Below are 57,671 nucleotides of genomic sequence, written 5' to 3' on the forward strand. Positions count from 1 at the left end.
TGTACGGAGGTAAGGGATTCACTGGCACGTAGAGCATCTTCATCATTTGTACATTGTAAGATCCGTGTGAGCAAATGCGGCCGTACTGAGAAATGCTTCTTAAAAAAACACGTAAATGTGCAACATTAAGTATATTCCGTTTGGAGCGTTCCTCTATTAAAAAACGAGAAAAATAAAAGCGTAAGGCTATGCATAACCTTCATTATTTAAATGATATCGCTTTAGATACTTTTTAAAAAAGTAAAGCTGAATTAAAAAGAATATGGCAAGACTAGCCATTTATTTCACCTCTGCGCCTCTACATTCTTCTAAGATTAAACTGTCTTCTTGTTTTAAAGATGACACCAATGAGATATACATAAATGATGGTTTTCCACCTTGCTAGGAAAACTGGAGCAGCTCATAAGGCTCTTATCCGTATTAATATGTGTGCTGCTGCATTAGGATTGGATGTTGATTTACAAGCAGCAACAAAAGCACACGCTCTCTCAGGAAAGTAACATCATAAAACCATTAATAGACCAACAATGAATTGAAGAGAAATGCCGAATTTTTTATAAAACACTTTTCCAAACAACAACCATAACATAACAGACTTTGCGTTTTCTTATTCTGACAGCTGTTTGTACAAATCCTTTACATTATACTCTTCAGAAAGATCCCATTGAAGTAAATATATGGACAATTCTTAGCTCGAAATTATAAAAGGTAAGTGTGGTACTACAAAAGAGTTTTGTGTGCCTTTATTGATCAGAAAAGAGTATTTTTTCTTAGAAATTTACAATTGAAGTCAGTATAATTTATACTATTTTGCATCCGCAGCAATAACGGCTTTGGTAATTGAATCTGGATCTGCAACAGGTTCACCACGTTTAATTTTATCAACATTTTCCATACCTTCAACAACCTGTCCCCATATGGAATATTGACGATCAAGCCACGGAGCATCTGTAAAACAAATAAAAAACTGAGAATTAGCAGAATTTGGATTCTGACTACGTGCCATAGAAACTGTACCACGTTTATGAGAAAGATTTGAAAACTCTGCTGTTAAATTTGGTTTTTCTGCCCCCCCCATACCCGCACGGGATAAATTGAATTTTTCACTATCCTTCTTTCCAAATTGGACATCGCCAGTTTGCGCCATAAAACCATCAATAACGCGATGGAAAATAACATTATCATAAGCACCTTCACGTACCAATTCTTTAATACGTGCAACATGTTTTGGCGCTAAATCAGCCAAAAGCTCAATAACAACTCTGCCCTTTGTTGTTTCAAGAATTAAAGTATTCTCTGGATTTTTATTCTCAGCCATATGGAAAGCTCCTTTGATTCATTTCTCAACTTGTAAAGTAGCAGCATTAATAACATCAGGATTTTTTACAGATCCATTATTACTTGTCGTACCTTTTTTTATTTTATCAACAACATCCATCCCCTTTATAACCTCTCCAACAACCGTATACTGACCATTTAAAAAAGCAGCATTATCAAAACAAATGAAGAATTGAGAATTCGCGGAATCCGGATCTTGTGACCGTGCCATCCCAACAGTACCACGTTTAAACGGCTGCTTTGAAAACTCTGCCGGTATATTGGGATAATTTGAGCCACCCATACCAACGCGTTTCAGATCAAAATCTCTACTGCCTTTTTTTCCAAACTTTACATCACCAGTTTGTGCCATGAAATTAGGAATAACGCGATGAAACACAACATTATTATAGGCCCCCTCTTCTGTTAATCTTTTGATTTGCGCAACATGTTTTGGCGCCAAATCAGGACGCAGACGAATAATGACATCACCATCTTTGAGAGATAAAACAAGAAGGCTTGCATCACTCGCTGGACTAGAATTACCGGCGACAGCGGATAATGAAAAAAAACAAAACACACATATCAAAACAGCAAAAATTCTACGAGACACAATTATTCTCCCCTAAAAGATTGGAATTTCGAGCTCAAAGCTTGTGCAATATTGGGCGGTACAAATGGTGTTACATCACCTCCCATAGAGGCAATTTGGCGTACCAATGTAGAAGTTATCGCACGCCCAGAAACGCTTGCCGGCAAAAAAACAGTTTGCAATTCAGGAGCCATAACGCCATTCATCCCTGCCATTTGCATTTCATAATCAAGATCAGTACCATCACGCAATCCACGAATGAGAAATGAAGCACCAACTTCACGCGCCTTCTCAATTAGAAGGTTGCTAAATGAAAGAACCTGCAATCGATTAGAATCCGCACCAAACAAGTCTTTCCCTACCTGCGTAATGAAATCAACACGCTCTTCAAAGCTAAAGAGTGTTTTTTTGTCAGCCTGTATCCCTATAGCGACGATCACCTTATCAGCTAACACAAAACACCCTTTCAAAACATCAAGATGACCATTTGTAAGAGGATCAAAAGAACCTGCGTAAAGAGCAATTTTCATGATTTTACTCCATCCTCTTCAAAATTATTTTTCTTCGCTCATATCAACTGTATCAGAATGCTTCTCACCTTCATCATCTAATGAACTCGTATCATCTTCAGGTTCAGAAATACGTTCAACCGATACAACTCTTTCACCTTTGGCTGTATTAAAAATTGTGACTCCCTTAGTTGAGCGCCCAGCCGTACGAATTCCCTCAACAGGGACACGAATAAGCTGTCCCCCATCTGATACCAACATAATTTGATCTTGCGCCTTCACCGGAAAAGCCGCTACTAATTTACCAATTTCAGCTGTTTTAGATGGATCCGTTGCACGAATCCCTTTTCCGCCACGTCCCGAAATCCGGAACTCATAAGACGAAGAGCGTTTACCATAACCAAACTCACTCACCGTTAAAAGCATTTGTTCACGTGCATGAAGTTCTGCATAACGTTCATCTGTTAACTCTGTTTCAGCACCCCCATCTTCCTCATCAAGAGTTACAATATCTTCAACATCAGCATCTGCACCAGAAGCACGTCGTTCATTCATTACACGTTTAATATAAGCAGAACGCTCAATGGATGTCGCCTCGACATGCTCTAAAATTGTCATCGAAATGACTTTATCGCCTTTAGCTAAATTGATACCACGAACTCCCACAGAATTACGCCCAGCAAAGACACGAACATCAACAACTGGAAAACGGATACATTGTCCATTGGCTGTTGTTAGAACAACATCATCATGTTCTGTACAGGTTTCAACAGAAAGAATTTCATCTTCTTCATCAAGTTTCATTGCAATTTTACCATTACGATTAACTTGAACGAAATCTGATAATTTATTACGACGCACAGTTCCACGTGTTGTCGCAAACATAACATCCAATGCACTCCAGCTCGCTTCATCTTCAGGCAAAGGCATAATCGTTGTAATACGCTCACCTGGTTGTAAAGGAAGCATATTGATCAAAGCCCGCCCACGCGATTGGGGTGTCCCCAGCGGCAGTCGCCAAACTTTTTCCTTATAAACAATTCCACGTGATGAAAAGAAAAGAACCGGCGTATGCGTATTGGCAACAAACAACCGCGTTACAAAATCCTCATCCTTCGTGGACATACCAGAACGCCCCTTACCACCACGTCGCTGTGCACGATAGGTATTAAGAGGCACACGTTTAATATAGCCACTATGGCTCACCGTTACCACCATATCCTCTGGTGCGATCAGATCTTCACTCTCCATCTCAGCACTACCAAAACCAAATACGGTACGTCGCGGCGTTGCAAATTCCTCACGAAGAGCACTCAACTCATCCTTAACAATACACATAATGCGTACGCGTGATGCCAAGATATCAAGATAGTCAGCGATATCCACACCAATTTTATTCAATTCATCAGCGATTTCATCACGCCCAAGGGCTGTCAATCGTTGCAAACGCAATTCTAAAATAGCACGCGCCTGTTCTTCAGAGAGATTATAAGTACCATCCTCATGAATAATATGACGAGGATCATCAATAAGTTTAATCAAAGGCGCGACATCCATTGCTGGCCAGCGTCGTTCCATTAACTGTGCACGTGCTGTCTGCGGATCAGGAGCTTTGCGAATAAGTGCTATAATTTCATCAATATTGGCAACAGCAAGGGCAAGACCGACCAAAACATGTGCTCGCTCACGCGCTTTACGCAAAAGATATTTTGTTCGCCGACTGACAACTTCTTCCCGAAAAGAAACAAATGCACGAAGCATATCAAGCAACGTCATCTGTTCGGGTTTTCCCCCATTCAAAGCAACCATATTACAACCAAAGGAAGTCTGTAGAGGCGTATACCGATATAATTGGTTTAAAACAACTTCCGCAACGACATCTTTCTTCAGCTCAATAACGACCCGATATCCATCACGATCAGATTCGTCACGCAAATCAGAGATTCCCTCAATGCGTTTATCGCGCACCAATTCGGCCATTTTCTCAATCATCGTTGCCTTATTAACTTGATAGGGGATCTCACTCACAATAATTGCTTGTCGACCACTGCGAATTTCTTCGATCTCAACTTTAGCACGCATAATGATTGAGCCACGCCCTGTTTCATAAGCGGCACGAACACCAGAATGGCCGAGGATAATGCCCCCTGTAGGAAAATCCGGACCAGGAATAATTTCAATTATTTTATCGAGTGTGATATCGGGATTGTCAATCAAAGCGATACAACCATCAACGACTTCACCAAGATTATGGGGAGGAATATTGGTTGCCATTCCCACAGCAATCCCCCCTGACCCATTAACCAAAAGATTGGGGAAACGCGCTGGTAAGACAACCGGTTCACGCTCACGCCCATCGTAATTATCCTGAAAATCAACAGTATCTTTATCTATATCAGCTAAAAGTTCTTCTGAAACTTTTTCTAAACGACACTCAGTATAGCGCATGGCCGCGGGTGGATCACCATCAACGGAACCAAAATTTCCCTGACCATCAATCAATGGATTTCTTAAAGAAAAGTCCTGCGCCATACGCACTAAAGCATCGTAAATTGAAGCATCACCATGGGGATGGAATTTCCCCATAACCTCACCAACAACACCAGCAGATTTACGATATGACTTATTGAAAGAAAGCCCCATCTCATTCATAGCATGAAGGATACGTCGATGAACAGGCTTAAGACCATCACGAACATCAGGAAGTGCACGTGAAACAATCACGCTCATCGCATAATCGAGATAGGAGCGTTGCATTTCATCAATAATACTGATTGGTTCAATACCGGTTAGCACATCACGTTCTGGGTGTGGAGTAAGATCGGTCACAATTTTAAAACTTTCAAAAAAGAATCATTTCACTTTATTTATATCGAAAAATACACCAAAATGCTAATTTCTCCCCCATGACAAAAAAGAAATTTAACAATATTTTTCAATATGTTATTAATTTATGTTAAAATTACCAATAATAATCAACAATTTTCACTTCGCTAAACTTCAAAAATCTGAAACAAACAAATCATAAAGTAATCGTAATACGACAAATAATGACTCTTAAAAAGGTACGTCATCATCTAATTTGTGTGAAAAATCTTCTCCCAATTGATTATTATTTTGACCAAACGTATTTCTCTGATTTGAGTTACTATCGGCAAAGCCACCACTATAACTCCCCCCTTGACTTGCTCCTTGCTCCCCGCCCGCGGCGCCCCGCCCATCAAGCATTTGTAATTCGCCACGGTACTTTTGCAAAACAACCTCTGTTGTATAACGGTCATTTCCATTTTGATCTTGCCATTTTCGTGTCTGTAACTGCCCCTCAATGTAAATTTTGCTGCCTTTTTTTAAATATTGCTCTGCAACTTTGACAAGGTTTTCATTAAAAATAACAATATTATGCCACTCAGTGCGTTCTTTTCGCTCATTTGTATTCCGATCACGCCAACTTTCTGAAGTAGCAATACGTAAATTTGCCACTTGGTCACCAGAATTCAAACGGCGGATTTCAGGATCCGCACCAAGATTACCAATCAAAATAACTTTATTAAGGCTACCAGCCATCGCATAAACTCCAAAATTTTAATTCGTAAAATACTCTGTTTTATAACAGTTATAACCATCTCGACCTTCAATTTACATGTCTGCAATTGACCTTCAATATGGATATTGCTATCCTTTCCCAATATTGTATCCGTGTAATTATAACAAAAGATGATAAAGACGCATAGTTTATTCCACCACGAGAGAATAAAAAGCTGCTCATTTGTATTTTTCTTTTCACAAAACTTATACCTTCCTTTAGCATTAAAGCAGTTAAACACATTGTAATTCTAAAAAAACAGTTTTATTCCATTTTAGGTGCTCAGTTTTTGTCACATATGCCAAGGATAAAATATGACTTATCAAAAATATATCTCCATTCGCGGTGCACGTGAGCATAACCTTAAAAATATTGATCTCGATCTGCCTCGTGACAAACTTATTGTTATAACAGGACTTTCCGGATCAGGAAAATCATCCTTAGCTTTTGATACAATTTACGCTGAAGGACAACGCCGCTATGTCGAAAGCCTTTCAGCCTATGCACGCCAATTTTTGGAAGTCATGCAAAAACCCGATGTCGACCGCATAGACGGTCTCTCTCCAGCTATCTCCATTGAACAAAAAACAACCAGTCGCAACCCTCGTTCAACGGTAGGTACCGTTACTGAAATCCACGACTATATGCGTCTTCTCTTTGCACGTATTGGTATTCCTCATTCTCCTGTGACAGGACTTCCTATTGAAAGCCAGACAGTAAGCCAAATGGTGGATCAAATTATGTCCTTACCAGAAGGAACGCGAATTTTTATTATGGCCCCTTTGGTGCGAGGACGAAAGGGAGAATATAAAAAAGAGCTAACAGAACTTTTAAAAAGAGGATTTCAACGCGCTAAAGTTGATGGAAAATTCTATGAAATCGCTGATATTCCACCTCTTGATAAAAAATATAAACACGACATCGATGTCGTGGTAGACCGCATTGTTGTACAGAAGGATATCACCTCTCGCTTGGCTGATAGTATAGAAACCTGTTTACAGCTAGCAAATGGGCTTGCCATTGCTGAAATGGCAGACCAACCCTTGACACAAAAAGAAACGACAAAGGAATCTGCTCATAAGTCGAAAAATAATACACACAAACGGCTCATTTTTTCAGAAAAGTTTTCCTGCCCTGTATCGGGTTTTTCTATTCCTGAAATTGAACCACGCCTTTTTTCGTTCAATAATCCTTTTGGCGCCTGTCCTCTCTGCGATGGACTGGGCATCAAAAAAGCAATGGATCCACTGAAAATTGTGCCCAATAAAAATCTTACCCTCAAAAATGGCGCCATTGCTCCTTGGGCTAAATCGGATTCACTTTATTATAGCCAAACCCTAGAAGCATTAGGAAAAGCTTACGGTTTCAAACTCACAGATCAATGGTGTGAACTCTCTAATGAAGCACAACAGGCTATTCTCTACGGTACAAAAAGAGATGAAATTTCTTTTATCTATAAAAATAATTCTGGTTCGCATAAAACGACCCAACCTTTTGAAGGAATCATCCCTAATATGGAGAGACGCTGGAAAGAAACCGATTCTGCTTGGTCTCGAGAAGAAATCGAACGTTATATGTCTTCTTCGCCCTGCCCAGCTTGTCACGGTTATCGTTTAAAACCAGAGGCACTTGCTGTAAAAATCAACGGAATGCATATTGGGCAAATATCAGATCTTTCTATTCTAAAAGCAGATGATTGGTTTGCCAATGTTCATCAATATCTCACAGAAAAACAACGTAATATCGCCGTACGTATTTTAAAAGAAATTCGTGAACGTTTGGCTTTTTTAAATCATGTAGGATTGGAATATCTTACCTTGTCTCGAAATTCAGGAACGCTTTCAGGTGGAGAAAGCCAACGCATTCGGTTGGCATCTCAAATTGGTTCTGGTCTTACAGGCGTTCTTTATATTTTAGATGAACCATCTATCGGTTTACACCAACGCGATAACGAACGCCTGTTGGAAATGCTGCGCCATTTGCGCAATCTTGGCAATACAGTTATTGTTGTTGAACATGATGAAGATGCTATTCTCACAGCAGACTATGTTGTCGATATGGGGCCTGCCGCGGGCGTTCATGGTGGAGAAATCATAGCGCAAGGAACACCGCAGGAAATTATAGAAAATTCAGCCTCTCTCACAGGCCAATACCTTTCAGGAAAAATGGCTGTTAAAATGCCTACAGAGCGACGCAAAATATCAAAAACGAAAACACTTAAAGTCATCGGCGCCAAAGGAAATAACCTCAAAAATATCAATGCGAATATTCCTCTTGGAACCTTCACATGCATAACTGGTGTTTCTGGAGGAGGAAAGTCAACATTTCTTATTGAAACGCTTTTCAAAGCAGCATCACATCATATCATGGGCTCTCATCACAGCCCTGCCAGCTATGACAAAATTGAAGGATTAGAATTTCTTGATAAAGTCATTGATATCAACCAGTCCCCAATTGGACGCACCCCACGCTCTAATCCAGCAACCTATACAGGCGCTTTTACACCGATTCGTGAGTGGTTTGCCGATCTCCCAGAATCAAAAGCCCGTGGTTACAAAGCTGGGCGTTTTTCATTTAATGTTAAAGGGGGACGTTGCGAAGCATGTCAAGGTGATGGAGTCATAAAAATTGAAATGCACTTTTTACCTGATGTCTATGTTACTTGCGATGTCTGTAAAGGAAAACGCTATAATCGAGAAACACTAGAAATAAAATTCAAAGGACAGTCTATAGCCGATATTTTGGATATGACAATTGAAAAGGCAGAGGAATTTTTCCAAGCTATTCCCGCTATTCATAATAAAATGGAAACTCTCATTAAAGTAGGATTAGGTTACATAAAAGTAGGACAGCAAGCAACCACACTTTCTGGTGGAGAAGCACAACGTGTGAAACTTGCGAAAGAACTTTCACGTAAAACAACGGGACGGACACTCTATATTTTGGATGAACCGACAACAGGTTTACATTTTCACGATATTTCCAAACTTCTTGAAGTGCTGCATGAACTAGTCGAGCAAGGCAACACAGTTATAGTCATTGAACATAACCTTGATGTTATAAAGACAGCCGACTGGATTATTGATTTAGGACCAGAAGGTGGAGATCGTGGTGGTGAAATTGTTGCAATTGGACGCCCTGAAGACATCATTAAGGTTCCTGCTTCCTACACGGGAAAATTTCTAAAAGATGTTTTACTGCGCCCCTCTCCCTATAATTCCAATTCTTAAAAACGCTTTCCATTGTAAATACAGCATACGAACAAAGCCTGTACTTTTATTGTTACCTGTAAACACCAACACCTAAATTCCAGTGGTGCAACATGTTTAAAGCAAAGACTGAAACAATTTAGCGCTTTATAAGCTGTTTCAGTTTTCGTATTGCCCATAGGAACGCGCGCATAATTGCGTATTTATTCTCTGTTTTTTTATATCTGAAACGGCCAAACAGCCCAATTTGGAAAGAATACGAAGTTTTAAGGGGATAAATTAAGTTCCTATCTTTACATCTCCTTTTAATTTATCTTTACGATTTTCAAAGGAATCCGCAGCAGTATCTTATGAAGAGTGCCCATTGCTTCACGCTTTTGTTTATCGCGTTCCTTAATAGAATCACATTCCTCACGAAAAGACAAAACGCCCCAAACAAAATATATTTGCGTTGCCGATTCACACATCTGTTTTAAAGAAATATTCCTCAACGCTCTCAAGCCCATTTCACGACGGCACCTAATGCTATAATGATAAATCCATTATTGTATACCACCATCTTTACGTTTATGAAGGAGCATAATCGGCATCATTACACTCTTTTCCAATATGTGTCTCCCCCCTACTCCCTAATATTGCAAAAACTTTAGTTATCGAAAGCTTTCATAAAAAGCATTTTATTTTTTTCAAATGTTTTTATCCACACACTCGTACTATTCATGATATACAAAGGTATCGTTTTGATTGATTGACGATAAAAAGATCTAAAATGAGAAAACCTCACGCTATTAGAGTTTCTCATTCAGTGTAGAGAACGTCTAATTATCATTATAAGTCAACGTATTATCTAACAAAAAAGAAACAAAACTTTTTTATTATATTATTTTAATTCTTGTACAAGAATTGTAAGTTTTTTTCCAAAAAAACAGTATTTGACTTTATTCTACAAAAGAAACTCTCCTAAAAGAGTATAGAGTGTCATTATTTTCGACTTTTTGTGCACAAAGTATCTGTTGGACATCTTACAGTTGTCAATATAATGTGATGCAGTCTAAAAAGACAAAATAACGTTGGAGATAATTTCAGCATGAAAAAAATTGAAGCCATTATAAAACCTTTCAAACTTGATGAAGTGAAAGAAGCGCTTCAAAAAATTGGGTTACATGGTATTACAGTAACAGAAGCGAAAGGTTTTGGTCGTCAAAGGGAACATACAGAACTTTATCGTGGCACGAAATATGTTGTTGACTTTCTACCTAAAGTAAAGATTGAAATTGTTGTGTCCGATGAAAAACTAGAACAAACTGTTGATGCAATACGTAAAGCAGCTCAAACCAAACATATAGGAGATGGAAAAATATTTGTCTTTTCCATTGATGATGCCATTCGTATAGGCACGGACGAAACCGGTATCGATGCCCTTTAATAAATAACGAGAAAATTCACTTTTTTATCCACCTCAACGCCATATTAAGGAAATTGAATATGACAACCGCATCAGATATTATCAAACAGATTACAGACAACGAAATCCGTTTTGTTGATTTACGTTTTACTGATCCACGAGGAAAATTGCATCACATTACAATGGATATCGCAGAGATCAGCGAAGATACTTTTAGTGACGGTGTCATGTTTGATGGTTCTTCAATTGCTGGTTGGAAAACAATTAATGAATCTGACATGGTTTTAATGCCAGATCCAGAAACAGCACATATTGATCCTTTTTTTGCTCAATCTACTTTGGTCATATTTTGTAATGTACTTGATCCTGTCTCTGGTGAATTTTATCGTAGAGATCCTCGTTCTATCGCCAAAAGAGCTGAAGTTTATATGAAATCTTTAGGCATTGGAGATACAATCAATGTAGGTCCAGAAGCAGAGTTTTTTATCTTTGATGATGTGCGCTATAAAACGGATCCTTACAACACAGGGTTTAAACTCGATTCAAGTGAACTTCCCTCCAATGATGATACGGAATATGAAACAGGCAATCTAGGACATCGCCCACGAATAAAGGGAGGCTACCTTCCTGTTCCGCCGATTGATTCCTGCCAAGATATGCGTTCTGAAATGCTCACAGCACTCAAAGATATGGGCGTACAGGTCGAAAAACACCATCACGAAGTAGCAGCAGGCCAACACGAATTGGGTATTCGTTTTGATACACTCGTTCGCGAGGCTGACAAGATGCAAATTTTTAAATATGTTGTACATCAAATAGCAAACAGTTATGGAAAAACAGCAACCTTCATGCCAAAGCCAGTTTTTGGTGATAACGGCTCTGGAATGCATGTCCACATCTCCATTTGGAAAGATGGCAAACCCATTTTTGCAGGAAATGAATATGCCGGACTATCAGAAACCTGTTTATTTTTTATCGGTGGTGTTATTAAGCACGCAAAAGCAATCAATGCTTTTACAAACCCATCCACAAACTCCTATAAACGTTTGGTTCCTGGTTATGAAGCTCCTGTTCTTCTTGCCTATTCAGCACGTAATCGTTCTGCATCTTGCCGTATCCCAATGAGCTCCTCACCAAATTCAAAACGTGTAGAAGTTCGTTTTCCAGACCCAACAGCAAATCCCTATTTGGCATTTGCGGCCCTTTTAATGGCTGGTCTTGATGGCATCAAAAACAAAATTCATCCCGGACATGCTATGGATAAAGATCTTTATGATCTTCCCTTAAAAGAACTCAAAGAAATCCCTACTGTTTCAGGAAGTCTGCGTGAAGCGCTTGAAGCACTTGACAAAGATCGTGGCTTTCTTAAAGCTGGCGACGTTTTTGATGATGATCAGATTAATTCCTTCATTCAAGTAAAGATGCAAGAAGTCTTGCGCTACGAAACAACACCCCATCCTGTTGAATTTGACATGTACTATTCTGTTTAAACAATCAATACGCATTCTTTTGATTTTTAAAATGGAGGCAAAAGCCTCCATTTTTGTGGATATTCTTCTCATGCAAAAGCGCAAGAGGCTTTTTGCTCATCTGCTTTTCCTTTATAATGGGTTGAATCTCTTCAAATGAATTAACAAGGTTTCTAATGCCGCGAATTTGTTTTCTCATTCCCGTTCTTTTATGCATTGTCTTTATCACATCAACAACTCAAGCACATACAATAACCAATCAAAAACTCACAGCCCTTGAAAAAGCGACATCCGCTTATAGTAAAGCACTTAAAAATGCCGATGCAAATGCCATCTTAAATGCTATTCCTCCCCAAATCATCAACCGTTTAACCGCCAAAAAAAATCTTAGTCAATCACAATTTCGACAAATCATGAAAAGCCAAATAGAACGGTTGGCAGAAAGTTACAAGATTGAAACGATCAACATTGACCAAAAACAAAAACGTGAAGGTACACTTGATAATGGCACTCCTTATTTTGTTATACCCGTGGAGCTTGTAACCACAACAAATGCTGGAAAAAAATGCTCTATTCAAACTGAAATTATTGCCCTATTTTACAATAACCAATGGTATTTTATCCGTGGTAATGACGAAGCGCTCTTAAACATAACCAATGAACTATTTCCTGGACTTGAAAAAGTAAAAATCAATCCCCCAAAAGTCACAAAAATACTCTGAGCAAAAAGAATGCACGTAAATAAAAAATTTAACCCCTATAAACAAGTTGTAACAATTGTAGCCGCAGCCTTAAATTCAACTTTTTTATGAGCACGACGCACCATTGTTTCTTTATCTATTCCCCATTGTTCCATCATCCAATCTTCATCTAAATGGGCAATAGACCAAGCATGATCAGCATCAATGTTTCCCGCAGCAACAGCAAGAGCAATAAGAGCAGATCCCGTTAAGGTTGTCATCATATGAAGAGCAGCAAGCATATAAGGAGACTCAACGCTACGTAAATAATGACTCACAGCTTGAAGTGCTTCTGGTGATTGTTCCACATGCATCAGCCCTTCTGTCAAATAAAACCTTGAACCCAGTTTTTTTTCTGCCCAATCTAATAAAGGATCCCATTGTTCAGATTGTTTTTGCACCAGCTCTTTAGGTGTCTGTGCACGATAAAAGATCATATCACACGCAACGAAACGCAATAAATCTTCAAAAACAACCTGCATATCATCAGCAATACCATCAATAACAGTATTAACCAAACGCGTCATCGGCATTTTTGCAGGATCAACAACGTGCTTTTGGCTCTCAAATTCCTGAGCAACGTATTCAGCAAACACTTCTGTTGGCACATGAAAATGACGCCTTGCGGGCGTTTTAACGGGACGTTCATCTAATAAGATAGTAAAACGCCCTTCCTCACAAGCAATCTTCACTTGTTTATAAAATCGTTTTGCTAGCGGCTGACATGAAAGATTTTGAATCTTTTGAACAGAACTCTTTTTATTCTTATTCAATGGCATATCAAAATGATCCAAAATCTCACGCATCTTTGTTTACCTCTGATCTTTTCAAGAAAGCGAATGTTTTATGTACTTTAATAAAAGTTAATCCGACCTTCCCATGCCTCAAAGAAGGAAAAAGATCTTGCCAATCCCAATCTGATTTAAGAGTTATATTTCATGTTTCTTTTACAAACAAGGCAATGATAATATCTTTCATATATTCAATACAATCATGGCTATAGAATAATTTTTAAAATATTATCTTAATTAAAAAGCTAAGTATATCGAATTTGATAGTAAAGGTAATCATGCTTTACCATTTTGCCTATTATTCACCTACAATAATGTTATCGATACGGACAGCTTCAAAAACAATTTTTACAAAATATTAAAACAAAAAAGCTCATCATCAAAAAATGATAGAGCGGTGTGCTTTATGTATCATTCACCTTCGCTTAACCATTCTAATCATTCGTCTAACATATCCAATAAATATCCCCTGCGTAGAATTTTTCCTGCTCAATTACTCTCCTAAACAACGATGTTTTATGGCATAATAGGATAATGATAAGACCAAATTGTATCACAATTTTCTTTCACATATACATATATTTTTTAAAACACTAAATTATTTAACTTATTTTGCTTGATATACTTCAAATATTGCACTATTTTAAATCTATTATTATACTTAAAAAGTATAGAATTCATACAATCTGAAAATAATACTTTTATCTATACACTTATCCCTGCAGATACTAACTGCACAGCTGCAGCACAATAGTGGCTTGACAATCACAATCAAAATATTTCTTCCGCTGATTTAGAATCACGTATTATCTTATACACAACTCCTGAAAAAGCCTTTGAGAAACCCACCCAGAAAAAAGATGGATATCTTCTAAGGTGTACGGCTTACCCAGATTTGTATACACTCTCATATTTATGCGTTTAGGCGATATGCAATTGTTTAACAGCTTTATTATGCCTACTCACTCTATGGTTTTAACTAAACGCAATAAGTCTGATGAAATTAAAACATAGCGACTCACTCTGCCCCTCAATCTTTGCTAGCTAATTAATACGACAAAATATTTGCCAACAGAAATGCTGACACAACCGTTCTTTGTAATGCTGAAAAAGCAGTTGCTTGTATCACAACGTCTGTTGCGACAAACCGCTATAAGCTAAATATTATCGAAAATTTTGGACAAGTGCCAATGGTCTTTTTGCTCCACTCACTAAAGTCAGCTTATCATGAAACAGTCTGAAGCACTTCTTTCTATTGTTAATCTGATAAACCAATTTCGTGTGCACCAAGAACTCGATGGGAGTATTGAGGAACCAACTTCAGCGGATAATAATATGATCAATAAATTGATCACTCTGTTGAACTATCATGCAGATATTATTGACGGATTATCTCCAGAACTTTTAAATACCACTTCTGATGATCTTTATCGGTGGATGCTCAACAGTTTAATACTCCCCCAAAATTTGATAACACTTTGGCTGCATTCAAAGCACCATTACCAGACGCTCCGCTATTTCCCTTGGCTCCAATGCATGCAACGAATGGGACTGATCCGGAAAAATTCCGGATAAAATGAGTTACAGGCTACCGTCATGAAATAGCCTATCTTGCCAACGTAAAATATACAAAGAATTATGTATTACATTTTCAATGTATAAAAACGCGAATAGCATCAAAGGGTTGTTTAGAAGGCAATTGCATTGTTCTATTCCCAGAATCTGGGGCGACTGCTAAGAAAATTGATAAGCAGGCATTTGCTTTGTTTTTTTCAGCAAATTCTTCGATATTTACAATGAGCAAACAATTGTGGAAGCTGAATGTTTGCTTGATAGAGATAGTAAATTCTCGTTCGATCAATTGCATAGTTGTAACTTATCTAAAGAGGATATTTATGATGTTCGCTGTTTATGAGGCTATTATCATGACTATGCACATCATACTGGACCGCGACCATTGGATAAAAATCTGTATATAAAATTAAATTGGTTTACAGGTCTTCTAGAAGAAACTAAAGTGAACTTAATTACAGTGCTTATTATGCTACAAAATCATCCCAAATTTTGGAAAGAAATAACAGAGTTTGTCCTATTAGAACGCATATTTCGTTATCCAAAAGGTTCTGATCAGCATATGACATTCGGTTCTGGTACAGGTGTCTTGCTTTTTGAAATATTGGTGCGTAACAAAGTATTGTTTGAAACGGATCAGAGTTATCTTCAATTTTATTTGGAGCGTATTAAGCAAGTAATAGTATTAATGATAGCAGATATAGAAGCACTTGAAGCATTAGATTATGACTATTTGAAAAGGGGGGGAAGGATTACATCCAAAATAATCTTGGAAGACCGCAAACCTCAAAGCCACGATTTAATTTTTCAACCTCATATTATGCGCGGCGAGTCATTGGAGAATTAAATCAGTGAGTTTTTTAAAAGGACGGTTATTATTATTTACTTTTGCCATTCTGGCGTTGTTTTCTATAAGTTGGTTATTATCTAAGAATTTGGTTAGCAGTATACCGGTAATGCATGCAGTTGGACTTAGGTTGTGTGCTACTGCTGTAGCCTTATGGTTGATTGCAGTATTTCGTGAGAAAGCTGTTTTCAGATCCCTACCATTGCTTTCCATGATACCTTCTTTTTTAATTCTATCAGTGTTAGGATTCTCGTTATATTTTGTATGCAGCTTTGGTGCATTAAAATCGCTCAAAGCCAGTGATTTAACTATGGTTCTCGCTACTATTCCAGGTATTACCTACATATTGGGTGCACTGACGAATAGCCTTACGTTCTCATGGTTAAAACTTATCGGTATGATAATTGTCAGTGTAGCAGCTATAGCATTTAATATAAACAGTGCAGAGGGTGGATATTACAGCCTAATAGGAATAGCTCTTGCCTTAACAGCAGCACTTTCTTACTCTGCTTATGGCTTATTGTCTAAACGTTATCTTGAAAATCTACCTTTGCTCACCTCACTGGCTTGGATCACGACAATTTCTGCAGCATCATTTATGCCATTATTTATTTTTGATCCTGCCCCACTCTTATATCTTAAGTTAGAAGATATATTTAAAATATTGATTTTAGGAACTGTTTGCTCGGCACCAGTTTACGTATTATACCAAAAAGTTTTAGCCGAAGGAGGCGTATTATACGCCAATACTATCGGCGTATTATCTCCTTTTGCAGTGGTTGCATGTGAATGGATAATCGGCTCTAGCACTTCTCTCAATATTATCAAAATAATTGCTATGATTGTAGTTGTTATAGGGATGACACTCTTATTTATAGATGCATCAAAGGTATCTACATGGCAACATAAACGCCATTCTCAAAACTCCAAATTTAATGAGGAAACAAAATGAAAAAACTCGCGTTAGTTTGCCAGCGCAATGCAAAATTACCATTTATATTTGAAGCAGCACAAGCAGCTAATATCGAATTAGTAATGATTTATGATACCGCTGAAAGCGCTCCCACTCAACACCCCGCAGCAGTCACTTCAACTTGGCAACTTCCTGTTTTTGATAACCCAGAGGCAGCTCTAGACACTTTTGCAACGGGAGCAAAAGAACGCAATATTTCTGGGATTATGACCCTTCGCGAAGAAGCCATCCTATGGACAGCTTTGGCTGCAAAAAAAATCAATACTCCAAGTATTGAACCAGAAGTAGCAGCATTAACCAGAAATAAATATCTCATGCGTCAAACTTTTGCTAAAGCAGGCTTAAGAACACCAGGATTCTTTTATATAGATAATCCAGAAGACCTATCACAAACACAAGCCTTGGATTATCCACTCGTTATTAAACCCGTCTCTGGATGGGCGAGTACAGGCGTAATGTTAGCTAAAAATTCCGCCGAACTTCCTGATCTCATTAAAGCCGTATGGAATGTTCAGCATAAAGACATGGCACGTTTTAATGATAAAAATAAACCTGTAGGTTTAGTCGTAGAACAGTATTTGCCAGGAAAAGAGTTTGTCGTAGAATGCTTTGTTGATACAGCAGGTGTACATGTTCTGGCCGTTGGAGACAAGGGACAGCCTGAGGGACCATGGTTTGAAGAAACAATTTATCGTCAACGCTGTGATATAGATGATCCTTTAATTATTGCTTTATGTGAGACTGCATGCTCTGGAGTTAAAGCTCTTGGTATAAATATGGGTGCTGCCCATGTAGAGCTACGCTTAGATGCTAATAATTTACCTTATATCATTGAGATAGGCGCTCGTATAGGTGGATCGGGTGTCTCCCATTTTATTGTTGAGCAAGGTACAGGGATTTCATTTGCAAAACTATGTATGAATGCCGCTTTAGCTGAACAAAACTTAGACCTTCCCGATATACTCCCAGCTGAAAAAGTGGCTGCAAATTACATTATTCCTCTTCGTGGTCATGGACGGTTTTCTGGATTTTTAGGTCTAGATAAGGTTGCACAACATCCTCAAACCGCCAGAACTATCATTTTCTTTGAAACCAATCACATTTCACCACCTCCACCAGAATTTGGTGGATATCCTGGTTTTATTTTCTCTGTTCATAACTCAAACGAAGAAGCACGCAATTACCATAAATGGCTCGATGATACCTTAAGCATCATATGGAAACACCATGTTTATCAATAGTCCGATAAAGATATTTTTACTGACCCTGAACTTTGATATAAATCTTATCGATACAAATGAAGTCACAATACAAATGCGTTTTCCTAAAATTTCGCAAACGCTTTTTTCATATTTCAAAAACCAAGAATTAAGGAAGATATGATCTACTTTTACACCCCATTTTAATAAAAGCTCTTCAATATTTCTATATTTGAAACAATAATGAAAACTTATAAACGACTTTTTTGATACGACCAATTTCTTCTCCCCATATCTCAAAGAAGAAAAGAAAGATCTTACCGCCCCCACTCTAATTTAAAAGTTATATTTTATATCTATTTCACAAATAAGACAAGATCTTGTTCATATATTCAATACAGTCATTAGAACAATTTTTTTAAGGATTTATCCTTATAAGAACTAAAGATGTTGCATTTGATTTTAAAAGTATTCACGCTTTACCACTTTTCTCATTATCCACCTACAATAATGCGATTGATACAAACAGCTTCAAAAACGCTTTTTACAAAATTTTAAAGCATAAAAACACGAAACGATAGAGCTCTATATTTTACAAATCCCCTCTTTTCCTTAACAGAAAAAGCTCTTAATCAGCAGGCCAATATCTCCCTGCCTTTCATGATTGATATCAGCGACCTCAAATGACAGCACTTCACAGCATGATAGGATAACAATGCTACTATTTTAAAAAGCTGATGACGAATACATCCCCAATATTTATAGCCAAAATAACACAAATAGATTTACAGTCTGTCTCATTGTCAATTTTTTTGAAGCATTTAAGCACCTTTATCAATCAGATAAAAAACACATCAACGTGATCCTTTGATACTTATTAAAACACATTATACCATTATTAAAAGAAGGAACTAAAATTCTGCACCATCAATGGTTTTAATCTCGACAATAAAACAAAACTTTAAAAATCACATTTATTATTTTTAAAACGATTTATTAAAAATGATAGCGCAAACCACCAGAAAAATGAACTCCAGAAAAACCAGCCTTGGTTAACCTATGCTGATAGCTAAGATCACTGTGAAGTGTAACTTTAGAAGAAAACTGCGCATTAATACCCAAACCTGTTTCTAAAGAAGAACCAAAAGAACCCAACTGGAAAACATCTTTAAAATGAACAAATTGTTTTTTACCAAAACGATTAGAAAGATGAATATTACCATAAAAACAAATAATACGATCCTTTTCAGATGCTGAAAATGTTTTATTTAAACGCCCCCCAATACGCACCAACCATTGACCTATTTTTTTCATCTCAACATCAAATCCATCAATATCACGAAACTTATCAAATTGAAGATGTTGATAAATAAGCTGGAGTTGCGGATCAAAAATAAGATCTTCATATCCTGTCATAAACACTTTACCAGCAGAAAACGAAACGTTCAAAGGATTTGCTTTTAATGTCGCCGTCTTACCCCAAGCATGGGTAAGCACATCCCCTTTAAACAAACCATAAGATAAAAGACCATCTACATAAAAACCAGTGTTGTGTTTCACACTACCGTATGTCGTAAATGACCATTTATTAAACGTACTCTTTTGGCTTTGTTCCACATTACGAGGTTGTAAGGAAAGCTTTCCATAGGTTCCCATAATCCCAAAAGATGTTGTACTATATGCGCTCTCTATTGTTTTGAGCAAAATGTTTGTTTTTATAGCGTTATAATCAACGTTACCATCGTACCCATATTTAAGTTTAGAAAGATCTGAGACATAACGATAACTCCCACCATAACCGTGGACAGATAAAGCAAAATTCCCTTCAACTTTTAATAATTTGCGAGGAATAGACTGCGTAACTTGCAATTCCTTTTGTTGATTACTGATATCCATGAGTCCAATATGAAACAAAGCATTCGGTAACAAAAGATAGGTTGGAACTTGTGGAACAACCTCTCTGACCTTTAACTCAGAATGAGGGATAACAGACACTCCCAAAGAAGGCTGAATATACTTACTTTCAAGGCGAAAATCCCAAAAATCTCCATTTCCATCAACCAATCTTTGAGAAATTTGTGCATTTCCAAGAGTAGAATCTGGACCATAAGCATGAAGATAATATCGGTAAGGCAACCCTTCTAATGCAATATAAGCACGATCTAACTGAAAAGAATCTTCTGCCGCTTTTCCAGAAACCTGAATAAGTGAAATACTATGAACATTTTCACCGGTTGCTATCTCACCTTGGTTTCCTGTGACAAATTGCACATAAACTGTCGTTTTTCCAGAAACATCACCATGTATCAAAAGCCGATCAGTCTTTTTATTATCGAGCAAACCATTACTACTGAAATGTGTATTGAGATAAATATCAGCACTTTCTTGCGCACTATAAACTTCTTTCTCTCCCTCCCCAATATAAAGTGTCTGATACTCCTGAAACATTGGAGTTTCAAAAGCAATAAAGCTATTAGAAATTTTTACAAATGAAATAAATGAACTTGTGCGGTTTGCAGCTTGCGAAGCTATCTCTCTTCTTTTTGTCAAAAACCATTTTGATCCCCTTGTCAAATAAAGCTCAGCAATAGAATCATCGGCAACACGAGTCCCTCCTATCAATGAAGAAGAATCAGCCAAAATCGCTACAGTCCCTCCCTTTTCAGCTGTTAATAATAAGTCACCAAAAATTTTTGTACCTTCTGTTACTGCAATATAACTACGACTATTATTACTGTGAATAGCTGTTCCATCTGGAACCTCAAAAATCGTCCTTTTCAAAAAGACAAGCCCCTGTTCATACGCATCATTCCCCCCATCCATCTCAAAATACATACCATGTTTATTACCTATTGCTTTAATTGTTGAATCTTCAATATTAACCCGCGAAATTAAAATATTTCCTTCCCTTCCATTATTGGACAGTGTGTTAGAATCTTGTCCAACTGTTAAAACATGAACATCCGTAGAAATAATATTAGTATTTTTTAAATAAACAGAGCCCTGATGTTTTACATTGAAAACTGTATGTGCAATCTTTTCACTTGTATTTTCATTGTCTTCTGTTTTTTGATATTTTGAAGTAATGGTAACACCATCTAAAGTCGCACTCCCCCCTCTCCCCACATAAAGCGCAGCAGCATCATTCACATCAATAAAACCACTTTTCATCTGAATACCCGCATCAGCCCTAACGAAAAGAGCACTCTCTTGACCGATACCCAAACCTTCCACTTTAATTTTTGTATTCGTTAACGTAACAGATGCTCCTCGCTTCTCTGCATAAGCTGCAAACTGAGAAGCCTCAATTGTTCCACGATTAACCTCAATCATTCCACTATCAGCTTTAAGACCTATTGACACATTTTTAAAAGCTGAATCACTCAAAACAATTCTTCCCCCTTGTGATACAGAAACACCATAAATATCTTCTATACCCGCAGTAGCTTCAACCTCTACACGCATTGCCTGAATAACTGTATTTGGCTCCTGCACTACTATAGCAGCAGGCAATATGAGAGAACTACCCTCCCCATTCTTTTCTTTAACAGGTACCGTGAACTTATATACTTTATCACTAATTGTATGCTTTACACCATCACTGCATTTATAAGGCAATTTGTTTTCGTCACATGACAGTGATGTATATGAATGAGAATGCGCCTCAATATTTATATTTAATAAAAAAGAAAAAATAGCTGCTGTAAAAACACACGAATACAAGTGATTTTTAGATACCTTGGTTATCATTGTTTTTCAAAACTCTCTTTTTTTCAACAAAACAAAAAATGCTGGCAAAAAAATAAACCACAAATTAAACACAATAAGAATAAAACAAGCGAGACTGTTTTATTTTTTATGGTAAATTACGGCATACTCATAATATGTTTTGTATTTTATGTAAAGAAAGAACAAAAAGTTTAAAAACACCATTTAGGATGACAATCTTTTTAAAGAGCACATCCCCAAAACCACTGAGAACTGCAATACAAAATGCCAAAAAACTAATCTCAAAAAAACGCGAAAAAATGTAAATTTTTAAAAGATATAATATTCAATATATCTCACCACCGAAAAATAAAAATATAACAAAATGAGAATAATTTTTAAGATTTAAACGATCAAAACGTTTTAATAAAAAAATACGATATAATGAGATATAATATATGAAAGCTATAACAGCATCATTTCTCTAACTACAACAAAAAAAAACAAAAAATCGCACACTAATTTATAACCTAATGTACACAATTTCTGTATTAAAAATGCTAGTATCTAACAAAAAAATTATCATAAAATAAAAAGATCTTTATATCAAAATTACTTGCATAATACTTTAGATCTTTTGATAAAATCTAAAATACAGTAAAACACTCACCATCTTAAAATTAAAAAACACCAAAATAAAATTTCATCAAAATCAGTTTTATGAAAGCTATCTGTTTATTATCATTAAAGAAGATATTTTAGCAAAGCTATTATTTGCCATTCTTTATATTGAATAAATTTCTCTAAACAACAACTCACTATCCTCCGCTATCATCATCATCTGACAACAACACTATTTCTAATCTCGTAGCTGATGAATATAACTATATTGGAGACAAAAGAGCCGTATTTCTCTCTTCTTCCGTTTAATATTTTCATTCAATTATTGCTTTAAAATGAATATTCTACTGTTGATAATCACTTGTGCAAAGCTTTTTTTATTTACTAGCGCTTTTTATCATTTTCAAAACGTAACATCAAATCTCGCTCTTGTTTTGTCGAATTGGTTACACCAAAAGTATCATTATCCATAACCTGTTGATACCCTGCTACCATTAAATTGACTAAAAATGAATCACTTCGCGGCGTTGATGAAAAATAGATTCCCGTTGAATCTTGTAATTTGTATCGATAACCTGCTTTAGTCATGCATTCATAAATTGCTACAAACTGACTTGCACACGAATCCATATTTTCAGGAAAAGCGTAGATCGGCTGCCTGCCACATTTGAACAGTACTTGTGAGATCGTAGATTTATTGACATTGGACTTTTCTCATAATGCCAAGATCGATTGGGGGAGATTTGCTAACACATCCAGCAGCGCTTAATAAAATTATAACACTCAATAATTTCAATATTTTTCATTTCCCCTCCTTCAATATTTACGATAGAAAGGCTGAAAAGCTTGCTAGTATTTTTTCGTATACAAGATGGCTAGTACATTAAAAAGCAACCTCGCCCCCCCATGCGAGAAAAAGAACACGAGAATTATTGATTACAGAAACATCAACACCTAAGGTTGACATTCAGGCTGTTCTTTATGCTCTTTACAATGAGGACTATTCAAACGCCTCTCTACACTTCGCTGAGGAATAACTGCATCAGGCTGACAAATTGGAAGATGCTCATATTTCTCACACCACTTCACCCTTCCCAATTTATCTCGGAAACCTGCTTGGATCATACATGCATTCTCTGCCTCCTCAGCATTGAATTTCTCATCCATACTTGTTTCTGTATCAAGACGACCATCAAAATGCTGCACTCCGCATTCCAACAGAGCTTTTTTGATCTCAAGCTGATCTGCGCCGGGCTTTTCCCATGCATCTACGGCTGTTCGAGAAGGCTGCTCTTCGAAACATCCAGCCATAACAAATAAAGTTATCCCGCTTAATAATTTTAAAATATGCTTCATTTTCCTATCCTTGAGTAATTTTGATATTACGAAACAATCTATAAATTATTTTACATGCTGTTTTTTTATTTCCAAAACAATGATGGATATTATCAACCTTTATTATTTTTACCTTTCCGAAGATTATACCATTATTGTTATATCAAAAATACGGTAAAATTATTACTAAAATCATATTCTATCAACGGCATACCTATAATTATTATCAATATTTTGATTACAACAAAAATAGATATTTTTATATTATTGCGCCTACAGTTGTAGTACCCATAAATAAATAGCATTGAAATGGTGAATTAAGTCCCCCCCCCGCGCACAGGCATGAGAAACATGAAGGTAGTGATTGTTGATCATCACCAGCAAAAATTAAGGCTGGCATTCAGGTGCGGTTTTATATTTTTTACAAAACGAGCTGTTCAAACGCTTCTTGACACTTCGTTGCGGGATAACAGCACTAGGACGACAAATGGGGAGGTTTTCATCTTTATTAAGTATAACACCAATATAGTCCTCCCCATTTGTAGTGGAATTTTGCTTGGATCATGCAAGCATCAATGGAAGCCTCTGCATTGAGGCTTAACTTTTTATTTTCTGGAAAGACATCATACGAGGTTGGCATGCCACATTCTAACAGTGCTTTTCCTACCTCAGTAAAGTCTGCTCCAAGCTTCTCCCAAGCACTCAAAACTCCTAGTGGGGCTTGTCGATGTTATATCCAGCGACATTTAACAGAATGAGACCACTTAATAATTTTAAGATTTGTTTCATTTTTTTTCCATAAATAACCTAAACCTAAATTATCTAAAATCGAATAAATTGGCATAATATGAGGCGTTCCATAGTACCTTGCACACGTATAAGGCGCATGACTATAACAATTCTAGGATCATAGCCGCCTAGCGCTCTCCCCTCCTTTCGCATGGGAATTTCTGGTGGAAATAATACATAAGGGAACTCCGAGGGTACCTTATAAAAAGTAGGTGGATTGTGACCAAATCCTATACCAATGGGGTTAAGTAAATGATTTTGTAGGTAGACATGATCTTTTTCGCCATCATTTACGACATATAATGGATTCGCTATCGATAGAGCCTTATCAGCTGTTCCCAAAAGATAGATATCTGTTTTCTTTGCTATATTGTGGATGCCACGCTTTTTAAAGTCACGCAATCCTTTACCTACTGTTATGGCACCTTTGGGGCTATGTGCACAAACAATCGCTGCTCTATTGCCATTTAGTCCGCCAATCAAACCATTGCCGATTTTGTGTTTCACATCCCCATGAGCAAAACGTTTTGCTACATCTCTTGTATCTTTTATGGTACCAAGAATGCCCACATTGACAGATCCTGTCACACCAGCAAAGGACTTTTCAGGCATCTCTTGTGTCTTAGAGATATTATAGTTTTCCGAAAGCGTGATATTATTGCCAGCATCGACGTTGACATCACACTCTGCCAAAACATTTGTCGGCTTGCATGTTTACATCATGATCAGCAGTAATCCGCACATCTCTGCGCACTTTGAAATAGGATTGAACGGAGGTATTTTCCTATTGATCGCCAGTGTCTTTCACACTCGTAACCCCAAACACCAACAGAAGCACCGCTGCTCTTTTCAAACTGAAAGCCAAAGCCTGTGCGCTCTTCCTGTGTACTCGAACTATGATTATTGTGACCCACAAACACATTGACATCATGCGCTGCCGAAAGGTTAATACCCTCCCCTGCAAGATCAGAGTCTACTACGCTCACATCTTTTTTCTTGAGCGTAATGTTGATATTACAGTTAACATTGAGAGAAGAGCCTTGATGTTCAAAACTCTCTTCATTTTCTGTCTTTGTTTCGCTCCCGTATATCAAAACAAAATTTTTGCCTGAACCCACATCAAAACCTATGGCATGCGTCTGTAAATGGCTGCTATGATGGTCTATCATGCCAACAATCATCACACTTTCTCCCATTACATTGATATCTTGACCGGAAATCCGATGAGAAACAATAATCATAGCATTTCCGTGTACATCCGTATCAATTTTGCCCGTTGCCTCAAGGATAGAGGAAATCGTTGTGATATACGTTTCAGAGCTATTGGAAGATTTCTCGTGTAAAAAGCCACTTTCCGATGATTTTTTTTTGCTGATCGTAGTGTTCTTGAGCGCCTTTTATAATAATATTGAATAATTTTGCACCACAATACAGTTGCGGAGTGCATTTTATCCTTCTCCACTTGTGATAAAAATTACTCCCGTATCAATTTTATAAAAAATAAGTTTGATCCTTGCTCTTTTGCTCGCAATAACAACAAGAATCGTAAAACTGTCACACGTTCATTGTTCTCTTTAATTTACTCTTCTATGAAATTTTATTATGATACCTTGCTACTCTTTATTGAAGTTTTTGCAAACACAATGATACAATGACTTTATTATCCTACCAACGCCAATCCTCTTTGAGAAAAAATAATAGAAATAAAAAACTTCTCCCCTTTACCCCATAACAACCAAAATATCCTTTTAAAGGACACAGAAGACTCCAACCCTTCTTTTCAAGAGAATACATCAAGAACTTTATCTTCGCTTCTAAAAGCTATAGTAGTTTCTTAAACAATAAAAACAATTCTTACAATAACTTATCTTGTAAAATAGAAATCCATTAATGCGTTTGAAAAAGATATCTGCCTATAATCTTGTCTCTAATAAAATCCATTTGCATTGTTAGGCATTTTAACATGAAAGACTTATATTGATTGCAGAGCTCACCATCAAAAAATGCCTAATATTTATATGATTTGATCGTTACCATAAGCAATGGCTCACAAAAACTCTCAAAGTAAAATAATAACGAGCAGATTTTCTTCAATCTAGATTATACTAATCTTTAGAGAATAACAATCAAACAACTCTTCTCCTGATAATATCAGTTATTTGTTTTGAGTTTAATCTCTATTCACATTTTATTGCAGTTTCTTTTGCTTAAAATTATAAAGTTTAAGTGCATAAAAACAAATAACAAGCCAAGCAATCCAACTAAAACCTATAATTAAAACTGGTCGTGTCTCATCAAAATACCATAAGAGAATAAAAATAAAAACCATAAATAAAATAGAAAAAATCGATCCTATTGGCCAAAATGGAATTGGAAATTTTAAACCATTCTGCGCTTCTTTAGGCATCTTAATTCGCATAAAAATTTGTGAAAGTAGAATCATCATCCACACAAAAACTGTCGCGAATGTTGCCATTGCAGCAATAAGAAAAAAAAGCTTTTCATGGTAAAAATAATTAAGGACAGCACCAAGAAGAAAAATACCGAAGATCATCAAAATAACAAAAATCGGTATACCATTTTTTGATAAATATTGAAACTTCTTTAAAGCATAACCTTCCTGCGATAAACCATGTATCATGCGACAAGCACCATACATTCCACTATTCATTGCAGAAATAGCCGCTGTAACAACAACAATATTTAAGATATTTGCTGCATATGAAATCCCAAGATTTTCAAAAATGGATACAAAAGGGCTGTCCATAAGACCAATCTCATTCCAAGGATAAAGTGACATTAAAATAGCTAACGTCATGATATAAAAAAGCAAAATACGAACTGGAGTAGAATTAATTGCCTTTGAAATTGTTTGATGAGGGTTTTGAACTTCCATGACTGCCATCCCAATGATTTCTATACCACCAAAAGCAAAGACAACAACACTAAAGCAAGCTAAAAAACCAAACCAACCATTAGGAAAAATACCACCATTCTTCCATAAATTATGAACAGTAACAGTAGAAGAAACTGCACTTTCACCCCAACCACAAAAAATAATTACTATTCCTAAAATAATCATTGCAATGATAGCAATAACTTTAATAGAAGACAGCCAAAACTCTAGTTCACCATATACTTCTACGGCAGCTAAATTAATACCCGTGATAATTAACGTAATACTAAATGCCCATACCCAAGGAGCAACATCAGGATACCAAAAACCCATATAAGTCGCAAAAGCTGTAATATCAGCCAAACCGACAAGAATCATTTCAAATACATATGTCCATCCCGTTAAAAAACCTGCTAATGGCGATATGTAATTTGCCGCATAACGTGCAAAAGAACCAGGCAATGGATTATGAATAATCATCTCTCCTAAAGCCCGCATAACCATAAAAATAGCTAAACCAGCAATACAATAGGCAATCAAAACACTTGGACCCGCAAGCTTAATTGCCTGTGCAGACCCATAAAAAAGACCTGTTCCAATAGCAGAGCCAAGAGCTAAAAAAATAACTTGGCGCTTACTCATACCTCGTTTCAGTTCATTTCGTGCCATTACTTTCCTTCTTTATTGAAATGTTGACGAAAATCCACACGACAATAACAGCTTTATGATAAATAAAGCCTCATGTTTCTCTTTCGAAGATATACTTTAAAAGCATTAAACAATAGCCTTCCAGGTGCTCTATCCTAGGCAATGAAAAATACTTTTATTGCGAATGATTCAGCTTTTTATAGCCTAAGTTTTGTATCATTTTATTGAAATTACGTGATAATAAAATTTTTTATAATTGTCATTTAACTCATTTTTATATTTTCTATTTTTCTGCAGAAAATGTGGGATTGAATGCAAGATAATGTAAACATTTTTATTCATAAGGATAATTTATTGTTTTATATATTGAATTGGCTCCTCAATATCATAAGATTTTCTCTTTTCCAAACCTGTTCATATTGAAGCAATCAAAACTTTTCGTTTACACATTCTAAGCGAGATTGAAGTGTGAATAAAAAACACATAAAGAAAGAAATAAAAATGCCTTTTAATAAACTGTCTCAAGTACAAAAAGCTGTCGCAACTCGGAAAATAGATTATATAATAGTATCAACTCATATCTTCGTAACATAAAAAATAATGATGCACTATTAATCTTATACTTTTCACGAGAGTTTTTAGATTATACCAGTCACGGATGCAATCCTGACATGTAAGCTTAAGTATTGAGGAAATATTTTCTTAAAACAAATCCGTGAATACAAAAAACAACACTGCTTTGCATGAAGGGCATATGCTTCCATTCATCATATGAGTTTTTCAAGGCTATAAATAAAAACCTTAAATTGATATCATCATATTCAAGAGAAACATGCGTTAAACTTTCTATTAATACCGTATAAACTTTCTACACTTTTTAGCTTGTCACATCATCATAAATTGTATTCAACACCACATACACTCATTTTTTAAACCAATTGATATAGCTTAATCAATGATAATACGAATCTCGCCAGTTTTCAAAAGTATGAGAAAGTGTATCTACAACCCATCTTTTAAGAACTCCAACTGCCTTAACTACAAGCTTTCCAATGAAAAAAAAATATACGGTAAAAATAGCATCTTTGACTGTTGGTCCGATGATAGCATTCTCCTTACCTCTGGGAGTTCTCCCTGAGATAGCAATAAAATCTTTGTTTTTCGCTGAAATAAGAGGCTCTTTTTCTTGGTCCACGATCATAATGAAAACATCCTCTGGAAAGCTTCCTCTCCAAAAATTCGCGTGAGCCTCTATAATTTGCGAAAAACAAACAATGATTGTCATTAAAATACATAATAGACGATTTTTAGACATTTATTTCCCCTTTCTCGTGATTTAAAAGTACAAAAATTATAAACCATCTTTTAAAAAGAGAAATACTCAATAAAAACATTAATTTTAGTGAGTAATAATAAATATAATACGCTCATTCATAAACTTATCTAAACTAGTTTATAGCACAAGATAAGCGTATTAAAGAGATAATTGTGAATAAACACAATACATAACAGCCAATAAATGGAAAAATATTTATTAATTATTATAAAGATATATTCATCATTTCTCCAATTTTTGTATAAAGAAATCTCATAATTAGCTCTCCCCTTCTCTTTTAAACTCAAAAATAAATATTATTTAGGTTCTAGTGAAGGAAAAATTGTTTCTGGTAAAACAGATAATAAGTGCCCTTCACGCACAAGTATATGTGCTTGATGAAGATCTGGAGCCAAATAGCGATCTTCCTTAAGAGAAGCAACATTTTTGCGTAAACATTCCATAACAGATTGCAAAAAAGCACTTGTTTTTAAAGGTGCACGATATTCAATTCCTTGTGCTGCAACAAGTGTCTCAATACCAATCAGTGTAAAAAGATTTTCGCTCATTACCAATAACCGACGAGCTCCATGACAAGCCATTGAAACATGATCTTCTTGATTAGCTGAAGTTGGTGTTGAATCAACGGAAGCAGGATGGGCCATTTGCTTATTTTCAGACATTAAAGCTGCTGCTGTTACTTCAGCAATCATAAAGCCTGAATTAAGACCTGCATTATGCGCTAAAAAAGCTGGAAGTCCATAAGAAACTGCTGGATCAACCATCAAAGCAATACGCCGTTGAGAAATAGATCCTATTTCACATAAAGCAAGAGCAATCTGATCAGCAGCAAATGCTACAGGCTCAGCATGAAAATTCCCACCTGATACAACTTCACCATTCCTTAAAATCAATGGATTATCTGTAACAGCATTTGCTTCAATAATCAGTGTTTTTGCTGCTGCTAGCAAAATATCAAAACATGCCCCCATAACCTGTGGCTGGCAACGTATACAATAAGGATCTTGTACACGCTCATCACCACGTAAATGTGCTGCACGAATTTCTGAATCCTCTACAAGCTTTTCTAATGTTTTCGATACAGCAATCTGCCCATAATGTCCTCGTAAAATATGGATATCAGGATGAAATGGCGCCGTTGATCCCATAATGGCATCTGTCGTCAAAGCTCCTGCCAGCAATCCACCACACAATGCCCGATAAGCTCGAAAAAGACCGGCAAGTGCAAGAGCTGTTGATGTTTGAGTCCCATTAATAAGAGCTAGACCTTCCTTTGCCTCTAAAATAATAGGGGACAATCCCGCTTTCTCCAATGCAACCGCTCCACTCATACGAATATTTTGAAAAAATGCTTCTCCTTCTCCCATCATAACAGCCGCCATGTGAGCAAGTGGAGCTAGATCACCTGAAGCACCAACAGACCCTTTTTCAGGGATGACAGGAATGACGCCCTTTGCAAGCATATTTTCCAGCAAATTTACCAATTCTAGACGAACTCCTGAAGCTCCTCTTCCTAAAGAGATAAGCTTTAAGCTCATTATCAAACGCACAATATTTTCAGCTAAAGGCTCTCCTACCCCACAACAATGGGACAAAATAAGATTTCTCTGTAAAACAGCAACATCGTCCGCATCAATTTTAATGGAAGCCAGCTTCCCAAAACCAGTATTAATACCGTATACAGGCTCACTTCCAGCAGCAATTTCAGCAATGCGCTGAGCCCCTTTCTCGATAGCTAAATGCGTGTCATTATGAAGTTTACTCACTTCACCATTAAAATAAATAGCTTCAAGTTCACTAAGCGTCACCTCGCTCGGTTTTAGTATAATAGTCATAATTTACTTTCTTTTTTAATCAAAGTATAATGTTTAGCATTATTGATCCTTCTATAAAACAAAAAAACTATAACGACTCTTTAAAACGAAATTGCTTTCTTAAAGGCATTCCTTACAATGGAGTCATTATCCAAAAGTAGAATAGTTGACGATAAATGAAAATGAAATATTGACAAGCACAACCAAGGTCATGGATTTCAAAAATAGATAACACATTAATTTATAATCATAATCTAGCATTATTTATATTAAATGAGAGAGCCGAACATCTTAAGATTCTCCCATTCTAAATCTGTGTATGTTGAATCAATCAAAACCATTCGCTTGCACGTCATAAGCGAGATTGGCGTATGGATAAAACTGTACAAAAAAGATCTAAAAAACCCCTCTTATGAACCGTCTCAAGGGCTGTCGCAACATTGGGAAATGACAAAGTGTGTGATGATGCAGGCTTGTTCTTGTGTATGAAGCGTAAAGGGAGGACTCAATGAATTTATCATATGGATATATCATTAAGCTATTCCTACTAAACTTATAAAAATCTTAGATAGATAGCTGCCACAATCTATCATGATTGCAAAAATTAAACTCTATAGAAAATTAAAAAACTTATTTACACATCACAACATAGAAGAAATTAAGGTTATTTACCACTTCTTTGCCACTTCAAAATTGTATTTAAAGCGCCAGATTGAAACCTGAAAAGCACATCTTCAATAAAACCACACAAAGCTCGAGCTAACCCGTTATTTAAAATAAAAATAAGATGTAAGATGTAATAAGGTATCAATTTGAATACTGAAGAAGAAAAAACTCTCCCTCCTTAAAACCTGCCTTAATAATGCGTTAATCTCCTGAATACCGCCTACTCTGATGTGCTAAAAGAGCAAAAGCAATCATCGATATCAGATTATCCTGCATACATATAGAGCTCACTTCGATACAAAAGCTCCAAATTACCTTGCACTTCATATTTCTTTATCAATGCAACCAATTGCCGCAAATATTCTTCCCCATAGCAAGCAATAGCACGTTGCGCTTGCGTTGAAGAGCGGCTCATTCCAATAAAAGCTTCAGATGGGATCATCATCATCCAATTGTGCGTATGGAAAAAAATCTTTTCTGGACCTACCCCAAAGCCATCACTCATTTCCTGTAAAAAATCAAAATTACGATAATACCGAGAATAGTTCGGACTCATTTTCTCTAACAATGTCTCATAAGCCTCTAGAAATTCACTATGCTTGAAATCACGATTATTTTGAATAACAGCCATGACACCATTGACTCGAAGTTGATCTGAAACAGAACAAAGCAACTTAGGACGATCCATCCACTGAAACGCTTGCGCTGCAATGACAAGATCGACCTCACCAATTTGAGGCAATAGGTCTTCTGCACGGCCCTGATACCACTGCACCGTAGGAAGTTTTCTTCGCCCCTTCTTAATCATATCTGCCGATACATCGATAGCATGATATTGGTGCTCATTTCCTAAAAATTTAACAATTCCCTCTAATGCGATACCTGTCCCAGCTCCCACATCCACAATGGACAAATGCTTTTTGTTCTTAAAAGGATGGAGCATGGTTTTAAATAAAGTGAGAGGATAACGAGGACGATAACGATCATAATCATTAGCCAATCCATCAAACTTTTCACTTTGCCGTTGAACACTTTCTATCACAGGATTTTCCCCTCTTTCACAATTACTACCATACATAATTAAAAAACCATTTTTTATCCGATGTACTAAGAATAACTGCTACAGGAGGGAAAATAAGAACTGCCCTTACCTTCTATCTTTCCATAAGATTGATGCTTAAATTTTTCCCGTTTCCAATTATTATCTGCACGTTGTGAACCACAAAAAAATACTACAAAAATAATATAATTTTCTGTAATAATAATTGATATGAATATTATTGATCTTTTATAAGGTGACATCTATATTACCATTATCATTTTAATATCAACAAATCACTTAAGCGTGCCTAAAACGCAGAGAAATGTCGATTTATTGATAAATGTACCTGTTTATAAAATTCAAAATACTTTCCACCAAGAAGATAAACCCTATATAATACATAAAATATCTGTGGAGACATCTTTATGTTAAATGTACAAACTTCTTCAATGTTTAAAATATTAAAACAATTTTCAATCGTGATTTTTTTGGCATGGTTAGTCCCATTTTTAAGTGGGTGCGGATTCAATACGATACCAACAAATGAAGAAAAAGCACATGCAGCATGGAGTGAAGTGCTCAATCAATATCAACGTCGTACAGATCTCATCCCCAATCTTGTAGAAACAGTTAAAGCTTACGCAGCTCATGAACAAAGCGTTTTCACAAATGTAATTGAGGCACGTGCCAAAGCAACGCAAGTCAACATTAATGCAGATATGTTGAATAATCCAGAAGTTATGCAGCAATATCTCAAAAATCAAGCAAATTTATCAAGTGCCCTTTCGCGGCTTATGGCTGTTGTCGAAAACTATCCGGATCTTAAAGCAAACCAGAACTTTCTTGCTCTTCAATCACAATTAGAAGGAACAGAAAACCGAATTTCCGTTGCACGCCGCGATTATATTGAAACAGTACGTGCTTACAATACTGCTCTCAAAACAATGCCGACGATGATTTGGGCAAAGCTATGGTTTCGTGATGCTAAACCTATGCCTACTTTTACCATCGATACTGATAGCCAACAAACACCAAAGGTTAATTTTAATTAATGAAAATATTTCAACACTCTATACAACGTCGTATTTTTCTACGTTTATGGGTTCCTTTGAGTATTCTATATTTGATCATTGCATTGGGGAATGTCACTTACGCACACACTAAGTTTCCTCCCTTAACCGGCTATATCAACGATATGGCTCATTTACTTGATCATGCAACACAAAGAAATTTAACGGAAAAGCTAGCTACACTCGAAGAGAAAACAGGAGATCAAATCGTTCTTGTGACGCTCCCTACTCTTTCGGGCAATGATATAGAGACATACAGCAATTCTCTTTTTCGTACATGGAGATTAGGTCAAAAACAAATCAATAACGGCATATTAATCGTCATTGCACCAAATGAACGCAAAGCACGTATTGAGGTAGGCTACGGTCTGGAAGGAGAACTAACAGATGCCATTTCCTCTGTCATTATTAATAGCTTCATGATTCCTAATTTTCGTGAAGGAAATTATCAAAAAGGAATTGTCGAATCCGTTCACGCGATTATCAAAGTGATCACACAAAGTGATGCTGATTTTTCTTTTCGAATCAATCAAAAAGCTAAAGCTGTTGAAGAACAACGCAAACAAGCTGAAAAAGAAGAAATGATTATAAATACAATCACGTTTCTCATTCTCTTTATAGTCGTTGGTTTGCCCATTCTTGCTATGATTTTTGGTAAAAAAATAGGTCCACGAAAGTATCTTTGGCTGGGTATTGTCTTCACACCTTGGTTTTTAAACTTAAATGCGAGCGGTAGAGGTTCTGGTGGAATCTTTGGCGGACCTTCAGGGGGAGGAGGATTCAGAGGTGGTGGTGGATCATCAGGTGGTGGCGGTGCAACAGGAAGATGGTAAAACGAGCATAATGATTTTTTTAATAAAATTCATTGCACTTCTTATAAACTATCTCTTAATCCTGTTCTTTTTTTATTTTTCTGATTATAATACAAACTCAAACATCAAGATAAATATTACCAATGACATTTGAATTAAAACATACGGATCGTAATCACTTATCACATCATTTTAATGCAATTCTAGGAAATCCACCCGTTGAATGGAAGATAAGTAATCATCTAGTTGAGTATCCTGAAGCTCTGCGTTATATGCAAGAACGTGTAGAAAAAATTCTTGCAAAAACCGCGCATGAACAAGTTTGGCTTCTTGAACACCCTTCCCTTTATACAGCAGGGACGAGTGCAAATAAAAAAGATCTTTTGGCGCCTAATTTATTCCCTGTTTATGAAGCAGGACGTGGAGGTGAATTTACATATCACGGTCCAGGACAGCGTATTGCTTATATCATGCTTGATCTTAAACGCCGAAAACAAGACATTCGTGCTTTCATTAGTGCATTAGAAGAATGGATCATACAGATGCTTGCAAACTTTAATATTAAAGGCGAACGCAGAGAAGATCGCGTTGGTGTCTGGGTTAAACAGTCTCATTGCCCATCAAAACAAAATGATCTTTCTTCCGAAGATAAAATTGCAGCTATTGGCATTCGAGTGCGCAAATGGATAAGTTTTCATGGAGTTTCTATCAATGTTAATCCTAATTTAGCCCATTATTCAGGAATTGTTCCTTGTGGAATTAAAAACCACGGTGTAACAAGCTTTCTGGATCTAGGTTACCCTGTAACAATGCATGATATTGATATTGCTCTCAAACACGCCTTTGAACAAATTTTCGGTCCAACAATTGATGTTTCCTAAGTGCATTGATTTTTAAATAAAAAACAGGCATAAAATTACTTTAATAAATATTTTATTTTATGAGGTAGATAGTTAAACGCTATGAGCGATAACAAAAAGGATCTTTTTAGTGTTTTAAATAAAGCCCAATCTCGGGTAAATACAAAAGAAAACACTCTGCAGTCTCCAATGAAATCAAAAGCGATGATTTCAAAAAAAAGTGCAAAAGATACGCAAGAAGATGACTATAATGCCCTCTCTATTCGAGTACTTGAGGGTTTAGAGCCCGTACGTTTACGCCCTGGAATGTATATTGGTGGAACAGACAGTAAAGCGCTTCATCATTTATTTGCCGAAATTATTGATAACGCGATGGATGAAGCTGTTGCGGGTTATGCAGATTTTATTGAGGTCTCATTAGATAGGAACGGTTATATAACCGTTACAGATAATGGACGTGGTATTCCTGTCGAAAATCATCCTCAAATGCCTGAGAAATCTACTCTTGAAGTTATTATGACACAACTCCACTCAGGGGGGAAATTTGATGGAAAAGCTTATCAAACTGCAGGTGGACTTCATGGAGTAGGAATTTCTGTTGTCAATGCTCTTTCTGATGATATGGAAGTTGAAGTTGCACGAGAACGAAAACTTTACCGCCAACGTTTCTCACGCGGTATTCCTCAATCTGGATTGGAAGATCTGGGAGATGTTTATAATCGTCGTGGTACGCGCGTTCGTTTTCATCCTGATCGTGAAATTTTTGGTGAAAAAGCAGCTTTTGATCCAGAAAAAATCTATAAGATGGCATGCTCCAAAGCTTATCTTTTTGGTGGCGTAAAAATTCGCTGGACTTGTGATCCCGTCATACTTGAAGGCGCAAAAAATATTCCTGAAAAAGCTGTTTTTCATTTCCCCAATGGGCTTAAAGACTATTTACTCTCGTCACTAAAAGATGAATATCGAGTAACATCAGAAGTTTTTTCTGGCAAAACACAACAAAATAATGGCCATGGCTCGGTTGAATGGGCTATCGCGTGGCATGGTGGTGATTCTTGTGTGCAATCTTACTGCAATACGATTCCTACAGGAGAAGGCGGAACACACGAAATAGGATTACGTCAAGCTCTTTTGCGTGGATTGAAATCCTACGCTGAATTAATAGGAAACAAGCGCGCAACAATTATTACGTCTGACGATATTATGATTTCAACAGCCGCAATACTTTCAGTCTTTATCAGTAACCCTGAATTTGTTGGACAAACAAAAGATCGATTAGCGACCATTGAAGCACAGCGTATCGTTGAGAATGCAATCCGCGATCCTTTTGATCATTGGTTAGCAAATTCCCCGCAAGAAGCAACAAAACTTCTCGATTGGGTTATTGAACGTGCTGAAGAACGTGTTAAACGACGCCAAGATAGAGAAATAAGTCGAAAAACTGCTGTCCGTAAATTACGTCTGCCCGGTAAACTTGCAGATTGTAGCCAGAACCATGCTGTGGGTGCTGAACTATTCATTGTTGAAGGGGATTCAGCAGGAGGATCTGCTAAACAAGCAAGAAATAGAGCAAACCAAGCAATTTTACCTCTTCGTGGTAAAATCTTAAATGTCGCCAGTGCTGCACATGAAAAAATGAACTCAAGCCAAACAATTAGCGATCTTATCCTTGCTCTTGGATGTGGAACACGCTCCAAGTATCGTGAAAAAGATCTCAGATATGAACGTATTATCATCATGACAGATGCTGATGTTGATGGTGCTCATATTGCGTCACTGCTCATTACCTTCTTCTTTCAAGAAATGCCTGACCTTATTCATCAGGGACATTTATATCTCGCCGTCCCTCCCCTTTATAGAATATCGCAAGGAGGAAAAGTTGCTTATGCTCGTGACGACATTCACAAGGATGAATTACTCAAAACTGAATTTACTGGAAAAGCTAAAATCGAAATCGGGCGTTTTAAAGGGCTGGGTGAAATGCGCGCGGAACAACTTAAAGAAACGACTATGCATCCTCAAAAACGTACATTGCTTCGTGTTTCTATTGATGCCGTGGAAATGCAAGAAACGAAAAAGACTGTAGAAAGTCTCATGGGAACAAAACCAGAAGCACGATTTCGTTTCATACAAGAAAATTCTACTTTTGCTTCTAATCTAGACATCTAATGTAAAAAATATCCCTTTCAAACCACTGCGGCTGCGTCAATCACACGCAGTTGCGGATTGGTCGTTCCATTCCAATAATTCAAACTAAGATGACCAGCTAAATGAATCATTTCACCAATATTTTCAAAAAGAAAATCACCAAGAGATGTCCCTACAGCACGAAAAGCTATTCCTTGCAGTTTTTTTCCTTCAACATTAGATACAATGAGACGAAGATGTCCTTTACCAACTTCAGATAGATTCACCAATCGATGAGAGGGAAGAACAAAAACAGGTGTTGCATTCCCTGTCCCAAATGGCCCTGCTTTTTCAAGCAACTCAAACAGTGCTTCATTAACACCAGAAGCAGAAAGAGAACCATCTATACTAAGAGACTTTTTAGCATGCAACTCAGAAACCCTTAAAGAAACTTTCTCTTCTAACCATTTTCGAAAGATTTCAATTTTTGTTGATTGAATTGTAATTCCTGCGGCCATACTATGTCCCCCTCCCTTTTCTAATAAATTTAATGTAACAGCTTCACGAACGAGTGCTCCTAAATCTATACCATTAATTGAGCGTCCCGACCCTACGCCATTTCCATCTTCTTTCAAAGCAATAGCAAAAACAGGACAAAAAAAACGCTCTTTGAGACGGGAAGCAAGAATACCAATAATTCCCGGATGCCATTCTTTATGAGAAATTACAAGTGACAAGGGTATTTCTTGATCTTGATAAAGAGAAGCAATGTAAGATTCCGCTTGTGCTAATTGAATGTTCTCCATTTCTTGGCGTTCTTGATTAAGCTGATCTAATTGTTCTGCTATTCTGTCCGCTTCATCTTTATTCTCACAGCTAAGCAAACGTGCTCCCAAAGCTTGATCACCAATGCGCCCTCCTGCATTAATTCTAGGACCTAACAAAAAACCTAAATGAAAACTATTAAGTGGCTCCCCTATTCGTGCAACCTTTGTTAAAGCTGTTATTCCTGGATTATGCATAGAACGAGCAACTTGAAGCCCTTTTATCACAAAAGCACGGTTAACCCCCTGTAATGGAACGACATCACATATGGTTGCCAATGCAACAAGATCAAGCATACTTAAAAGATCAGGCAGCTGCCCTTGGAATTGTTTTTTCCGCAGCAAATGATGAACCCAAGCTAAGGTAACAAAAACAACGCCCGCTGCACATAAATGCCCCTGTTTAGAAAAATCATCAGGACGATTAGGATTGACAAGAGCAACGGCTTCTTGATGAATCTCTGACATTTGATGATGATCTAAAATCACAACATCAGCACCAGCAAGCCTCGCTGCTTTTACCGCATCTGGACTGTTTGCGCCACAATCAACAGTGATAATTAACCGAGCACCTTCTTGCACAAGCATCCTCATTGCTTGTTCATTCGGACCATAGCCTTCAACAATACGATCAGGAATATAAATTTTGACTTCAATACCAAAATAACGAAAAAAACGCGCTATGAGTGCTGAAGAACAAGCACCATCAACATCATAATCACCAAAAACAGCAACCTGTTCTTGATTGAGAAGAGCCTTAACAATACGCTCTGCAGCGCATTGCATATCCCTAAAACTTTCTGGATCAGGCATAAGCGTACGTAATGTTGGATTAATAAAAGCAACAGCCTCAGCTTCATCCACATCTCTTGCTGAAAGTACTCGAGCTAACTGATCTGGAAAACCAAATTTTTGAGAAATAGCGCGCGCATTATTTATCCCTTGAACATCAAGGGCATCTAACCAAGCTTGACCACAAGCAGAAGATTCAACATTGAGAAAATAACGAGACCACTGCATTATTGTTTATTTTATAATGAAGAAAGATAAAATACAATCATGCGGTAAAGATAAAATAGTCTTTTGCAACATTCATTTTAAGTTTAAATTGTCCACAAACTTCTTTTAATGAGGTATTATAATACCATTCTAATAACATATTGTTTTATAAAGTTTTTATTTTCTCTTGACGTCAATCAAAAGACATTATATCAGAGCAAGTAGTATGCGTTAAATATTTCGCTATGGTAACAATTTTCAACGCAAAACAGTAAAAATTCCCTTAATATTAAAAGGGTTCTAATAAAGGATACTTCTATGGCAACTTTTTCACAAAAGCCAACTGAAGTGGTGAAAAAATGGGTTATTATTGACGCAGAAAACCTTGTTTTAGGTCGTCTTGCCACATTTGTTGCTAACCGCTTACGTGGCAAACATAAAGCTACATTTACTCCACATGTTGATGATGGTGACAACGTTATTGTCATTAATGCAGATAAAATAGCTCTCACTGGCAAAAAATATACGGATAAAAAATATTATTGGCATACCGGCTATATTGGTGGAATCAAACAACGTACAGCACGTCAACTTCTTGAGGGGCGTTTTCCCGAACGCGTTATTGAAAAAGCGGTAGAGCGCATGATTCCTCGTGGTCCCCTTGGTCGCCGTCAATTGAAGAATCTACGTGTTTACGCTGGAAGCCAACATCCACATGAAGCACAACAGCCTGAATCTCTTGACGTTGGTGCTTTAAACCGCAAAAACAAAAGGATTGCTTGATTATGGCTGAAATTAATTCTCTTTCTGAGCTTAGCATAGTAACAAGTATTACAGAAACACATGAAAATGTTGTTCCTGTCCACGTGCAAAAGCTTGATTCACAAGGACGTGCTTATGCAACAGGAAAGCGTAAAGACGCTGTTGCACGCGTATGGATTAAACCAGGTTCTGGAAAAATCACGATCAACAATAAGGAATTTGACAAATATTTTGCTCGTCCTGTTCTTAGAATGATTCTTCGTCAACCAATTGTTGCAACAAACAGGGATACCCAGTTTGATATTATTGCAACCGTTGCTGGTGGGGGGCTTTCCGGACAAGCCGGTGCAGTGCGCCATGGCATTTCCAAAGCTTTAACCTATTACGAACCAGAACTTCGCTCAATCTTAAAAAAAGGTGGTTTTCTTACTCGTGATAGCCGTGTCGTTGAACGTAAGAAATACGGTAAAGCAAAAGCACGTCGTTCTTTCCAGTTCTCAAAGCGTTAATTTCATTTTTTGTACAATGCATAAAGCCTCGGACAAAAACGGGGCTTTTTTTAACTGCTAAAACAGATTTTTAGTAGAGAAAAATTTACACCGGTTAGAAGAAAACAAGAATGCAAAACAACCGATTCTCCTTAGACAAGAGCTAAAAAATAGATCAAAAAATTCAAAAGCTCAGTTTCAATTTTTAAAAACTTGTATTTTTTTAATAGACATATCCACGTGCTAGAATACAAAATATCTGTAATATAACTTTAGTTATCTCATAAGCTTTTCAATGTCTTTTTCTATCATTACTTAACAAGCTTCAATCCAAGAAATGCTTTACCATTGTGATAAAATGCGGGACAGAAATAGGTTTTGACATATATTCTTCACATCCACTTGCACGAATTCGTTCTTCATCCCCTTTCATAGCAAAGGCTGTTACGGCAACAACGGGAATCGATCTTAGTTCTTCATCTTCTTTTAATTGTTTAATAACATCTATTCCAGAGACCTCTGGCAACTGGATATCCACAAGGATAAGAGATGGCATTGATGAACGCGCCAAATCTAATGCCATAAGACCATTCCGCGTTTCAATGGTTTCATAGCCACTCGCTTCTACGAGATCACGGAATAGCTTCATATTAAGCTCATTATCTTCCACGATCATGACTTTTTTTGACATTAGTACAACTTCCACCCTTCTTAGACAAAATAGAAATGAATCTACATTCTCTTTGCTTAAAATAAAATGATAAAAAAAATTGTAAACCACAAAGAGACTAGAAGCTTCTAATAAAAGCTTTTTACGCAAACATTTATAATACTCATCACTATGCTTTTTCATTTCATAAAAATGAAATCCACAAATAGTCGTCAGATTGTGTTACCGTATATTTTTTGAGTTGATATGCAAAGTTTATGGATATCTCAATTAATGCATTCGCATTTTCATCATAAAAAATATCAGCCACAAACTTAGCTCAAATACGTATTTTAAAGAGGAAAAAATTTAAGTAGTCTTTAAAATAGCTGATTAGTTAAATTCAATGTGCCATAGATTACCATCCCCCAAACAATATCTTAAGAATAAACTTATCAATATTATTAAGAGTAAAATATAAATAAACCGTGATTAAATATCACGGTTTATTTAAATAAAATATTCAACAACAGAATAATTCAAGGTTCATCAAATAAAATATCTTTTAATTAAAAGCCCATGCACTATGAGCAAGAGCATCGAATGTTTTTCCACCTGTCGTTCTGCTAGGACTCGGTGGCTTTCTAGTAAAGAAATATACAAGATATGCGATTAAACCAAAAATCGCTGCCTCCATCCCCATTAAACCCGCGACTTTTTGGACATTTTTCTCAGCCCCTTGTCCTCCAAATTGGCTAATAATCATATCAACAGCTTTAATAACTCTATTTTCCTGTGTCATTACAGAAATGAAACCAGCATTTTGAAATCTACCATTTAAAGAATCGGCATTGGCTCCTAAAACCTGTGAAAAGAAAATAGCGACTGCAACCACACATACCATACAATGCTTAAATATTTTCATCATAACCACCTATTACAATGTTTAATAAAATAAATTTTTCTTTACCACCCCCTCTAAATAGAAAACACTACATCATCTATCGATAAAGTATATTTATCTTCTTATTAATAAAAAATATAATACAAAACTTTAATTAATAATTTTATTTTAATTATTATTTTTATATTATATTACATTTACAATATACCCGTTACATATTTATCTTAAGTTTGTCAATTATTTTATTTGTGTTTTTATATTATACAATTTAATGCTAAAATGTATTAAATTAGAATTATTTTATTGTTTTTATTATAATTTTAGCTTTATTATCATAAATATTATTATGGTATTACAGTATAAAAATATTAATGTGTTGTTTTTTAGTTACACATATTGTTTTTATTTTTTGTATATTACAGTAAGATAAATATTTTTAAAATTTACAGAAAACAAAAAAAATAATTTATTGAAATATTCTGATAAAATTATTTTGCATTATTATAAATTGAGAAGAAATAGCTGTCCCAGTAAAAAAATTAGCGTAAACTCCAGCTTAGCTCTTTGATTGAAAAAGCTAAATCAGATACAATAAGAGATAACTTTTGGTGAACACGCCAAATCTAATGCCATAAGGACATTACACATTTTGACGATTTCACAGCCTCTCGTTTCTACAAGAACGCGGAATAATTTTAATAAAGTTCTTTAATAAAGTTCATTGTCTTCCACGATTATAACTTTCTGACTTTTATATCATCCCCCTAATCCATTAAATTTACGAATTGTTTTCTTATAACTTATGAAAGTCATGGCAATAAAAAGAAAAGTACTCAACAGAAGATATCCAATATTCCATTCATTTTTACCAAATAACAGTGAAACGGGCAAAGAAGCAGAAAAAGCCATAGGAAGCATAAACAAAAACCATTTTACGATGCTTAAAGGATAAATGCCTATTGGTACAAATGACAGCTCGTAAATCATTTCATGAAAATATTCGACAGGCATCTTACGGCTAATAATAAATGTTACAAAATTAAACATCATGAAAAAACAAATATTGACGATAAAAACACAAAATATTGCAACAATAAAAGAGATCCATCTGAGCTTAAAATCGGATATATTCGGTAATGATACAAATAAATAGGCACTAACATAAAGAACAAAGAGCTTGATCAGATTAAGTGGTTTACACCAACCAAACAACATCAACAACCAGATTGAAACAGGCTTTATAAAGTATGGCTCGATTTTACCATCCGCTACTTTTTCAAAAAATGTTTCAATAGAATTAGTAAAAATATTCAAAAATATTCCAAGTAAAACAAATACAACAAAGATAAAATGAATTTCATCTGTGCTATAGTTACCGATCTTTCCTGAAAAAGAAGATATTCTATCAATAAATATGAATTGAATAAAATAATAGCATAGAGAAAGAATAAACTCCCCAGCCAAATTCTTACCATAAACAATCTGTCGGCGGATATTCAGACTGATAAAATGAAGGATTATTTTCATCTCAACCACCCGCTCCATTATATGCTTTCATTCCTTTATTCCAAGCAATATAAATTAAGAATAAAAGACACAAAATATAAGTAAAACTTCCGAAAATAAACTGCTGAAACAACGCTAAATTTTGCGTCGCGAAAAACTCGGCAGGAGCTGATATCATGAAACGATAAGGATTAAATTGCATAAGCGGAATAAGCCACACCGGCCAAAAAGATGGTGGTAAAAGAACACCCCCAAGAAGCGCTGAACTGAGAATACTGAAAGAGAGTAATATATTGTACTCAATCACCCAAAAGCTTAATAAGGCAATTCCAAAAGAGATTAAAAAACAAAGCAATTGTGATAGAATAACAATGAGAAAAAAGAATAGAAAAGCGATGACCAATCCTAGAATATTTTCATAGGATGAAACAAGCTTAACAACAAAAAGAGCCAATAACGGGATGCTATATAATACACTCTCCCCTAAAAAAGTAAAAAGCATTTGTGTCATATAACTGAAGGGCTTTGTAAGATATACTTCTAATTGACCTTCTTTAACATGATGAGAGAAAAACTTAATCACATTATAACCATTATTTAAGCGTCCTAGGACTAAAGCAAAAGCATAATAATACATCATATCATGAAAGCTAAAGCCATTTATGGTGTTGCCCATATCAGAGAAAAGTGCATTCCATAATAGAAGTTGAATAACAAATGGCGAAAGTGTTCCAATGATAATGTCGGTAAAAAACATTACTCTATCACTTAGAACAGTGAGTAATCCATTCTTGGCAAAAAGAAACATACCAAAGCAGTGGTTAGATAAATTCTTTAAATTTAACACGGAGCATCTCTTCAAGCGAGGGAGTGGATACAGAGAACGTACAGTTCAGTTCGGTTGTAATTTCGCGTACAAAACGCGCAAAATCCTCACGGGGCAGCGAAACCTCCAGCGAGCATTCTTCAGCGTTAAAGTGCTTATCCTTTAAAGAAGTAGATGATTTCAACGCAATCTCATCAATTTTTTCTACAACAGTTGAAGGTGTAGCTACGTGTTCACAAAAAAGTGTCATTCTCACCAAAGAAGGAATGACATTTTTAAGCGCATGAAGATTGCCATGAAACTGTTTCTTTCCCTTATGCAAGAGAATAATATCATCGACGTATCCATCAATATCTCCCATATCATGACTTGTGATGATATACCCTGTGCCGCGCTCCCTTTTCAGTTTTTTAAGAAGCTCCCTGATTTCATGCTTAGATGTAATATCAAGACCAATACTTGGCTCGTCGAGAAACAGTAATTTAGGTCTAAAGGAGAGATTAAATGCCAATTCACTTTTCACTCTCTCACCCAGACTAAGCATCCGCACTGGCTTATCCATAATATGCTCAAGACCCAGCAACTCTGTAATCTCTTTAAGATCACGGGTAAAAGAAGCGCGTTCAAGACCATATAATGGTTGAACCATATCCAGACTGTAGCGTAAGGGCAAATCCCACCATAAACAATTCTTATGACCAAAGACCACACCCAAAGACTTGAATAGATCTTTCTTCGCTTTATAAGGATCAACACCAAGGACTTTAACACATCCATCATCAGCATATTGTATACCGGAAAGTATTTTAATCAGTGTCGATTTACCCGCTCCGTTAGGGCCAAGAATCGCTAACGATTGCCCTGAAAAGAGGGTGAAACTCATATCTTTTAACACATGATGATTTGTATAAGCCGGCTTGAAGAGAGAAAAAACCTTGTTTTTAAAACCAATTCCTCTGTCAATGTTGCGATATATTTTTGAGACGTTATTAACGTCAATCAATAATGATCCCATCCATTACTCCTAATTTCAACTTATCCCCCCCTTTGAATGTTCCCATAATAAATATCTGTTTTTGTTCACTAGACAAAACAAAAGTGTTCAAGCCCTCCTTAGAGCAATAAAACGCACCTGACGTTTTATCTCCAATTTTTTGTCTAGATATTTTTTCAATGTGATGAGTTCACTTCAATGAAGCATTAAGATACTAAAAACTTATTTCTTCTTTTATGAAAGATAATCTTTTGGATAAACTAAGTAAGTAGAAAAATAATTGCTCATTGAAAGGAGAACTTTGCTAATAAGCCTTCATTGTATAAGAAAAGATACAAAGCATAAATCTATACTATAAGCATATCAAACCACATTGATAACAAAACAAACTTCCTTGACCACAGGAATTCTCTGAGAAGATGCTTTTCCTAAGCATTACTATAAAATGCCTCAATTATCTCCCATGAAAAAATTAATTTTTCCTTCACTATTTTAGTAAATATCCTTCAGACTTTATCTAACTCATCTCCCTCAACAGACAAACCTCCCCAATATATGATCTCTATAGATAATTCAAAGGAGCAGCTTCATCAACTCAGATTATTAATAACATACCATATCCAAAAATAACAATACAATCTATATGGACAAAGAGCTATAGAAAGAAAACTTATGATATTCGAAAATTTCATCACTCAAAAACACAATTTTCTCATAGCGATTGACTTATCAAAAACGTTCTTCAAATAATGCCCTATTCATCTTATCAAATTTATAGACAAAATTTGTATCAATCAAAAAGAACAAATGAAATTTCTTTACTCTGTTTCAGCATCACTCTCATTAAAAGACAAAAGATTAAAACTTTGGACCATATGAGGTGGTAAAGGTGCAACAATATCCAATATTCCTCCTGAAGGATGAGGAATACGAATACGACGTGCATGAAGATGAAGACGGTTTTGAATTCCTCCTGGTAATGTCCAATTACTATCAGAAAAAAAATATTTTGTATCGCCAATGATCGGATGATCCATATAGGCAGCATGCACACGAAGCTGATGTGTTCTCCCTGTATAGGGTTCCATTTCAAGCCACGAAAGAGCCCGCCCTCGCGTATCTAAAACGCGATAGTAGGAAACCGCATGATGTGCATCTGGCTCCCCATGTTCACAAACACGCATTTTATCACCTTGTGCAGTCATTTCCTTAACCATCCACGTTGAAATTTTGTCCTGCTTTTTTTTAGGCACGCCCCGAACCAACGCCCAATAAGTCTTTTTTGTTTCTCGCGCTCTAAAAGCAGCTGTTAAGGACTGAGCCGCTCCCCTTGATCGCGCAACAATAAGGACACCCGACGTCTCACGATCAAGACGATGAACCAAACGCGGCTTTTCACCTTTTTTATTGCGCCATACCTCAAGCATACTATCCATATGACGTGTTAAACCAGAACCTCCTTGTACAGCCAACCCAGCTGGTTTGTTAAAAACAAATACCTTTGGATCTTCATAAAGCAGCATTTTTTTCAAAACGGTTTCATCATCCTGCCCACGAAGTGTTTTATCCGTTATTGAAAGATTTCCCTTGTCATTAATAGGGAGAGGTGGAATACGAACAGCTTGCCCCATACAAAGACGCGTATCGGCTTTAACACGTCCACCATCAAGCCGTATCTGACCAGAACGCAACAATTTCTGCAAAGCTCCAAAACCAAGTCCTGGATAATGCACCTTAAACCAGCGATCTAAGCGCATTCCATTTTCATCTGCCTCAACTTTTTTTATTTCTACGCCTGCCATGAAAATTCCCTTACCTGATAATTTTCTCTGCCCAAAATTTTTTACCTGATAATTTTATTGATCTATTTTGCGCCTTTATAAACACAAAAATTCATATTTTAGTTGGCTTTATCACACCATATTACAGTTAGTATCCAAAATTGCCTTTTCTTAACGGTCAAATTCTATTAGCTAAAAACTAAGCGTTATAAAAATCAACAGCCTTTACGCTTAATAGCGAATGGAGATAATTAACCGTGTCCTTATTCAAAACCTATGCACGTGTTCTCACTTACCTAAATAGAGAAAAAAATGCATCCCTTTTAATCTGTACCGCTAATGTTATGTTAGCTATTATCACCATTGCAGAACCTATTTTATTCGGACGTGTTATTGATTCTATTTCAGAAAAATCAGCTATCATTCCTACTCTTACCCTTTGGGTTTGTTTTGGACTTTCACATATTATTGCTTATGTCCTTGTTGCTCGCGGTGCTGACCGCTTAGCCCATAGACGCCGCTTAACGGTTTTAACGGAATCTTTCGAACGTATTATTGCCATGCCTTTAATTTGGCATCAACAACGTGGGACTTCCAACGCACTCCATACACTTTTGCGCGCAATAGATTCCATGTCAACCATATGGCTTGATTTTATGCGCCAACACCTCTCAACACTTGTCGCCTTATTGGTTCTCATCCCCATAGCGTTTAATATGAATTGGCGTCTTTCAATAGTCTTGGTTGTGCTTGCCATCATCTACGTATTAATTGCACGTTTAGTGATGCGAAAAACAAAAGACGGACAAGCCGCTGTAGAATGCTACCACCACAACCTTTTTAAACATGTCAGTGATTCAATCTCTAATGTTTCCATTGTACAAAGTTATAACCGAATAGAAGAAGAAACTTCTATACTGCATCAACATACAAATGCTCTGCTTAAAGCACAAAATCCTGTTCTCAATTGGTGGGCGCTGGCCAGTGGCTTAAATCGAATGGCTTCAACAATTTCAATCGTTTGTGTTCTTCTCCTTGGAGCTTTTTTTGTTGCAAAAGGTCAATTACGAGTAGGTGACGTTGTTGCTTTTGTTGGATTTGCACAACTCATGATTAGCCGTCTAGACCAAATGAGTAATTTTATTAATTGTGCAATATCCTCACAAGCAAAACTGCAAGAATTTTTTGAAATGGAAGACTCAACCTTTCATATCAACGAACCGCAAAATCTTCCTTCCCTCCAAAATGTTAAAGGCGCCATACAATTCCATCACGTGACCTATAAGTTCCCAAATTCTTCTCAAGGTGTTTTTGATGTTTCCTTTGAGGTTAAAGCAGGACAAACTGTTGCGATTGTAGGACCAACAGGGGCTGGGAAGACAACATTGATCAATCTGTTACAGCGCGTATACGACCCTGCCTTTGGGCATATCTCCATTGATGGAATAAATATATGCTCGATCAATCGCGAATCTTTACGCAAATCTCTAGCAACAGTATTTCAAGACTCGGGTCTTTTCAACCGTACTATTCATGACAATATTTCAATAGGAAAAACGAGCGCAACAAATGAAGAACTTTATGAAGCAGCAAAAATAGCAGAAGCTCACGATTTTATTCTAAAAAAAGCTGATTGTTATAACACAATAGTGGGCGAACGAGGATCTCAATTATCAGGTGGAGAAAAACAGCGACTAGCAATTGCACGCGCTGTTTTAAAAAATGCCCCTATTCTCATTCTAGATGAAGCAACAAGCGCTCTTGATGTTGAAACAGAAGCACGTGTCAAAGATGCTCTCGATTCCATACGCCATAACCGCACTACTTTTATTATAGCACATCGCCTCTCAACAGTACGCAATGCTGATGTGATACTCTTTCTGGAACATGGTTACTTAATGGAAAAAGGAAACTTTCAAGAATTGATCGATAAAGGAGGGCGTTTCTCTAAATTTTTAAAGGCAAGTGGTTTAACAATCAAACCACCAGAAAGAGAAGGAGAAAATGTTATCCCCTTACACGAAGCCATAGCATCATAAAAATGATACTCTTCATAAATCTTATGCAAAAAAATCCTCCTCAATACAACAAGAGCACTTGTATAATACAAGTAAAAAGATTTCTAAAAATGCCACAATCCATTTCAGGTATTTAAGACAGATATTAAAACAATTTAGTATTTTCTCTGCTATTACAATTTTACTAGATTGGGACAAAAATATTGCCCTATATCTGTGCGTATTAACGAGTATACACTCTCATTTAGGGAAAATATAAAGATGTAAAGGTAAAAATAACTTCCAGTTTTACCGTCTTCTTTTAACTCAGCTTTACGAATTTCAAAACGAACTGAAGCAATAGCTTTTTAATAATGAATATTATGTATTGCTTTTTGTTTATCACGTTCTTTATAGTCCTCTCATAAAGAACAGAATGTCATTGTTTTGCACATTCATATGGCTTTTTTAGAAACATTTCTCAATGCTCCTAAGCCCATTTCACAACGACATCCATGAATGATTTTGATTAATTTAACATACACAGAATTTGAAACGATAAATTATCATTATAAATCAATACGTTAATACAATCTCATCATAATAAATTAGACATTAATCTAAATCTTTAGATTTGTGTAACATTCCTTTGATTTATATTGATAATTTATTATTTTATAACTTGAAATAAAGATTTATAAAGATAGGAGAATATTCTTTTCAAGACCTTTTAATGATAAATAAAAAAACTGTTTGCTTGTACATAACAAGCAAAATGAAAACAAGACAATATCTCTAAGATACAACAACTCTTTTATAAGCCTTTTCAAGGAAAGGGATTTTAGTTATTTGAAAGCTAATAAAATAATGACAGCTTATAACTTTATAAGGATAATCGTATGCAATAAATCTTGTATTATCCCTTTCATAAAAAGAGATGTTTCTTCAAAAAAATCTATAGGAGCAACACAATAACTAGTCTTCTTAGTAAAAGAATACATAGCAAAGCATGAAGTGCTGCATAATCTATCTTATCTTAAAACGGTGAATCCTGAAACGCTTGGAAGCTACAAAGCCAAATGAAAAAGTGATAATAAAGACAAACACTGTTTTTGTCTTTACAATTGGATTTTCCCCCAATTACGCTGTATCTTGATTTCAGCAACACACCAGATAGATATTCGTGATACTTAGACGCCAACCCAATATAAAAATGTAAGAAACACCTATGCAGAATGATTTCATTCTTTAATTTTTTCCAAAAAATCTTTTAGTGCCGCAAATGCCTCATCAGCTTTGTTCCCCTCAGGACCACCAGCCTGCGCCATATCAGGACGGCCACCTCCACCTTTACCACCAAGCATACCTGAAAGAATACGAACGAGATCAACAGCATTTAACTTATCCGTTAAATCATCCGTAACGCCGACAACAGCACTCCCTTTTCCATCCTCTGAGACACTAATAAAAGCAACCACTCCAGATCCGATTTGTTTTTTCTCAGAATCGACGAGCGCCTTAAGATCCCGTGGTAAAATATTTTTAACAACGCGTCCGGTAAAAGAAAGCCCATTGATGATAGTAATATCACCTTGGCTCCTTTCTGTTATTCCACCACTCAACATCATTTTCTTGCGTACATCATTCAATTCTTTTTCAAGTTTACGACGATCATCAAGCAAAATTCGCACCCGTTCTTCCACGCCAGCAGAAGAAGTTTTTAAAAGATCAGCAATTTCATGAATACGTTCATCTTGGCGGCTAAGATAAAGACGTGCTTCTTTGCCTGTTAAAGCTTCAATACGCCGCACTCCAGCCGAAACAGAACTTTCAGAAAAAATATGAATCAAACCAATATCACCTGTTCGCTCCACATGTGTGCCTCCACAAAGCTCTATTGACCAATGCTTTTTTAATCTTCGCTGTTCAAGTGGCTCCCCCATAGAAACAACGCGAACATCATCACCATATTTCTCACCAAATAATGCGATTGCACCTTCAGAAATTGCATCATCTACAGCCATGAGGCGCGTTATCACTCTACTATTTTGCAAAATAATCTCATTTGCTAAATCTTCTATTTTTTTCAGTTCTTCTGGTGAAACGGATTTTGGATGAGAAAAATCAAAACGCAACCGATCTGGCGATACAAGAGAGCCTTTTTGTGTAACATGAGATCCCAAAACTTGTCGTAAAGCTTCATGTAACAAATGAGTAGCAGAATGATTTCCACGAATTTTTTTACGACGGACAACATCAACGGTTAATTCTACACAATCAGACCTCGATGCCTGACCAGATTTCACCTCCCCAATATGGATGAAAACACCATCACCCTTTCTTTGGGTATCATGCACCTCAAAAATAAAATTTTCACCAGAAATGATACCACTATCACCAATTTGTCCACCAGATTCACCATAAAAAGGTGTCTGATTAACAACAAGCATAGCTTTCTGACCTGAAGAAATATGATCAACAAGTTTACCATCACACACGAGAGCTGTAAGAATGCCTTTAGCCGTTTCTGTTTCATAACCCAAAAATTCTGTAACCCCCACTTTATCACGAACAGAAAACCAGATCTTTTCTGTTACAGCTTCCCCAGAACCAGACCAATTGGCACGCGCTTCCTCTTTTTGACGTTCCATCGCTTTATCAAAGGTATCAACATCAACAGATATTCCACGACGCCGCAAAACATCCTGCGTTAAATCAAGCGGAAAACCATAGGTATCATAAAGCTTGAAAGCAACTTCACCATTTAAATGATCTCCTTCTTTAAGATCGGTACTTGCTTCATTTAACAAACCAAGTCCTCGTTCAAGCGTTTTACGAAAACGTATTTCTTCTAACCTTAAAGTTTCTGAAATCAAAGATTCAGCACGGACCAATTCAGGATAGGCTTGTCCCATTTCGCGGTTTAAAGCAGGCAAAAGTCGCCACAATAAGGGCTCTTTAGCACCAAGAAGATGCGCATGACGCATAGCACGACGCATAATACGACGTAAAACATATCCTCTTCCTTCATTAGAAGGAAGCACACCATCAGCAATCAAAAATGCAGATGAACGAAGATGATCAGCAATGACACGATGACTAGCAATAAAATCACCCTTTGCCTCAATCCCTGTAATTTCTTCTGATGCAGCAATTAATGCACGAAAAAGATCAATGTCATAATTATCATGAACGCCCTGTAAAACAGCAGCAATACGCTCTAATCCCATACCGGTATCAATAGAAGGATGAGGCAAATCAACACGTTCTTCCTGAGAAATCTGCTCATATTGCATAAAAACAAGATTCCAAATCTCAATAAAGCGATCGCCATCTTCTTCCATACTTCCAGGAGGACCGCCCCAGATTTCATCGCCATGATCATAAAAAATCTCCGAACAAGGACCACAAGGCCCTGTTTCTCCCATCGACCAAAAATTATCAGCCGTCGCAATACGGACAATTTTTTCATCTGGAAGACCTGAAATTCTACGCCACAGTTCAGCAGCAACATCATCACTATGGTAAACTGTCACCAACAATTTATCTTTTGGTAGGCAAAATTCCTTCGTTAAAAGATTCCATGATAAAAGAATGGCTTCTTCTTTGAAATAATCACCGAAAGAAAAATTACCCAGCATTTCAAAAAATGTATGATGGCGTGCCGTATAACCAACATTATCAAGATCATTATGCTTTCCACCCGCACGAACACATTTTTGTGCCGTTGTTGCCTGCTTATAAGGAGGTTGTTCAAGTCCAGTAAAAACATTTTTAAACTGCACCATCCCTGCATTTGTAAACATAAGTGTAGGATCATTTCTCGGAACAAGCGGACTAGAAGAAAGAACTTTATGCCCATTACGATGAAAATAATCCAAAAATATTGACCGAATATTATTAACACTATTCATACTGACACCTGCTCAATACAGCACAAAACCATAAAAGAAAAATCCCCCTCATTAAATATCCTCTTCGCCAAGCATGGAGTCAATTTAATCAAAGAATGGAATATTTGTTTTAAAAAATTGAGAAAAAAATGACTGTGTACTTAAAAACTCAAACAAAAAAACAGAAAAAATTATAGACGAAAAAAACGCTCCATCAAATGGTTTCATCACTTTCTATATTTTCTGACCCTGCATTTTCTAACAATTCAATCGCAATCAAACCAGCATTTTGGCGCAAAGCTGATTCAATCTCTGTAGCTATTTCCGCATGTTCACGTAAAAACTGCTTTGCATTCTCACGCCCCTGCCCTAAACGCTGAGAATTATAAGAAAACCATGCACCAGATTTTTCCACAATACCAACCTTGACACCCAAATCAATCAGTTCACCTACTTTGGAAATACCTTCACCATAAATAATATCAAACTCAACCTGTTTGAATGGAGGTGCCAGTTTATTCTTCACCACTTTAACACGCGTCTGATTACCAACGATTGCATCCCTATCTTTAATGGATCCAATGCGACGAATATCTAAACGAACAGAAGCATAAAACTTTAAAGCGTTTCCACCCGTTGTCGTTTCGGGAGAACCAAACATCACACCAATTTTCATGCGAATTTGATTAATAAAGACAACCATACAGTTAGAGCGAAAAATTGCTGCTGTTAATTTTCGCAACGCTTTACTCATTAATCGTGCTTGCAATCCGGGCAAAGCATCACCCATTTCACCGTCAATCTCTGCTCGCGGTGTTAAAGCTGCGACAGAATCCACAACAAGCACATCAACTGCACCAGAACGAACCAACGTTTCTGTAATTTCCAATGCCTGTTCACCGGTATCTGGCTGAGAAATGAACAAGTTTTCTAAATCAACACCAAGCTTACGCGCATAAATAGGATCAAGCGCATGCTCTGCATCAATAAAAGCACAAATCCCACCCCCTTTCTGTGCTTCAGCAATAGCATGTAAAGCCAATGTTGTTTTCCCAGAACTTTCTGGTCCATAAATCTCAACAATACGCCCCTTCGGTAATCCACCAATCCCCAAAGCAATATCCAAGGATAACGACCCTGTTGGAACTGTTTCAATTTCAACAACCTGCTCTTTTTGCCCAAGACGCATAATCGAGCCTTTACCAAAAGAACGTTCAATTTGTGAGAGAGCAGCATCGAGAGCTTTTGTTTTATCCACGATTATATCCTTGACCGATTCATAATAACCTAAAACTTAAGTGTACACTGTACTTTTAATTTAACTAAAGGCTTGAGTTTAAATTTTCACAGACTATTTCCATTCCTATCTCCACATTATGCCCATAACATTCATGACCATCACAATAAAGAATTGGCTTTGCTTATCTTATGACACAAAATAAACTCCAATAAAATAATATCCCCATGAGAACATAGTTAACATATTTATATCTCTCTAGAAAAGAAACAATTTAAATTTAAACACAATGTTCTACAGCCCTTCTGCTTATCCCTTGATTAAGTACTTAAGAGACTAGGAGTTCTCCTGCTATTGATCACACAAAAACGCATTATCAATTAACCTCATACCCTATTGCATCAAAGAACAAAACGCCATTGTATTGCATGATTTAAGAAACATCTCTCAACACTCCCAAGCTCACTTCGTGACAACACCCATGAATGCATGTATACTGTAAAACCCTTTGGATGCCACCATCTTTACACTAAAGAAGGGGCAAACCGGCACCATCACACTATTTATCATCCCCCAATGTTGCGACAGCTCTCGGCACTTGAAACGCTTCATAAGAAGAATTTTTAGTTCTTTCTTCTACAGTTTTTATCACACGCTAATTCTACTTATAACATGCAAGCGAATGATTTGATTGATTCAACAAATAACAGGCTTGGAATGAGTAAAATTCACAGTATTTAGGACTTTCATTCAACTTACAAAACAGTGAATTATCGTTATAAATCAATTATATTATTTAATAAAAACCACAAAAATAAAGCAGCTTAAAAGTTGAATAACACATTTAAATTGGATAAAAAAATATGCACTTTTGAAGATATCAAAAAAAATCTCTACGAGCAGTGCAATAAATATTTAAAATATAAGCTAAACTGCTCATACAATAACATAAGAGATAAAAAATAAATCCAAGATCAATAAAACATGTATTTCTACTCAAATTTTATTTTTGATCTTTACGTTTTTTGCGCAATTGTTTCCACCACTCAAGACGTTTCACAATTTCACGCTCAAAACCACGCTCAACTGGCTTATAATAACTCTGACGCCCAAGTTTTTCGGGAAAATATTCTTGTCCTGAAAAAGCATCCGGTTCATCATGGTCATAACAATAACCATTTCCAAACCCTTCCTCCTTCATAAATTTCGTAGGAGCATTAAGAATATGCTTAGGAGGTGATAAAGAGCCATTTTTGCGCGCACAACGCAGTGCTGCTTTATACGCGAGATATGTTGCATTTGACTTTGGCGCAGTTGCAACATAAAGACATGCTTGCGCCAAAGCCAATTCTCCTTCTGGTGATCCTAAATAATCATAGGCATCTTTTGCTGCATTACAAATGACCAGAGCTTGAGGATCCGCCAAACCAACATCTTCAACAGCCATACGAACCAATCTTCGCCCAATATAGAGAGGATCTTCACCAGCATCCAACATACGTGCCAAATAATAAAGCGCAGCATCAGGATCAGATCCACGAACGGATTTATGCAACGCTGAAATGAGATTATAATGCCCATCTCGTCCTTTATCATAAATGGGCACACGACGCTGAATAACTTTTTGCAAAGCAATAACATCAAGAATCTCTCCCAATGGTGCAATAGACCAAACTTCCTCTGCCAATGTTAACGCTACCCGCGCATCACCATCAGACATCTCTATCAAAACGTCTCTGGCATCATTATCCAAGGGAAGAGTTTTTCCCTCCACTTCTTCAGCACGCCTCAAAAGCATGTCCAAACTTTCATGATCATGTGAAAGAAATGTTAAAACACGTGCACGCGAAAGAAGAGCAGCATTAAGTTCAAAAGAAGGATTTTCGGTTGTTGCACCTATAAGTACCACAATACCTTCTTCCATCACAGAAAGAAAACTATCCTGCTGTGCACGATTAAACCGATGAATTTCATCAACAAAGAGAAGTGTTTTATCTCCAGATATAAAACGCCTCTGCGCAACTTCAAAAATCTTTTTAAGTTCAGAAACTCCTGTAAAAATAGCAGAAACCTGTTCAAACGCGAAACTTGTTTCAAGTGCTAACAAACGTGCAACGGTTGTTTTTCCAGTCCCTGGAGGTCCCCAAAAAATCATCGATCCAATTGAGCCAGTTGCCACCATACGTGAAAGCAAACCATCCTCTCCAATCAAATGCTTTTGTCCCACAACATCATTGAGAGAACAAGGGCGCATTCTTTCTGCAAGTGGCTGATTTTTATTAACTTGAAAATCAAACGACGAAGTAAAAAAATCTTTCTTCAAAAAAAACCTCAACGAATAAATTGGCGAATATACATACCATCACGTTCATATTCCAATTGCCAAGTACGCGAACGAGCTTGCATAAGAACCTTTTTCAACTGATGAACTGTTTGAATTTTATGGCCATTTACAACACGTAGAATATCTCCTGACTGAAAAATTCCAGCTGCATTGCTCATGTCATCAAGGTTGGTAATCACAACCCCTTTTGCAGATATAGGAAGATGAAAACGTCGACTATTTTGCGGTGTTAAATCTAACACTTCAGCACCAGCAAGAGGACTGTCACCCGTGATTTTTTCAGATTTTAAAAATGCAGTTTCTGATATCGATGAAACTGTTATTTGTGTTTTTAAAGTTTTTCCATTTCGTAAATATTCCAAAGCAAGACTATGCTCAACGTCAGCTGTCATCAAACGATACCCAAGACTATCTGGACTATCAACGCGTACCCCTTGCACACTCAAAATAACATCACCTACTTTCAATCCAGCTTTTTCAGCAGGACTATCTTTGATAACTTCAATAATCAGAGCACCATAGGGACGTTCTAAACCT

At 36.6% G+C, this 57,671-nt stretch carries 42 protein-coding genes and 2 pseudogenes (1 of these 44 running past the window's edge); 16 read left to right on the forward strand and 28 right to left on the reverse strand.

Going from position 1 to position 57,671, the window contains the following annotated elements; all coding sequences use genetic code 11:
- The first annotated feature begins 362 nt into the window (after positions 1-362).
- Positions 363-500 carry a hypothetical protein gene (locus tag ACFIJQ_RS07310; RefSeq protein ID WP_375629502.1) on the forward strand — a complete coding sequence of 46 codons (138 nt, stop codon included), beginning with the start codon at positions 363-365 and terminating at the stop codon, positions 498-500.
- 305 nt (positions 501-805) lie between these two features.
- Here ACFIJQ_RS07310 and ACFIJQ_RS07315 read toward each other — a convergent pair whose 3' ends face one another.
- From ACFIJQ_RS07315 to ssb, 5 genes and pseudogenes are all read right to left on the reverse strand, one after another.
- Complete coding sequence (locus ACFIJQ_RS07315) at positions 806-1,318, reverse strand: peptidylprolyl isomerase (RefSeq protein ID WP_375629505.1); 513 nt, start codon at positions 1,316-1,318, stop codon at positions 806-808.
- Positions 1,319-1,336: 18 nt separating this feature from the next.
- Positions 1,337-1,930, reverse strand: a complete 594-nt coding sequence (locus ACFIJQ_RS07320) for a peptidylprolyl isomerase (RefSeq protein WP_375629508.1) — start codon at positions 1,928-1,930, stop codon at positions 1,337-1,339.
- Positions 1,920-2,439: pseudogene (gene coaD / locus ACFIJQ_RS07325) on the reverse strand (pantetheine-phosphate adenylyltransferase). Before coaD ends, ACFIJQ_RS07320 begins: the two are co-directional and overlap by 11 nt.
- Positions 2,440-2,463: 24 nt before the next feature.
- Positions 2,464-5,247, reverse strand: a complete 2,784-nt coding sequence (gene gyrA / locus ACFIJQ_RS07330) for a DNA gyrase subunit A (protein ID WP_273788290.1) — start codon at positions 5,245-5,247, stop codon at positions 2,464-2,466.
- Positions 5,248-5,475: 228 nt separating this feature from the next.
- Positions 5,476-5,982, reverse strand: coding sequence for a single-stranded DNA-binding protein (gene ssb / locus ACFIJQ_RS07335; RefSeq protein ID WP_273788289.1), 507 nt, complete (start codon positions 5,980-5,982; stop codon positions 5,476-5,478).
- A gap of 333 nt (positions 5,983-6,315) precedes the next feature.
- On the opposite strand from ssb, the gene uvrA reads away from it, so the two are divergent.
- From uvrA to ACFIJQ_RS07355, 4 genes are all read left to right on the forward strand, one after another.
- Complete coding sequence (uvrA, locus tag ACFIJQ_RS07340; protein ID WP_273788288.1) at positions 6,316-9,231, forward strand: excinuclease ABC subunit UvrA; 2,916 nt, start codon at positions 6,316-6,318, stop codon at positions 9,229-9,231.
- 1,066 nt (positions 9,232-10,297) lie between these two features.
- Positions 10,298-10,636, forward strand: a complete 339-nt coding sequence (locus tag ACFIJQ_RS07345) for a P-II family nitrogen regulator (protein ID WP_015856528.1) — start codon at positions 10,298-10,300, stop codon at positions 10,634-10,636.
- Positions 10,637-10,695: 59 nt separating this feature from the next.
- Positions 10,696-12,105 (forward strand): type I glutamate--ammonia ligase, encoded by a 1,410-nt coding sequence (gene glnA / locus ACFIJQ_RS07350; RefSeq protein ID WP_015856529.1) that lies wholly within the window; start codon positions 10,696-10,698, stop codon positions 12,103-12,105.
- 155 nt (positions 12,106-12,260) lie between these two features.
- On the forward strand, positions 12,261-12,806 hold the full coding sequence (locus tag ACFIJQ_RS07355; protein WP_375629513.1) for a hypothetical protein: 546 nt from the start codon (positions 12,261-12,263) through the stop codon (positions 12,804-12,806).
- A gap of 35 nt (positions 12,807-12,841) precedes the next feature.
- Here ACFIJQ_RS07355 and ACFIJQ_RS07360 read toward each other — a convergent pair whose 3' ends face one another.
- Positions 12,842-13,630, reverse strand: coding sequence for an ATP12 family chaperone protein (locus tag ACFIJQ_RS07360; RefSeq protein WP_375629516.1), 789 nt, complete (start codon positions 13,628-13,630; stop codon positions 12,842-12,844).
- A gap of 1,212 nt (positions 13,631-14,842) precedes the next feature.
- Here ACFIJQ_RS07360 and ACFIJQ_RS07365 point away from each other — a divergent pair.
- Positions 14,843-15,190, forward strand: a complete 348-nt coding sequence (locus ACFIJQ_RS07365; RefSeq protein WP_273788285.1) for a hypothetical protein — start codon at positions 14,843-14,845, stop codon at positions 15,188-15,190.
- A 76-nt stretch (positions 15,191-15,266) separates the two neighbouring features.
- Here the strand turns inward: ACFIJQ_RS07365 and ACFIJQ_RS07370 are convergent, their stop codons facing one another.
- Positions 15,267-15,482, reverse strand: coding sequence for a hypothetical protein (locus ACFIJQ_RS07370; protein ID WP_273788284.1), 216 nt, complete (start codon positions 15,480-15,482; stop codon positions 15,267-15,269).
- A gap of 90 nt (positions 15,483-15,572) precedes the next feature.
- Here ACFIJQ_RS07370 and ACFIJQ_RS07375 point away from each other — a divergent pair, with 90 nt between their 5' ends.
- From ACFIJQ_RS07375 to ACFIJQ_RS07385, 3 genes are read left to right on the forward strand one after another with little or no spacing between them, the layout of a single operon-like run.
- Positions 15,573-16,034 carry a hypothetical protein gene (locus tag ACFIJQ_RS07375; protein ID WP_375629520.1) on the forward strand — a complete coding sequence of 154 codons (462 nt, stop codon included), beginning with the start codon at positions 15,573-15,575 and terminating at the stop codon, positions 16,032-16,034.
- Positions 16,035-16,038: 4 nt separating this feature from the next.
- Complete coding sequence (locus ACFIJQ_RS07380; RefSeq protein ID WP_375629523.1) at positions 16,039-16,986, forward strand: DMT family transporter; 948 nt, start codon at positions 16,039-16,041, stop codon at positions 16,984-16,986.
- Positions 16,983-18,248, forward strand: coding sequence for an acetyl-CoA carboxylase biotin carboxylase subunit family protein (locus ACFIJQ_RS07385; RefSeq protein WP_375629526.1), 1,266 nt, complete (start codon positions 16,983-16,985; stop codon positions 18,246-18,248). The genes ACFIJQ_RS07380 and ACFIJQ_RS07385 overlap by 4 nt, the downstream gene beginning before the upstream one ends.
- Positions 18,249-19,202: 954 nt before the next feature.
- Here the strand turns inward: ACFIJQ_RS07385 and ACFIJQ_RS07390 are convergent.
- The 10 genes and pseudogenes from ACFIJQ_RS07390 to ACFIJQ_RS07435 form a co-directional block, all read right to left on the reverse strand.
- On the reverse strand, positions 19,203-21,956 hold the full coding sequence (locus ACFIJQ_RS07390; RefSeq protein WP_375629528.1) for an autotransporter outer membrane beta-barrel domain-containing protein: 2,754 nt from the start codon (positions 21,954-21,956) through the stop codon (positions 19,203-19,205).
- Between the two features lie 963 nt (positions 21,957-22,919).
- Entirely contained in the window at positions 22,920-23,123 is a 204-nt protein-coding gene (locus tag ACFIJQ_RS07395) for a hypothetical protein (RefSeq protein ID WP_375629531.1), read from the reverse strand.
- A gap of 366 nt (positions 23,124-23,489) precedes the next feature.
- Positions 23,490-23,891: a hypothetical protein gene (locus tag ACFIJQ_RS07400; protein WP_273788279.1), complete on the reverse strand. Its 402-nt coding sequence runs from the start codon at positions 23,889-23,891 to the stop codon at positions 23,490-23,492.
- A gap of 366 nt (positions 23,892-24,257) precedes the next feature.
- Positions 24,258-24,659, reverse strand: a pseudogene (locus ACFIJQ_RS07405) (hypothetical protein).
- Positions 24,660-24,692: 33 nt separating this feature from the next.
- Positions 24,693-25,352, reverse strand: coding sequence for a hypothetical protein (locus ACFIJQ_RS07410; RefSeq protein WP_375629534.1), 660 nt, complete (start codon positions 25,350-25,352; stop codon positions 24,693-24,695).
- A gap of 32 nt (positions 25,353-25,384) precedes the next feature.
- The gene (locus ACFIJQ_RS07415) at positions 25,385-25,900 is read right to left on the reverse strand and encodes a hemagglutinin repeat-containing protein (protein WP_375629537.1); all 516 of its coding nucleotides are present in this window, start codon (positions 25,898-25,900) and stop codon (positions 25,385-25,387) included.
- A 947-nt stretch (positions 25,901-26,847) separates the two neighbouring features.
- The gene (locus ACFIJQ_RS07420) at positions 26,848-28,224 is read right to left on the reverse strand and encodes an amino acid permease (protein WP_273788278.1); all 1,377 of its coding nucleotides are present in this window, start codon (positions 28,222-28,224) and stop codon (positions 26,848-26,850) included.
- A gap of 931 nt (positions 28,225-29,155) precedes the next feature.
- Positions 29,156-29,518, reverse strand: coding sequence for a hypothetical protein (locus tag ACFIJQ_RS07425; RefSeq protein ID WP_273788277.1), 363 nt, complete (start codon positions 29,516-29,518; stop codon positions 29,156-29,158).
- A gap of 317 nt (positions 29,519-29,835) precedes the next feature.
- A complete protein-coding gene (gene hutH, locus ACFIJQ_RS07430; protein WP_375629541.1) occupies positions 29,836-31,374 on the reverse strand; it encodes a histidine ammonia-lyase in 1,539 nt (512 codons plus the stop codon).
- A 910-nt stretch (positions 31,375-32,284) separates the two neighbouring features.
- Complete coding sequence (locus ACFIJQ_RS07435) at positions 32,285-33,097, reverse strand: class I SAM-dependent methyltransferase (protein ID WP_375629544.1); 813 nt, start codon at positions 33,095-33,097, stop codon at positions 32,285-32,287.
- 389 nt (positions 33,098-33,486) lie between these two features.
- On the opposite strand from ACFIJQ_RS07435, the gene ACFIJQ_RS07440 reads away from it, so the two are divergent.
- From ACFIJQ_RS07440 to parE, 4 genes are all read left to right on the forward strand, one after another.
- Positions 33,487-34,113: a LemA family protein gene (locus ACFIJQ_RS07440; protein WP_015856539.1), complete on the forward strand. Its 627-nt coding sequence runs from the start codon at positions 33,487-33,489 to the stop codon at positions 34,111-34,113.
- Positions 34,113-34,964 (forward strand): YgcG family protein, encoded by an 852-nt coding sequence (locus ACFIJQ_RS07445; RefSeq protein WP_273788274.1) that lies wholly within the window; start codon positions 34,113-34,115, stop codon positions 34,962-34,964. The genes ACFIJQ_RS07440 and ACFIJQ_RS07445 overlap by 1 nt, the downstream gene beginning before the upstream one ends.
- 122 nt (positions 34,965-35,086) lie before the next feature.
- On the forward strand, positions 35,087-35,824 hold the full coding sequence (gene lipB / locus ACFIJQ_RS07450) for a lipoyl(octanoyl) transferase LipB (protein WP_015856541.1): 738 nt from the start codon (positions 35,087-35,089) through the stop codon (positions 35,822-35,824).
- Positions 35,825-35,905: 81 nt separating this feature from the next.
- Complete coding sequence (gene parE / locus ACFIJQ_RS07455; RefSeq protein WP_273788273.1) at positions 35,906-37,972, forward strand: DNA topoisomerase IV subunit B; 2,067 nt, start codon at positions 35,906-35,908, stop codon at positions 37,970-37,972.
- A 17-nt stretch (positions 37,973-37,989) separates the two neighbouring features.
- Here parE and recJ read toward each other — a convergent pair whose 3' ends face one another.
- Complete coding sequence (gene recJ / locus ACFIJQ_RS07460) at positions 37,990-39,774, reverse strand: single-stranded-DNA-specific exonuclease RecJ (protein ID WP_375629549.1); 1,785 nt, start codon at positions 39,772-39,774, stop codon at positions 37,990-37,992.
- A gap of 297 nt (positions 39,775-40,071) precedes the next feature.
- On the opposite strand from recJ, the gene rplM reads away from it, so the two are divergent.
- Both rplM and rpsI read left to right on the forward strand, forming a co-directional pair.
- Entirely contained in the window at positions 40,072-40,536 is a 465-nt protein-coding gene (rplM, locus tag ACFIJQ_RS07465) for a 50S ribosomal protein L13 (protein WP_015856544.1), read from the forward strand.
- A gap of 2 nt (positions 40,537-40,538) precedes the next feature.
- The gene (rpsI, locus tag ACFIJQ_RS07470; protein WP_015856545.1) at positions 40,539-41,024 is read left to right on the forward strand and encodes a 30S ribosomal protein S9; all 486 of its coding nucleotides are present in this window, start codon (positions 40,539-40,541) and stop codon (positions 41,022-41,024) included.
- Between the two features lie 304 nt (positions 41,025-41,328).
- Here the strand turns inward: rpsI and ACFIJQ_RS07475 are convergent, their stop codons facing one another.
- From ACFIJQ_RS07475 to ACFIJQ_RS07500, 6 genes are all read right to left on the reverse strand, one after another.
- Positions 41,329-41,694 (reverse strand): response regulator, encoded by a 366-nt coding sequence (locus ACFIJQ_RS07475; RefSeq protein WP_015856546.1) that lies wholly within the window; start codon positions 41,692-41,694, stop codon positions 41,329-41,331.
- Between the two features lie 523 nt (positions 41,695-42,217).
- Positions 42,218-42,577, reverse strand: a complete 360-nt coding sequence (locus tag ACFIJQ_RS07480) for a hypothetical protein (protein ID WP_273788271.1) — start codon at positions 42,575-42,577, stop codon at positions 42,218-42,220.
- Positions 42,578-43,312: 735 nt separating this feature from the next.
- Positions 43,313-44,101: an ABC-2 family transporter protein gene (locus ACFIJQ_RS07485; protein ID WP_273788270.1), complete on the reverse strand. Its 789-nt coding sequence runs from the start codon at positions 44,099-44,101 to the stop codon at positions 43,313-43,315.
- Complete coding sequence (locus ACFIJQ_RS07490) at positions 44,085-44,909, reverse strand: ABC-2 family transporter protein (protein ID WP_375629553.1); 825 nt, start codon at positions 44,907-44,909, stop codon at positions 44,085-44,087. Before ACFIJQ_RS07490 ends, ACFIJQ_RS07485 begins: the two co-directional genes overlap by 17 nt.
- Positions 44,884-45,903, reverse strand: coding sequence for an ATP-binding cassette domain-containing protein (locus ACFIJQ_RS07495; protein ID WP_375629555.1), 1,020 nt, complete (start codon positions 45,901-45,903; stop codon positions 44,884-44,886). The genes ACFIJQ_RS07490 and ACFIJQ_RS07495 overlap by 26 nt, the downstream gene beginning before the upstream one ends.
- A gap of 797 nt (positions 45,904-46,700) precedes the next feature.
- The gene (locus ACFIJQ_RS07500) at positions 46,701-47,684 is read right to left on the reverse strand and encodes an RluA family pseudouridine synthase (protein ID WP_273788267.1); all 984 of its coding nucleotides are present in this window, start codon (positions 47,682-47,684) and stop codon (positions 46,701-46,703) included.
- 236 nt (positions 47,685-47,920) lie between these two features.
- Here ACFIJQ_RS07500 and ACFIJQ_RS07505 point away from each other — a divergent pair, with 236 nt between their 5' ends.
- Entirely contained in the window at positions 47,921-49,702 is a 1,782-nt protein-coding gene (locus ACFIJQ_RS07505) for a glucan ABC transporter ATP-binding protein/ permease (protein WP_375629558.1), read from the forward strand.
- Between the two features lie 1,199 nt (positions 49,703-50,901).
- Here ACFIJQ_RS07505 and alaS read toward each other — a convergent pair.
- From alaS to ACFIJQ_RS07525, 4 genes are all read right to left on the reverse strand, one after another.
- A complete protein-coding gene (alaS, locus tag ACFIJQ_RS07510) occupies positions 50,902-53,574 on the reverse strand; it encodes an alanine--tRNA ligase (RefSeq protein ID WP_375629561.1) in 2,673 nt (890 codons plus the stop codon).
- Positions 53,575-53,767: 193 nt separating this feature from the next.
- Positions 53,768-54,811, reverse strand: coding sequence for a recombinase RecA (gene recA, locus ACFIJQ_RS07515; protein ID WP_015856564.1), 1,044 nt, complete (start codon positions 54,809-54,811; stop codon positions 53,768-53,770).
- Between the two features lie 982 nt (positions 54,812-55,793).
- The gene (locus ACFIJQ_RS07520; RefSeq protein WP_273788264.1) at positions 55,794-57,113 is read right to left on the reverse strand and encodes a replication-associated recombination protein A; all 1,320 of its coding nucleotides are present in this window, start codon (positions 57,111-57,113) and stop codon (positions 55,794-55,796) included.
- Positions 57,114-57,121: 8 nt separating this feature from the next.
- Positions 57,122-57,671, reverse strand: the 3' end of a protein-coding gene (locus ACFIJQ_RS07525; RefSeq protein ID WP_273788263.1) for a DegQ family serine endoprotease. The gene runs 845 nt beyond the window's last position; 550 of the gene's 1,395 nt are visible here — the last part of the coding sequence; its start codon lies off the right edge, out of view; the stop codon is at positions 57,122-57,124.

Origin of the sequence: Bartonella sp. TT67HLJMS (genome assembly GCF_042193375.1) — a bacterium.
Lineage (GTDB): Bacteria > Pseudomonadota > Alphaproteobacteria > Rhizobiales > Rhizobiaceae > Bartonella > Bartonella grahamii.

Coding starts and splice junctions, on each gene's coding strand:
- ACFIJQ_RS07310 (WP_375629502.1), top strand. CDS start 363: ATGATGGTTTTCCACCTTGCTAGGAAAACTGGAGCAGCTCATAAGGCT.
- ACFIJQ_RS07315 (WP_375629505.1), bottom strand. CDS start 1,318: ATGGCTGAGAATAAAAATCCAGAGAATACTTTAATTCTTGAAACAACA.
- ssb (WP_273788289.1), bottom strand. CDS start 5,982: ATGGCTGGTAGCCTTAATAAAGTTATTTTGATTGGTAATCTTGGTGCG.
- uvrA (WP_273788288.1), top strand. CDS start 6,316: ATGACTTATCAAAAATATATCTCCATTCGCGGTGCACGTGAGCATAAC.
- ACFIJQ_RS07345 (WP_015856528.1), top strand. CDS start 10,298: ATGAAAAAAATTGAAGCCATTATAAAACCTTTCAAACTTGATGAAGTG.
- glnA (WP_015856529.1), top strand. CDS start 10,696: ATGACAACCGCATCAGATATTATCAAACAGATTACAGACAACGAAATC.
- ACFIJQ_RS07355 (WP_375629513.1), top strand. CDS start 12,261: ATGCCGCGAATTTGTTTTCTCATTCCCGTTCTTTTATGCATTGTCTTT.
- ACFIJQ_RS07360 (WP_375629516.1), bottom strand. CDS start 13,630: ATGCGTGAGATTTTGGATCATTTTGATATGCCATTGAATAAGAATAAA.
- ACFIJQ_RS07365 (WP_273788285.1), top strand. CDS start 14,843: ATGAAACAGTCTGAAGCACTTCTTTCTATTGTTAATCTGATAAACCAA.
- ACFIJQ_RS07370 (WP_273788284.1), bottom strand. CDS start 15,482: ATGCAATTGATCGAACGAGAATTTACTATCTCTATCAAGCAAACATTC.
- ACFIJQ_RS07385 (WP_375629526.1), top strand. CDS start 16,983: ATGAAAAAACTCGCGTTAGTTTGCCAGCGCAATGCAAAATTACCATTT.
- ACFIJQ_RS07390 (WP_375629528.1), bottom strand. CDS start 21,956: ATGATAACCAAGGTATCTAAAAATCACTTGTATTCGTGTGTTTTTACA.
- ACFIJQ_RS07395 (WP_375629531.1), bottom strand. CDS start 23,123: ATGACTAAAGCAGGTTATCGATACAAATTACAAGATTCAACGGGAATC.
- ACFIJQ_RS07400 (WP_273788279.1), bottom strand. CDS start 23,891: ATGAAGCATATTTTAAAATTATTAAGCGGGATAACTTTATTTGTTATG.
- ACFIJQ_RS07415 (WP_375629537.1), bottom strand. CDS start 25,900: ATGATTATTGTTTCTCATCGGATTTCCGGTCAAGATATCAATGTAATG.
- ACFIJQ_RS07420 (WP_273788278.1), bottom strand. CDS start 28,224: ATGGCACGAAATGAACTGAAACGAGGTATGAGTAAGCGCCAAGTTATT.
- ACFIJQ_RS07425 (WP_273788277.1), bottom strand. CDS start 29,518: ATGTCTAAAAATCGTCTATTATGTATTTTAATGACAATCATTGTTTGT.
- hutH (WP_375629541.1), bottom strand. CDS start 31,374: ATGACTATTATACTAAAACCGAGCGAGGTGACGCTTAGTGAACTTGAA.
- ACFIJQ_RS07435 (WP_375629544.1), bottom strand. CDS start 33,097: ATGTATGGTAGTAATTGTGAAAGAGGGGAAAATCCTGTGATAGAAAGT.
- ACFIJQ_RS07440 (WP_015856539.1), top strand. CDS start 33,487: ATGTTAAATGTACAAACTTCTTCAATGTTTAAAATATTAAAACAATTT.
- ACFIJQ_RS07445 (WP_273788274.1), top strand. CDS start 34,113: ATGAAAATATTTCAACACTCTATACAACGTCGTATTTTTCTACGTTTA.
- lipB (WP_015856541.1), top strand. CDS start 35,087: ATGACATTTGAATTAAAACATACGGATCGTAATCACTTATCACATCAT.
- parE (WP_273788273.1), top strand. CDS start 35,906: ATGAGCGATAACAAAAAGGATCTTTTTAGTGTTTTAAATAAAGCCCAA.
- recJ (WP_375629549.1), bottom strand. CDS start 39,774: ATGCAGTGGTCTCGTTATTTTCTCAATGTTGAATCTTCTGCTTGTGGT.
- rplM (WP_015856544.1), top strand. CDS start 40,072: ATGGCAACTTTTTCACAAAAGCCAACTGAAGTGGTGAAAAAATGGGTT.
- rpsI (WP_015856545.1), top strand. CDS start 40,539: ATGGCTGAAATTAATTCTCTTTCTGAGCTTAGCATAGTAACAAGTATT.
- ACFIJQ_RS07475 (WP_015856546.1), bottom strand. CDS start 41,694: ATGTCAAAAAAAGTCATGATCGTGGAAGATAATGAGCTTAATATGAAG.
- ACFIJQ_RS07480 (WP_273788271.1), bottom strand. CDS start 42,577: ATGAAAATATTTAAGCATTGTATGGTATGTGTGGTTGCAGTCGCTATT.
- ACFIJQ_RS07485 (WP_273788270.1), bottom strand. CDS start 44,101: ATGGAGCGGGTGGTTGAGATGAAAATAATCCTTCATTTTATCAGTCTG.
- ACFIJQ_RS07495 (WP_375629555.1), bottom strand. CDS start 45,903: ATGGGATCATTATTGATTGACGTTAATAACGTCTCAAAAATATATCGC.
- ACFIJQ_RS07500 (WP_273788267.1), bottom strand. CDS start 47,684: ATGGCAGGCGTAGAAATAAAAAAAGTTGAGGCAGATGAAAATGGAATG.
- alaS (WP_375629561.1), bottom strand. CDS start 53,574: ATGAATAGTGTTAATAATATTCGGTCAATATTTTTGGATTATTTTCAT.